The 57,671-nt window shown below is 69.9% G+C and carries 52 protein-coding genes (2 of these 52 only partly in view); 27 read left to right on the forward strand and 25 right to left on the reverse strand.

Translation table 11 applies throughout. From position 1 onward, the window contains the following. Positions 1 to 41: the beginning of a type VI secretion system baseplate subunit TssF gene (gene tssF / locus KF837_28825; GenBank protein MBX3231363.1), read on the reverse strand. Its footprint begins 1,720 nt before the window's first position; the window shows 41 of its 1,761 coding nt (coding positions 1–41); its start codon is at positions 39 to 41; the stop codon falls past the left edge of the window. 1 nt (position 42) lies between these two features. Beyond that, entirely contained in the window at positions 43 to 1,536 is a 1,494-nt protein-coding gene (locus KF837_28830) for a tetratricopeptide repeat protein (protein MBX3231364.1), read from the reverse strand. 24 nt (positions 1,537 to 1,560) lie between these two features. Here KF837_28830 and KF837_28835 point away from each other — a divergent pair, with 24 nt between their 5' ends. The 4 genes from KF837_28835 (at position 1,561) to tssC (ending at position 5,823) form a co-directional block, all read left to right on the forward strand. After that, positions 1,561 to 1,974, forward strand: coding sequence for a hypothetical protein (locus tag KF837_28835; protein MBX3231365.1), 414 nt, complete (start codon positions 1,561 to 1,563; stop codon positions 1,972 to 1,974). A gap of 15 nt (positions 1,975 to 1,989) precedes the next feature. Further along, a complete protein-coding gene (gene tssA / locus KF837_28840; GenBank protein ID MBX3231366.1) occupies positions 1,990 to 3,750 on the forward strand; it encodes a type VI secretion system protein TssA in 1,761 nt (586 codons plus the stop codon). A gap of 82 nt (positions 3,751 to 3,832) precedes the next feature. Continuing rightward, on the forward strand, positions 3,833 to 4,336 hold the full coding sequence (gene tssB / locus KF837_28845) for a type VI secretion system contractile sheath small subunit (protein MBX3231367.1): 504 nt from the start codon (positions 3,833 to 3,835) through the stop codon (positions 4,334 to 4,336). A 2-nt stretch (positions 4,337 to 4,338) separates the two neighbouring features. After that, on the forward strand, positions 4,339 to 5,823 hold the full coding sequence (gene tssC / locus KF837_28850) for a type VI secretion system contractile sheath large subunit (protein MBX3231368.1): 1,485 nt from the start codon (positions 4,339 to 4,341) through the stop codon (positions 5,821 to 5,823). A gap of 48 nt (positions 5,824 to 5,871) precedes the next feature. On the opposite strand, the gene KF837_28855 is transcribed toward tssC, so the two are convergent. Beyond that, entirely contained in the window at positions 5,872 to 6,759 is an 888-nt protein-coding gene (locus KF837_28855; protein MBX3231369.1) for a hypothetical protein, read from the reverse strand. Positions 6,760 to 7,002: 243 nt separating this feature from the next. Here KF837_28855 and KF837_28860 point away from each other — a divergent pair, with 243 nt between their 5' ends. From KF837_28860 to KF837_28880, 5 genes are all read left to right on the forward strand, one after another. Beyond that, positions 7,003 to 7,497, forward strand: a complete 495-nt coding sequence (locus KF837_28860) for a type VI secretion system tube protein Hcp (GenBank protein ID MBX3231370.1) — start codon at positions 7,003 to 7,005, stop codon at positions 7,495 to 7,497. 76 nt (positions 7,498 to 7,573) lie between these two features. Continuing rightward, on the forward strand, positions 7,574 to 8,035 hold the full coding sequence (locus tag KF837_28865) for a type VI secretion system tube protein Hcp (protein ID MBX3231371.1): 462 nt from the start codon (positions 7,574 to 7,576) through the stop codon (positions 8,033 to 8,035). A 39-nt stretch (positions 8,036 to 8,074) separates the two neighbouring features. Next, entirely contained in the window at positions 8,075 to 8,485 is a 411-nt protein-coding gene (tssE, locus tag KF837_28870; protein ID MBX3231372.1) for a type VI secretion system baseplate subunit TssE, read from the forward strand. A gap of 141 nt (positions 8,486 to 8,626) precedes the next feature. Continuing rightward, complete coding sequence (locus KF837_28875; GenBank protein MBX3231373.1) at positions 8,627 to 9,274, forward strand: hypothetical protein; 648 nt, start codon at positions 8,627 to 8,629, stop codon at positions 9,272 to 9,274. A 10-nt stretch (positions 9,275 to 9,284) separates the two neighbouring features. Then, entirely contained in the window at positions 9,285 to 10,082 is a 798-nt protein-coding gene (locus KF837_28880) for a hypothetical protein (protein MBX3231374.1), read from the forward strand. On the opposite strand, the gene KF837_28885 is transcribed toward KF837_28880, so the two are convergent. Then, positions 10,075 to 11,379, reverse strand: a complete 1,305-nt coding sequence (locus KF837_28885; protein MBX3231375.1) for a type VI secretion system contractile sheath large subunit — start codon at positions 11,377 to 11,379, stop codon at positions 10,075 to 10,077. The two genes, KF837_28880 and KF837_28885, sit on opposite strands and share 8 nt — an antisense overlap. After that, on the reverse strand, positions 11,376 to 12,641 hold the full coding sequence (locus KF837_28890) for an FHA domain-containing protein (protein ID MBX3231376.1): 1,266 nt from the start codon (positions 12,639 to 12,641) through the stop codon (positions 11,376 to 11,378). Before KF837_28890 ends, KF837_28885 begins: the two co-directional genes overlap by 4 nt. 66 nt (positions 12,642 to 12,707) lie before the next feature. Between KF837_28890 and tssH the strand changes: the two genes are divergently transcribed. From tssH to tagF, 6 genes are read left to right on the forward strand one after another with little or no spacing between them, the layout of a single operon-like run. Continuing rightward, positions 12,708 to 15,326, forward strand: coding sequence for a type VI secretion system ATPase TssH (gene tssH / locus KF837_28895; protein ID MBX3231377.1), 2,619 nt, complete (start codon positions 12,708 to 12,710; stop codon positions 15,324 to 15,326). 1 nt (position 15,327) lies between these two features. Next, positions 15,328 to 15,966 carry a type VI secretion system lipoprotein TssJ gene (gene tssJ / locus KF837_28900; protein ID MBX3231378.1) on the forward strand — a complete coding sequence of 213 codons (639 nt, stop codon included), beginning with the start codon at positions 15,328 to 15,330 and terminating at the stop codon, positions 15,964 to 15,966. A 1-nt stretch (position 15,967) separates the two neighbouring features. Then, positions 15,968 to 17,308 (forward strand): type VI secretion system baseplate subunit TssK, encoded by a 1,341-nt coding sequence (tssK, locus tag KF837_28905; GenBank protein ID MBX3231379.1) that lies wholly within the window; start codon positions 15,968 to 15,970, stop codon positions 17,306 to 17,308. After that, positions 17,305 to 17,991, forward strand: coding sequence for a type IVB secretion system protein IcmH/DotU (gene icmH, locus KF837_28910; GenBank protein ID MBX3231380.1), 687 nt, complete (start codon positions 17,305 to 17,307; stop codon positions 17,989 to 17,991). The genes tssK and icmH overlap by 4 nt, the downstream gene beginning before the upstream one ends. 3 nt (positions 17,992 to 17,994) lie before the next feature. Beyond that, positions 17,995 to 21,573 carry a type VI secretion system membrane subunit TssM gene (gene tssM / locus KF837_28915; protein MBX3231381.1) on the forward strand — a complete coding sequence of 1,193 codons (3,579 nt, stop codon included), beginning with the start codon at positions 17,995 to 17,997 and terminating at the stop codon, positions 21,571 to 21,573. 3 nt (positions 21,574 to 21,576) lie between these two features. After that, positions 21,577 to 22,536 carry a type VI secretion system-associated protein TagF gene (gene tagF, locus KF837_28920; GenBank protein MBX3231382.1) on the forward strand — a complete coding sequence of 320 codons (960 nt, stop codon included), beginning with the start codon at positions 21,577 to 21,579 and terminating at the stop codon, positions 22,534 to 22,536. Between the two features lie 512 nt (positions 22,537 to 23,048). Here the strand turns inward: tagF and KF837_28925 are convergent. From KF837_28925 to KF837_28950, 6 genes are all read right to left on the reverse strand, one after another. Beyond that, positions 23,049 to 23,189, reverse strand: a complete 141-nt coding sequence (locus KF837_28925; GenBank protein ID MBX3231383.1) for a hypothetical protein — start codon at positions 23,187 to 23,189, stop codon at positions 23,049 to 23,051. A gap of 117 nt (positions 23,190 to 23,306) precedes the next feature. After that, a complete protein-coding gene (locus tag KF837_28930; protein MBX3231384.1) occupies positions 23,307 to 23,516 on the reverse strand; it encodes a hypothetical protein in 210 nt (69 codons plus the stop codon). A gap of 60 nt (positions 23,517 to 23,576) precedes the next feature. Then, a complete protein-coding gene (locus KF837_28935) occupies positions 23,577 to 23,762 on the reverse strand; it encodes an SEC-C domain-containing protein (protein MBX3231385.1) in 186 nt (61 codons plus the stop codon). 5 nt (positions 23,763 to 23,767) lie between these two features. Further along, positions 23,768 to 26,014 (reverse strand): helicase-associated domain-containing protein, encoded by a 2,247-nt coding sequence (locus KF837_28940; GenBank protein MBX3231386.1) that lies wholly within the window; start codon positions 26,012 to 26,014, stop codon positions 23,768 to 23,770. Beyond that, positions 26,011 to 26,244, reverse strand: a complete 234-nt coding sequence (locus tag KF837_28945) for a hypothetical protein (GenBank protein ID MBX3231387.1) — start codon at positions 26,242 to 26,244, stop codon at positions 26,011 to 26,013. Before KF837_28945 ends, KF837_28940 begins: the two co-directional genes overlap by 4 nt. A 35-nt stretch (positions 26,245 to 26,279) precedes the next feature. After that, entirely contained in the window at positions 26,280 to 27,935 is a 1,656-nt protein-coding gene (locus KF837_28950; GenBank protein MBX3231388.1) for a helicase-associated domain-containing protein, read from the reverse strand. 354 nt (positions 27,936 to 28,289) lie between these two features. Between KF837_28950 and KF837_28955 the strand changes: the two genes are divergently transcribed. After that, complete coding sequence (locus tag KF837_28955; GenBank protein ID MBX3231389.1) at positions 28,290 to 28,487, forward strand: hypothetical protein; 198 nt, start codon at positions 28,290 to 28,292, stop codon at positions 28,485 to 28,487. 115 nt (positions 28,488 to 28,602) lie between these two features. Then, entirely contained in the window at positions 28,603 to 29,259 is a 657-nt protein-coding gene (locus KF837_28960) for a hypothetical protein (protein ID MBX3231390.1), read from the forward strand. A 59-nt stretch (positions 29,260 to 29,318) separates the two neighbouring features. On the opposite strand, the gene KF837_28965 is transcribed toward KF837_28960, so the two are convergent. Further along, positions 29,319 to 30,308, reverse strand: coding sequence for a DUF2236 domain-containing protein (locus KF837_28965; GenBank protein MBX3231391.1), 990 nt, complete (start codon positions 30,306 to 30,308; stop codon positions 29,319 to 29,321). Positions 30,309 to 30,485: 177 nt separating this feature from the next. Here KF837_28965 and KF837_28970 point away from each other — a divergent pair, with 177 nt between their 5' ends. From KF837_28970 to KF837_28980, 3 genes are all read left to right on the forward strand, one after another. Further along, positions 30,486 to 31,721, forward strand: a complete 1,236-nt coding sequence (locus tag KF837_28970; GenBank protein ID MBX3231392.1) for a hypothetical protein — start codon at positions 30,486 to 30,488, stop codon at positions 31,719 to 31,721. A gap of 126 nt (positions 31,722 to 31,847) precedes the next feature. Continuing rightward, positions 31,848 to 34,826, forward strand: a complete 2,979-nt coding sequence (locus KF837_28975; protein ID MBX3231393.1) for a HEAT repeat domain-containing protein — start codon at positions 31,848 to 31,850, stop codon at positions 34,824 to 34,826. Further along, positions 34,823 to 35,275, forward strand: coding sequence for a cyclic nucleotide-binding domain-containing protein (locus KF837_28980; protein MBX3231394.1), 453 nt, complete (start codon positions 34,823 to 34,825; stop codon positions 35,273 to 35,275). The genes KF837_28975 and KF837_28980 overlap by 4 nt, the downstream gene beginning before the upstream one ends. Before the next feature lie 144 nt (positions 35,276 to 35,419). Here KF837_28980 and KF837_28985 read toward each other — a convergent pair whose 3' ends face one another. Beyond that, positions 35,420 to 36,217, reverse strand: coding sequence for a hypothetical protein (locus KF837_28985; GenBank protein ID MBX3231395.1), 798 nt, complete (start codon positions 36,215 to 36,217; stop codon positions 35,420 to 35,422). Positions 36,218 to 36,274: 57 nt separating this feature from the next. Further along, positions 36,275 to 36,922, reverse strand: a complete 648-nt coding sequence (locus KF837_28990; protein ID MBX3231396.1) for a hypothetical protein — start codon at positions 36,920 to 36,922, stop codon at positions 36,275 to 36,277. Between the two features lie 82 nt (positions 36,923 to 37,004). On the opposite strand from KF837_28990, the gene KF837_28995 reads away from it, so the two are divergent. The 3 genes from KF837_28995 to KF837_29005 are packed head-to-tail and all read left to right on the forward strand — an operon-like array spanning position 37,005 to position 38,373. Next, entirely contained in the window at positions 37,005 to 37,565 is a 561-nt protein-coding gene (locus KF837_28995; GenBank protein ID MBX3231397.1) for a hypothetical protein, read from the forward strand. Continuing rightward, the gene (locus KF837_29000; GenBank protein ID MBX3231398.1) at positions 37,565 to 37,705 is read left to right on the forward strand and encodes a hypothetical protein; all 141 of its coding nucleotides are present in this window, start codon (positions 37,565 to 37,567) and stop codon (positions 37,703 to 37,705) included. The genes KF837_28995 and KF837_29000 overlap by 1 nt, the downstream gene beginning before the upstream one ends. Further along, positions 37,702 to 38,373: a hypothetical protein gene (locus tag KF837_29005; protein MBX3231399.1), complete on the forward strand. Its 672-nt coding sequence runs from the start codon at positions 37,702 to 37,704 to the stop codon at positions 38,371 to 38,373. Before KF837_29000 ends, KF837_29005 begins: the two co-directional genes overlap by 4 nt. Here the strand turns inward: KF837_29005 and KF837_29010 are convergent, their stop codons facing one another. The 5 genes from KF837_29010 to KF837_29030 form a co-directional block, all read right to left on the reverse strand. Then, positions 38,374 to 40,302, reverse strand: coding sequence for a hypothetical protein (locus tag KF837_29010; GenBank protein ID MBX3231400.1), 1,929 nt, complete (start codon positions 40,300 to 40,302; stop codon positions 38,374 to 38,376). A gap of 100 nt (positions 40,303 to 40,402) precedes the next feature. Then, positions 40,403 to 41,407, reverse strand: coding sequence for a hypothetical protein (locus tag KF837_29015; protein MBX3231401.1), 1,005 nt, complete (start codon positions 41,405 to 41,407; stop codon positions 40,403 to 40,405). Positions 41,408 to 41,459: 52 nt separating this feature from the next. Further along, positions 41,460 to 42,467 (reverse strand): DUF2169 domain-containing protein, encoded by a 1,008-nt coding sequence (locus KF837_29020; GenBank protein MBX3231402.1) that lies wholly within the window; start codon positions 42,465 to 42,467, stop codon positions 41,460 to 41,462. Beyond that, complete coding sequence (locus tag KF837_29025) at positions 42,464 to 43,417, reverse strand: DUF3396 domain-containing protein (protein MBX3231403.1); 954 nt, start codon at positions 43,415 to 43,417, stop codon at positions 42,464 to 42,466. Before KF837_29025 ends, KF837_29020 begins: the two co-directional genes overlap by 4 nt. A 102-nt stretch (positions 43,418 to 43,519) precedes the next feature. Next, a complete protein-coding gene (locus KF837_29030) occupies positions 43,520 to 47,794 on the reverse strand; it encodes a HEAT repeat domain-containing protein (protein MBX3231404.1) in 4,275 nt (1,424 codons plus the stop codon). 77 nt (positions 47,795 to 47,871) lie between these two features. Between KF837_29030 and KF837_29035 the strand changes: the two genes are divergently transcribed. Further along, entirely contained in the window at positions 47,872 to 49,602 is a 1,731-nt protein-coding gene (locus KF837_29035) for a transglycosylase SLT domain-containing protein (protein MBX3231405.1), read from the forward strand. Between the two features lie 2 nt (positions 49,603 to 49,604). Here KF837_29035 and KF837_29040 read toward each other — a convergent pair whose 3' ends face one another. The 6 genes from KF837_29040 to KF837_29065 are packed head-to-tail and all read right to left on the reverse strand — an operon-like array spanning position 49,605 to position 52,883. After that, positions 49,605 to 49,745, reverse strand: coding sequence for a hypothetical protein (locus KF837_29040; GenBank protein MBX3231406.1), 141 nt, complete (start codon positions 49,743 to 49,745; stop codon positions 49,605 to 49,607). Positions 49,746 to 49,761: 16 nt separating this feature from the next. Further along, a complete protein-coding gene (locus KF837_29045) occupies positions 49,762 to 50,622 on the reverse strand; it encodes a Uma2 family endonuclease (protein ID MBX3231407.1) in 861 nt (286 codons plus the stop codon). Between the two features lie 45 nt (positions 50,623 to 50,667). Then, positions 50,668 to 51,480: a hypothetical protein gene (locus tag KF837_29050; GenBank protein MBX3231408.1), complete on the reverse strand. Its 813-nt coding sequence runs from the start codon at positions 51,478 to 51,480 to the stop codon at positions 50,668 to 50,670. Then, entirely contained in the window at positions 51,480 to 52,052 is a 573-nt protein-coding gene (locus KF837_29055; GenBank protein MBX3231409.1) for a hypothetical protein, read from the reverse strand. The genes KF837_29050 and KF837_29055 overlap by 1 nt, the downstream gene beginning before the upstream one ends. A gap of 4 nt (positions 52,053 to 52,056) precedes the next feature. Next, the gene (locus KF837_29060) at positions 52,057 to 52,422 is read right to left on the reverse strand and encodes a DUF4150 domain-containing protein (GenBank protein ID MBX3231410.1); all 366 of its coding nucleotides are present in this window, start codon (positions 52,420 to 52,422) and stop codon (positions 52,057 to 52,059) included. Positions 52,423 to 52,439: 17 nt separating this feature from the next. Then, positions 52,440 to 52,883 carry a hypothetical protein gene (locus KF837_29065; protein ID MBX3231411.1) on the reverse strand — a complete coding sequence of 148 codons (444 nt, stop codon included), beginning with the start codon at positions 52,881 to 52,883 and terminating at the stop codon, positions 52,440 to 52,442. 78 nt (positions 52,884 to 52,961) lie between these two features. On the opposite strand from KF837_29065, the gene tssI (KF837_29070) reads away from it, so the two are divergent. The 3 genes in view from tssI (KF837_29070) to tssI (KF837_29080) are tightly spaced (at most 1 nt apart) and all read left to right on the forward strand, a layout consistent with a single transcriptional unit that may run on beyond the window. Then, positions 52,962 to 55,157 carry a type VI secretion system tip protein VgrG gene (tssI, locus tag KF837_29070; protein MBX3231412.1) on the forward strand — a complete coding sequence of 732 codons (2,196 nt, stop codon included), beginning with the start codon at positions 52,962 to 52,964 and terminating at the stop codon, positions 55,155 to 55,157. 1 nt (position 55,158) lies between these two features. Then, positions 55,159 to 57,333, forward strand: a complete 2,175-nt coding sequence (tssI, locus tag KF837_29075) for a type VI secretion system tip protein VgrG (GenBank protein ID MBX3231413.1) — start codon at positions 55,159 to 55,161, stop codon at positions 57,331 to 57,333. Continuing rightward, positions 57,333 to 57,671: the start of a type VI secretion system tip protein VgrG gene (tssI, locus tag KF837_29080; protein MBX3231414.1), read on the forward strand. Its footprint extends 1,896 nt past the window's final position; 339 of the gene's 2,235 nt are visible here — the first part of the coding sequence; its start codon is at positions 57,333 to 57,335; the stop codon falls past the right edge of the window. Before tssI (KF837_29075) ends, tssI (KF837_29080) begins: the two co-directional genes overlap by 1 nt.

A 57,671-nucleotide genomic window follows, 5' to 3' on the forward strand; every position in this document is an offset into this window, starting at 1 on the left:
TACGCGAGCTCGTCTTGGTAGTAGTGATTGAAGTCGCTCATGTCAGCGCGTCGAGCCGCTCGCTCGCTCTTCGATCGCGCGCACGGCACGCTTCGCGCGACGGCGCACCTCGACCGGGAGCGACTCGTCGGCGTTGATCGCGGAGAACGCGGCGCGGGTCTCCATCGTCTTGCCGAGGCCGCGCTGCGCCTCCGCCTCGTTCCAGCGAAGCTTCCAGTCCTTCTTCGACAGGTCGCCGAGTGAAGCGGCGTCCGTGAGGACGTCCTCGAACTTCCTCGCGTGGGAGAGCTGCGCCCAGTACTCGGCGCGGAGCTCGTCGTCCTCCGGGGCGAGCGCGACGGCCTTCGCGAAGACGCTCGCCGCCTCTTCATCCGCGCCGATCGACGCCTTCGCCCGAGCGAGCGAGCGGAGGGGGCCGGCCGCCTGCGGATGCGCCTCGGCGAACCCCGTGAGCGCCGGGATCGCGTTCGAAACGGCCGTGATGTCCTTCGGATCGCGCGGCCAGAAGCGAAGGACGAGCGCGGTCTGGTCGTTCGGATCGAGCTCGAGCGCACGATCGAGCGCGGCGCGGCCCTCGTCGGCCTTGCCCTCCTCGAGGTGGCAGCAGGCGAGCTCGACGTGCGCCCACGCGGGCGCCGGCGTCTTCTGGAGCTCGGCTTCGATCGCGGTCCGCGCCTCGGCTTGCCGCTTCGTGTTCCGCAGCGCCGCGATGCGTCCCATGCGCGCGCGCTCGGACTCCGCGTCCGTTCCTTTCGCCGCGAGTGCGCGATCCGCCGCCGCGAGAGCGACGTCGAAGCGGCCCTCGGCCTCGTGGTACGCGAGCTGCTCGAGGAAGTAGGCGGCGGTGCGGCCCGGCGCGTCCCACGCCTCCTTCAATGCCTCGATCACGCTGTCGCTGCGCACGTACACCAGCGACTCCGCGTCGCGCGGATCCTCGTAGATCGAGACGAGGACGCCCATCTTCACGAGCGCATCCATCGCCGGCTTGCAGTCGGGCTTCGCCTCGAGCGCGAGCGACATCTCCTCCGCCGCGCTCTGCAGCGCGTTGAGCGAGATGTGGAGCTGGCCGACGGCGAGGTGGTAGTCGGCGTCGCCGCTGAAGGTCTCTCGGATCGACTGGAGCTGCTTCATCGCGCCGGCGTGATCGCCGGTGTTCGCGAGCGCGTTGCCGAGGTTCATCTTCGCGGCGTGATCGTTCGGATCGACGGACGAGATCATGCGGAGCGTCGACATCGCCCGCTTGTAGTCGTTCGCGGCGAACGCCTGCTGCGCCTTGGCCCACAGCTCCTGCTTGCTGATGAACGCCTCGAGGCTCGCGAGCAGCGCCGCGTTCTCGGTCCGCCACGCGGTGTCTTTCGGCGCGCTGCCGATGAACTGGCCGGACCACCGGCGCATCGCGTCGATGCCGAGACCGTCCGTGGCGAGGCCCTCGAACTCCTTGCGCGGGACGGGCACGCGCGTCGGTACCCCTTGCCGCTTCGCCAGCTTGTCATCGAGGTTGATCAACACCCACTCGCCCGCGTCAGCGTCACTCATGGCGACGATGCTAACCTGAGCCCGATGACCCCGCCGCACGGGATCGACCTCACCGCCTACGCTGCCGTCTCCGCCGATCTCGCCGAGGGCGACCGCACGTTCTCCGAGGTCCTCGCCGCGAGAGACCTCACGGATGCGCAGTGGATGGACGCGACGCTCTACTGGGGCCAGCGCATGGGCGAGCACGCGATCGCGTTCTCGGACGCCTTCGCGCAGGCCCAGGACGCGAAGCGCCCGCTCGTCTCGCTATCCGTTGCGGAATGGTTCGCGCTCGAGCGCGCGATCGATACGCGGGGACTGCCGAAGGCGCTCCGGGAGCGTTCGCTCGGCCTCGCCGACTACAGCCGTTTGATCCGGCACTGGGCGAAGAAGATCGCGACGGACTCGAACGTGCAGCGAGAGCTGGCTGACCTAGGCAGCCGGGACGGGGGCGTGTAGCGTCGTCTGCCCTGGATGGCTGAAGATCTCGAGAAGCTGCTGGAGGAGACGTCCGCTCTCCGCGCCCCTCTCACCGCCGACGAGCCCGCTGGAGCCGACATCTCGCTCGAGCCCGAGTTCGAGGCGATCAAGCTCGAGATCGACAAGCTGACGGGCATCGACGGATTGACGCCGGATTGGGATCTCGTCCGCACGTCGGCCGAGGACCTCCTCGCGAGCCGCACCAAGGACCTGCGCCTCGCCGTGTGGCTCACCGTCGCGGGCGTGCATTCCTCGGGCTGGCACGGCCTCGCGCGCGGTCTCGTCGTCTGTCGTGCGCTCATGGTCGACCTGTGGGAGGTCGCCCTTCCCAAGCGAGACAAGGCACGCAGCAACATCATCGGCTGGCTCGCGGAGAGGGCCGTTCCGCGCGTGCAAGAGCTGTCGGTCGAGATGAGAGACGGCGCGGACGTGCGCGCGGCGTTCGAGCTCGTGACGGACATCGATCGCGTGGCGAGCGAGAAGCTCGGGGACGCGTTCCAGGGGATCCGCGCCTTCATCTCTGCGATGAAGTCGCGCGTCGCCGACATCCCGAAGCCGCCGCCGACGCCTCCTCCTCCGCCGCCGGCCGACTCCGCGCCGGGCTCCGACCCCCCTCCCTCTTTCGACGCTCCGGCTGCGGAGCCGGCGCCGAGCGGCGGTGTCGCTCTCTCGACACGAGCGGCGGACGCCGACGCGACGACGGCGACGATCGCCGGCACCCTCGTCGCGCTCGCTCGTTCGATCGCGATGGTGGAGCCCGCGCGAGCGTGGGCCTATTCGCTTCACCGGCGGGGGATCTGGCTTCGCATCGAGCGCGGCGCCTTCGACGCAGCACCGCTCGACGGTGCGCCGGACGCCGCGACGCGCGAACGGCTCGGAAGCCTCGCGAACGAATCGCGCTGGCTGGAGCTCGTCTTCGCGGGCGAAGAGGCCTCCGCTCTCTACCCGAGCTGGCTCGACCCGCATCGTTTCGTGGCGCTCGCCCTCGAGCGACTGGGCAGCGCGTTCAACGATGCCCGCGCGACGGTCGGCCGCGACACGACGGACTTCGTTCGCCGGCACCGGCGCCTCCTCGACGCAAAGTTCACGGACGAGACGGCGGCGGCGGCGATCGAGACCGTGGCCTGGCTCGAAGCGGAGACGCAGCGCTGGCACGGCACCGCGCTCGCCGACGTCGGACGTCACGAAGATCGGCAGCTCGCCGCCCGCTTCGCGGATGCACGAAACCTCGTCGCGAGCGGGCGTCATGCGGAGGGCCTCGCGTTCGCGATGCAGCTCGCGCGGCGCGGCTCCGATCCGCGCGACCGCTTCCGCGCAAACCTCGACGTCGCGCGGCTCGCGAGCCAGGTCGGTGCGAACGACGTCGCGCGGCCGATCCTGGAGTCGCTCGTCGCCGACGCGACGCGGCACGATCTCGAGCGATGGGAGCCCGCGCTCGCAGCGCGCCTCTCCGCCGGTCTCTATCGTGTGCTCCCGGCGGACGCCCCCGAGCGCACGACCGCCTTCGAGACGCTCTGCCGGATCGATCCCGGCCTCGCGCTCCGCGTCCAGGGTCGCGCTCACACGACCAGCGACGGCGCAGCCCCACCCGCGCCGATCGCGATCCCGCTTCCCACCTACGTCGCGGCGCTCGCGCCGAGCGCTCCCGAGAACGCGCCGTCTGCCGAGCCGGAGTATCAGCCCGACTACCCGTCGTACGAGTCGTACGACGACGGGGGTGGGCTATCCGCATGGATGAACGATGACGACGACTAGCCGCCGAGCCGCCTTGTCAGATGCGGCAATTAGACGGAACATGCGTGACTCGTCCGAGTCCTGAGAAGAAGAGGGTACCTCCATGGCAAACGAAGGATCCGTCGCACCGCCGGAACGCATCAACATCAAGTACAAGCCGTCGACGGGCGACGCGAAAGAGGAGATCGAGCTCCCGCTCAAGATGCTCTTCCTCGGCGACTACACGGGCCGTCCGGACCCGCGCGCGCTCGAGGATCGCAAGCCGATCAACATCGACAAGGACAACTTCGACCAGGTGCTCGGCGAGCAGAAGCTCGAGCTCAACATGGCGGTCAACGAGACCATGTCCGGGAACGAGGGCGCGTCGCTCAACGTGAACCTGAAGTTCAAGAAGCTGAGCGACTTCGGCCCCGAGGCCGTCGCGCAGCAGGTCCCCGAGCTGAAGAAGATGATCGAGCTCCGCGAGACGCTCACCGCGCTCAAGGGCCCGCTCGGAAACACGCCGGCGTTCCGGCGCAAGATCCAGGATCTCCTGGCAGACAACGCGAAACGCGACCAGCTCATGAAGGAGCTGGGCCTCGGTGACGAGCCGAAGGCGGGAGGCTGAACATGGCTGAAGAGCAAGCAGCGGGCGCAGCAGCGGCGACCGAGACCGCCGAGGGCTCACTCCTCGACGAGATCCTCGGCGCGACCCAGATGCAGCCGACCGATGACGGCTACGACATCGCGAAGAAGGGCGTCCACGCCTTCATCGCCAACCTCCTCACGGAGAGCAGCAGCCAGAGCGCGAAAATCGATAAGTCGGTCGTCGACGCGATGATCGTCGAGATCGACAAGAAGATCTCGAAGCAGCTCGACGCGATCATGCACAACCCGGCCTTCCAGAAGCTGGAGTCGGCGTGGCGCGGGCTCAAGTTCGTCGTCGATCGCACCAATTTCCGCGAGAACATCAAGATCGAGCTCCTCAACGTCTCGAAGGACGACCTGATCGCCGACTTCGAGGACGCGCCCGAGATCACGAAGAGCGGCCTGTACAAGACCGCGTACACGGCCGAGTACGGGACCTTCGGCGGCAAGCCGATCGGCGCGATCTTCTCGAACTACGAGTTCGGCCCCGGCGCGCAGGACATGGAGCTCCTCAAGAACTGCGCGGCCGTCGCGGCCATGGCGCACGCGCCGTTCTTCGCCGCGGCGGGGGCGGCGTTCTTCGGTCAGAAGGACATGCTCGCCCTTCCGAACCTGAAGGACCTCGCGTCCCACTTCGAGAGCCCGCTCTATACGAAGTGGAACTCGTTCCGCGACACGGAAGACGCGCGTTACGTCGGCCTCCTGATGCCCCGCTTCCTCCTCCGCCTCCCGTACGGCGAGAAGACGATGCCGATCAAGAGCTTCAACTACTCGGAGGACACCGTCGACAAGCACGACGAGTACCTCTGGGGGAACGCCTCCTACGCGATGGCCTCGCGCCTCGCCGACAGCTTCGCGAAGTACCGCTGGTGCCCGAACATCATCGGACCCCAGGCCGGCGGAACGGTCGAGAACCTCCCGCTTCACCAGTACGAAGCGATGGGCGAGATCCAGACCAAGACGCCGACGGAGATCATGCTCTCCGAGCGTCGCGAGTTCGAGCTCTCGGAGCAGGGTTTCATCGGCCTCACGTTCCGCAAGGACTCCGACAACGCCGCGTTCTTCTCCGCGAACAGCTGCCAGCGGCCGAAGAACTTCGGTCAGTCGCCGGAGGGCAAGGAGGCGGAGCTCAACTACCGCCTCGGCACGCAGCTCCCGTACATCTTCGTGGCGTGCCGCATCGCGCACTACCTGAAGGTCATCCAGCGCGAGCAGATCGGAACGACGAAGGAAGCGGGCGAGCTCCAGAGCGAGCTCAATCAGTGGATCTCGCAGTACGTCGTCGACCAGGACGGCGTCTCCGCCTACATCCGTGGCGTGCGTCCGCTGCGCTCCGCCGCGATCACGGTGTCCGAGGTCCCCGGCAACGCGGGCTTCTACAAGGTCGACATGAAGGTGCGCCCGCACTTCAAGTACATGGGCGCCTCCTTCACGCTGAGCCTCGTCGGCAAGCTCGACAAGAGCTAGGTCGCGAGACGCGAGCAGGTAGAGCGGGCGCCTCGTCGGGCGCTCGCTCTACTTTTTTGTCGTGGTCCTGCTGGTGACGCGGGACCAGAGCGAGTCCTCGTCGACGACCATCGTGCCGCCCGGGGCGAAGGTGAACGAGCGCTCTTGTTCGGAGCGGCGTAGCTCGCGCGCGAGCTCGTCGCGGACGAGCACCTGCTCGAGGACGCGGATGCCGCCGTCGAGGTACTGGATCGAGCTCGAGAGACGGTACTCGACCTTCCCGGGGACGCCTGGCTCGCTGTTGACCGCGTAGTCGACGCGCTCCTGGCTGATGTGCGCGACGCGATCGAGGACGCCGAGGCGGGGCTGGAAGACGCTCACGGCCGTCTCGCAGCCCGCTTCGGCCTTCCGTGCCTTGCAGCCGTCGTCCTGCGCGACGACGACGACGGCCGGCCCGAGCCGCTCGATCGTGAACGTCGACTTCGGGCGGCCGCGGAAGGTGCCGACGGCGTAGACCTCGGCGGTGCCGTCGATCGTGCGGAGGAGAGCGAGCGCGCCGCCGGCGGTGCCGTCTTCGAACGTGTGGGAGCGCATCCAGGCGGCCTTCAGCCGGTCGCCGCCGCCGCCCATGACGATGGCGCCCTCCTCGATCTTCGTCGGCGTGCCGCCCTTCAGGACGTCATCCTGGAGCGGTGCGCGGCCGGTACAGGCGCGGGCATTCTCCTCTAGCTGCGCCCGCGTCGGATCGAAGGACGGAAAGACGAGCGGCCAGATCTGCTCCTCGCGGAGCGAGACCGCTGCGCGCTCTTCTTTCTTCGGCGGTCCAAGGTGCGTGAAGCATGCCGGGAGCGGGGCCAGTTGCCGTGCGTCGTCCTCGGTGCGCGGGCGCTCCTCCGTCGCGGCGCATCCCGCGAGGAAGACCGACGAGAGCAGCCCGAGCCAGAAGACCGTGCGCACGGCCCACAGGATACGAGGCGCCCGCCGCCGACCCCAGTTCTCGGCGATACAGCACACGATACGTCCCCCCTGTATCAGGCGATACACCCCCCCCGCGCACTATCCGAGCTCGGATGTCATGCCGCGCAACCCGCGAGAAAATCAGCGATCGTTCGCTGAACCGGGCCTGCGCCCATTGACCGCAACGAGCCGGCATGGAGAATGCTCAAGTCATCTGCAGGCAAGGAGCTCACGAGGAACAACATGGCTCAATTCGGAATTTTCGTAGCGTTCGGTGACAACAAGTCGGCCAAGATCAAGGGCAACTCCGCGGTTGCGGGTTACGAGGACTGGGTCCTCGGTCATTCGGTGCAACTCAACAGCCGGGCGGACCGTACGGACGGCCCTGCGGGCAAGACGGCGAAGAAGGTGACCGCGCATGTCGACGGCCTGTCGCTCATGCTCCACGGCGGCAGCGCGACGGCGGAGATGTACAAGACGCTCTTCGCGACGACGGCGCTCGCTCAGGTTCACATCCACCAGTGCCTGCAGCCCGTCGACAAGGCGGCCAAACAGGCGCCCGATCTCGTCCAGAAGATCGAGCTCAAGGACGTGTTCATCACGTCCGTCTCCGAGAACTGGATGCCCGATGGAGAGCGCTCGGTGCAGGTCACGCTCGAGTTCGCCCACATCATGTTCACGGAGGGCAAGAAGACCGCCGACTTCACCGTGCGCAACCTCACCAAGGCAGGCGGCTGACCCTCCGTCGCGGAGCGGTCCCCACCAAGAATTCGGGGCGTAGCCCCATCAACGTAGAAGAAGAGAGAGCAGGATCATGGGAAGAGTCATTGGGCTGAAGGCAGGAACGATCGAGGGTGATGTCAGCGTTACGGGGGTCGAGAAGAACATCCGCGTCGACTCCGTCTCCGTAGGCGCGTCTGCGCAGATCACGTACGACTCGAGCGGCGGCGGCCATGTCCAGATCGGGGACGTCTCGCTCCTCATCAAGTACGGGGAGTGGGTCGCCGAGCTCCAGAAGGCGTGCTTCGACGGGCTCATCTTCGAAACGGTCACGATCATCGAGGTCGACCAGAAGAACGAGGCTCAGGGGAGCGCAGAGGCGAAGCTCGTGCGCACGATCAAGCTGACGAACGCGTACATCTCGAACATCGGCCTCGGCTGGGACGGCCCATACGCGACCTGCAGCCTCAGCTTCGCGTTCGAAAAGTGGGATCTCACCTACGAAGCGAAGTCCGGCGCGAAGATGGCGAGCCGCGACCTGATGGCGACCACCTGAGTCGCGTGAGTCACACGACATGAGCACCCGAAGGTCACTCTGAGCGGGCACTCGCTGCTCCGCCGCATTCGCGAGCCCGCGCTCGCGGCTCCTCGACGGGTCGTTTCCGTCGAGGAGACACGGGCGGCCGTGCTCGACCATCTGCGCGCCATCTTCACGACGCGCGCGGGGTCGGCCCTCGTCGGAGCCGACTACGGCATCCTCAGCGTCACCGACATCCTGCACTCGTGTCCTGACGCGATCGGAGACGTCCTCAAGAGTCTTCAGTCCGCGATTCGCAAGTACGAGCCGCGCCTCATCAACCCGGTCGTGAAGCACGTCGCGGGAGCGGACGGGACCGACGTGCAGATTCGCTTCGAGATCACCGCCGACATCCTCGACGGTGGGAAGCGTGTGCCTGTCAAGTTCAAGACTGCGATCGACGTGACGCGGAACGTCAGCGTCGACTGACCGCCTTCGTCGAAGACGGCACTAATGAAGTGAAGTGATAACGGAGATCAGGAGACGTAAATGGGCAGTTGGAGTTTGGTGAACGTCAGGCACTGGGACAGCCATCGGAACGGGGAGGTGTTCGGAAACTACATGCCGGTCGTGTTCCGGCTCAAGTACACCCCTTCCATGATGAGCTCCTTCAAGGAGATGCCGGCGCTGGAGTGGAAGGAGGTCATCACCCTCCTCGACCATGCCAAAGGCGAGTACTGGGTCTACATCGGGGATCAGTACCGCCGCTGCATCTCGAGTCCGACCTTCGCCACGTGGACGTACCGCTACATCATGGCGTACGAGTCGACGAAGAAGGGCATCGCCTACGACGAGCTGCAGGCGCCGACGATCTTGTATGATCGGAACGGCAGGCAGGTCTCCAAGGACGCGCTCCCGACGCTCAACTCCTCGCCCGAGAAGGCGAAGGCGGTCCGGGACTACCTCAAGCGCAACGGCGGAATGATGGACTGCACGGTGCGCGACTCGCCTGGAATCCAGACGCCCAAGGTCGGTGACGACACCGACAAGGAGCGCCTGCTGACCTTCGACTGCGGCCTGGCGGGCACCGGCCGGCGAATCTACTGCTGGCAATACCTGAAGGTGAGCTCCGCGACGCCGCAGGGCGCGTGGGTCAGGCAGTTCCAGTGGAACAACGGCTCACCGGGGCTCAAGATGACCGGCCTCAAGCGGGTGCAGCCGCCCGCCAACGTGTCCGTCGTCAAGCCCGGCGGCCTCGGGGCGGGGCAATACGAGTAGTGACCCTCCGATGAAATTCACGCAACCATCTCCAAACTTCTATTTCGTCTACGAACACGACCACGCCAACCGCGCACGAGCGTTTGCCGGCGACAAATGCCAGGACATCAACCAGCCGGCCAAGACCGTACAGAAGTTGGACACGCTCGTGTTCTGGGGCCACGGAACGCCCGCCGGCCTATGTGGAAAGGATGCCAAGGGGATCGTCGACGTCATCAAGAAGTGGCGCGCCCTCAATTCGAAGATCGAGACGGTCGAGATCCTCACGTGCAATTCGAGGCACGCCCCTGGCGGGAGTGATCCCTTCATCACGAAGCTGAAAAACCAGATGGGCTTCAGGTTGCGTAACGTCAAGGTCAAAGCCATGCCCATCCGGATGGGGCCGGGCGGTCTGCACGGAGATTCGATCCTGTTTGCGGACTACAATAGCAGGACGTGGTGCTACATGACGGCGCCGAGCGACCGGGAGCTGTTTTCGATGCGGTCGCTGTTCAAAGCGATCTGCGAGACGCTGCACGGCGACAACGCGGTGACCACCGCCACGTATCTGACGAGCTCCCCGCCGAGGAAGCCGAACGAGGGGGCCCCCTTGAATCCCTTTTCCAAGTGGGCAAAGGAAATCAAAGACATTCACGATTGCCAGCAGATTCAGGGATGGCTGGGAGGGAACGTTTCCCAGTTCATGAAGGACTTCCTGAAGGCCCTGGACGACGACGCGTTCCGGCGGGAGTTCATCGCGACCCGAAAGTACTCGATGAACTACGGCATGTTCGAGACCCTGAGGTCCGCGCTCGTCACGATCAAGTGAGACGCGCGCCGAGCGTGGCTTCGTCGAGGCGGACCTCCTCGAAGCCACGTGCGCGCACCGTCACTTCGAGCATTCGGCCCGCGATCGCCACGTCGATCGTGGGCTTCTTGCCGTTCCCCTGCGCGAAGAGCTCCGTCAGCACGACGAGCGCGGCCTCGCGCGCAGCGGCGGGATCGCTCCCCGCCGGGATCGACGCGGCGAGCTGGGTGACGGTCTGCCCGAGGCGCACGAGGAAGAGCTGATCGACGAGGGAGAGCGACGCCGCCGGGCTCGTGCCGCCTCTCGAAGCTTCGCGGTGGAGCACGTTCGCTTCGGCGATCATCGCGCCGCCGTCCGTGCTCGCGAGGAGGATGACGCCGGCGGCGGCCGCCTCCGTCGCGACGTCCTCCGTGACGGTCGCCTCGAGCGGGCCGGTGCCCGCGATCGGGCCCGTGATCGCGCACGGCCAGCCCGTCCGCACGAAGCTGGCCACGCACGCTGCTGCGACGAGCTCGGGTGCGGACGCGGCGCGAGAGCCGTTCAGCGCGATGGCGATCCAGCGCATCGCGTCCTGCGCCGCCGTTGCGCGGAGCGCCGACGCGCGCGGCGCGTCCGAGGCGCGGAGGCGGCGCTGCGAGCGCCCGAGGGACTCGAGGTCGTCGTGGCCGAGGAGCGCGGGGACGCCGCCGCAGATGACCGGCGTCGAGATCGCCTCGGCGCGGCGCGCCCAGCCCTCGAGCCGCTCGAGGTCACGCGGGCTCCCGTCGATGATGTGATCGACGACGACGAGGTCGAGCTGCGCGGCGTTCGCGAGCTCCGCGAGCACCGCGTCGACGTCGTCCGCCGCCGCGGGAAATGCGGTGATGACGACGTCTTCGTTCGCGGACGCGGTGAGGAAGTGGAGCCCGCGCCAAGCCCGTTCGATCGCGCGGACCTCCGGGTGAGACGCGAGCGCGCTCGCGGCCGCGTCGGCGCGGTTCTCCTCTTTCGCTTCGCGCGATCCCATCCCGTCGAGGATGTCGTCGAGGAGCGAGCTTCCGGCGGACGGGGCCTGTGGCGCCTCGAGCGCGAGCGAGCGGACATAGCCGTTCTCGGCACGGATCGACTCGGGGTGGAACGAGGCGAGCGACGAGAAGCGGTGCTCGACGCGCACGGGTTTGCCGCCGGCCGGGTTCGGCAGATCGACGACCACGCCGGGTGCGTGATGGGACATCGTCTGATCGAACGTCGCGTGCTCGAACCGGAGCGGACCCTTCCAGGCGCCGTCGATGGCGTGGTCGGCGCTCGCACGAAGAGGAGCGAGGACGAGGACGTTCATTCCGAGTCTTCGGGCGTGTCGACCATGCTGCGGTACTGCTTGTACGACTCCGCGAAGTCGGCGCCGAAGAGCGCTGCGAACATGCGCTTGTCGCCGTCGTCCATGTCGCCGTGCTTGCCGCCGTAGACGCGCCACAGCTCCTTGAAGCGCCACGGGCCCCACATGAAGTTCGTCTTGCCCTGCTTCTTCAGCTCCTCGAGCGCGGCGTCGGTCGCCTTCGGCGAGAGCTCGTCGAGGAGGGATTTGACCCCGCGCATGATCGCGTGGAGCAGCGCGAGCTGGTGAATCATGAGGTCGGCGAAGGTGCCTTCGATCGCCTTGTGCGCCTCGCGACCCTTCTGCGTCCAGTCGAGCAGGTGCTCCGCGAGCTCGCGCTCGTCCTTCGCGGTCTCGACGCGCCGCTCGGACTGCGCCGGGCCGCGCTGGATCTGCATCTGCGACGCGAACTGCCGGTAGCCGTCCCGGAGCGGGACGAACGCGCGGAGGAAGACCTCGACGGTGTCGCGCAGCTTCGTGAGGAAACGCGCGAGGTCTTCGGGATCGTCGAGCGGCTTCGCGTGCGGCAGGAGCGTGCTCGCGATCTCGCGGACACCCTGGAGCGCGATCTGCTCGAGCCGCCGCTGCTTCGGGTTGTCCGAGACGGGCGGCACGCTCGCGGTCGCCGCCTGCGCGGCCTGCTGGAGCTGGAACTGGCGCGCCTTCTCGAGCGCGGCCGCCTTCTTTCGCTCGAACTCGGACTGATCGAGGAGCAGCGTCGACTGGAGGTTCCCGCCGGGTGTCCCTTCGGCCGCCTCGAACTGCGCGCGAGCCGCTGCCAGCTTCGGATCGTTGAAGGCGAGCGTCTCGTTGATGTTCGTGATGAACGAGTTGTCGAGGATGCCCTCGTCGTCGCCGGTCGACGCCTCGCCGAGGCTCTGCGGGACGTTCTCCTCGTACGCCTCGACCGCGACCTCGGCGACGAGCGCGTCGATCGTGAGCGGCCCTATCCCGAACGAGTTCTTGTGCGGCTCGAGCGACGTCAGCGTGTGCGCCGGCGCGCGGTTTCCGCTCAGCTTCGTGCCGTTGCTGCTGCCGAGATCGCGCAGCATCAGCTCGTCGCCGTGGAGCTCCACGACGGCGTGGAACTGCGAGACGAAGCGGTCGACGATGCAGAGATCGTTCAGCGTATTTCGCCCGATGCGCACGGGGAACTGCGTGAACGTGCGGTCGACGACGACGTCGTTGGCCGTGTTCTTGATTCGTAGCTTGAGGCCCGTCGCCAAGGATGGTCAGCCTACTCGAAGTCCTGTACGAAAGGCACACGGGATCGTGTCCCAAAGGAGTGCCCCATGCTCGTCGCCGAACCGCGCGCGCTTTTCAAGAAGCTGACCCCGACCTGCACCCGCGCCCTCGAAGCCGCAGCAGGCGCCTGCGTCACCGGACAGCATTACGAGGTTACGGTCGAGCATCTGCTCGGCGCGCTCCTCGAAGATCGCGAGAGCGACATCTCGGTCGTGCTCGATCACTACCGCGTCGACCGCGCGAACGTGCAGCAGGCGGTGCAACGCTCGCTCCGCGATCTCCGGAGCGGCAACGCCGGTAAGCCCGTGTTCAGCACGCGGCTCCTCGAGCTCATGCAGGACGGCTGGGTCTACGGGTCGACCGAGCTCGGCGAGAGCGCGATCCGATCGGGCGCGCTCCTCGTGCGCGTCCTGCAGACGCCGAACAAGTACCTCCCGAGCGAGATCGCCGCGCTCGACGCGGTGCCGAAGGACGACCTCCGCAAGAACCTCGCGACCGTCGCCGGCGCGAGCGGCGAGGCGGCGCGCCTCGCGCAGACCGAGGGCGCCGCGCCGGCCGCGCGGAAGACCGGCACCGTCGGCCGCGATCCCGAGGGGCCGCTCGCGCGCTACACGACCGACCTCACGCAGAAGGCGAAGGACGGGACGATGGACCCGGTGTTCGGCCGCGAGCCGGAGGTCCGGCAGGTCGTCGACATCCTCGTCCGCCGCCGCAAGAACAACCCGCTCATCGTCGGCGAGGCCGGCGTCGGCAAGACCGCGCTCGTCGAGGGCCTCGCGATGCGCATCGCCGAGGGCTCGGTCCCCGAGCAACTGAAGGAGGTCTCCCTCCTCTCGCTCGACATGAGCGCGCTCCAGGCCGGCGCGAGCATGAAGGGCGAGTTCGAGAAGCGCCTCAAGGGCGTCATCGACGAGGTGAAGGCGTCGGCGAAGCCGATCATCCTCTTCATCGACGAGGTCCACACCCTCGTCGGCGCCGGCGGCGCGCAGGGCACCGGCGACGCGGCGAACCTGCTCAAGCCCGCCCTCGCGCGCGGCGAGCTCCGCACGATCGGCGCGACGACGTGGGCGGAATACAAGAAGTACATCGAAAAGGACCCCGCCCTCGAGCGCCGCTTCCAGCCGGTGAAGGTCGAGGAGCCGTCGATCGAGAACGCGACGCTCATGATGCGCGGGGTCGCCCGGAAATTCGAGGAAGCTCACGGAGTCGTCATCCTCGACGAAGCCGTCAAAGCCGCCGCGGAGCTCTCCGCGCGCTACATCTCGGGCCGCCAGCTCCCGGACAAGGCGGTCGACCTCCTCGACACGAGCGCCGCTCGCGTGAAGATCACGCGCGCCGCTCCGCCCGCGCTCCTCGAGGACACGCGCGCGCAGCTCGCCGGCCTCAAGCGCCAGCTCGAGGCGTTCGGGCGCGACTTCACCGCCGGCCTCGCGATCGACGAAGAGGCGAAGACGAAGGCGGAGGCGCTCGAGCAGGAGCTCTCCGCGAAGGCGACCGAGCTCGAGGCGCGCCTCGCGGAGCAGAAGGCGATCGTCGAGGAGATCGACGCGCACCGCGTCGCCAACACGAACGGCGAGGACGGAGCGCGCGACAAGCTCCGCGCCGCGATCGAGAAGCTCCGCGCGATCCCGGCGGAGCAGCGCCTCGTGCACGCCGACGTCAACGAGACCGTCGTCGCGTCGATCATCGGCGACTGGACCGGCATCCCGGTCGGCAAGATGGTCAAGGACGACGTCTCGATCATGCAGAGCCTCGACAAGCTCCTCCAGGAGAAGGTCCGCGGTCAGGACCAGGGCCTCGAGCTCGTCGCGAAGGAGCTCCGCGCCGCGAAGTCCGGCCTCAAGTCGCCGCTGACGCCGCTCGGCGTCTTCCTCTTCGTCGGTCCCTCCGGCGTCGGCAAGACGGAGGCGGCGATCTCGATCGCGGACCTCCTCTTCGGTGGCGAGCGCTTCATGGTCACGATCAACATGAGCGAGTTCCAGGAGCGGCACACCGTCTCCAAGCTCATCGGCGCGCCCGCCGGCTACGTCGGCTACGGCGAGGGCGGCATCCTCTCCGAAGCGGTGCGCCAGCGTCCCTACTCCGTCGTCCTCCTCGACGAGGTCGAGAAGGCGGACAAGGACGTGATGAACATGTTCTACCAGGTGTTCGACAAGGGCACGCTCGCCGACGGCGAGGGACGCATCATCGACTTCCGGAACACGGTCGTCATCCTCACGTCGAACCTCGCGACCGACCTCATCACGAACGCCGCGCCGCCGGGCGAGGAGCCGCCGATGCTCGAGGACCTCGCCGCGCTCGCGAAGCCGACGCTCACCGCGCACTTCAAGCCGGCGCTCCTCGCGCGCATGACGGTCGTTCCGTTCATCCCGATCAACCCCGAGGCGCTCCTCGGCATCACGAAGATGAAGCTCTCGGGCGTCATCAAGCGCGCGAAGACGACGCACAACATCGATCTTCGCATCGACGAGGCCGTCTACAAGGCGATCGCCGACCGCTGCAAAGAGGTGCAGAGCGGCGCGCGCAACATCGATCACATCGTCCGCGGCTCGGTCCTCCCGATCGTCTCGAACGAGATCCTCAAGGCGATCGCGGACGGCGACCCGGTGAAGGTCCTCGACCTCAAGGTCGATCCGACCGGCGATTTCGTCTGCAAAAAAGCGTGACGTGAAGCGGCTCGTAGTCTTCGCGCTCCTCGTCTCTTGCGGCGGCAAGGAGACGATCCTCCCGCTGAAGGAGGACAAGAAGTGCGAGGTGCAGGTCGTCTCGCTCAGCATCGTCGCGTCGCCGTCGATCAACCCCACGATCGATGGCGAGACGCGGCCGGTGCAGATGCGGATCTACCAGCTCAAGGACGACGTGAAGCTCCAGGCCACGACCTTCGAGCAGGTCTGGAAGGAGGACGCCGAGGTCCTCGGCCAGGACGTGATCAAGAAGGACGAGGTCTTCGTCTATCCGAACACGCGCACCGACGTGAAGTTCGATCGCGACCCGGCCGCGTCGTTCATCGTGGGGGCGGCGCTCTTTCGCAATCCGAAAGGACGAAGCTGGTACCTTTCGTTCGAGCTGCCGCCGGCGCCCGGGAAAGGGAACTGCCTCGTCGCCGCCCCCGATTGTCCCGATGGCACGTGTGGACCGAACCTCAATCCGAAGTTCTCGCTCTGGGTCGACGCCACGCGCGTCGACGACGGCGCGGATCACCTCGCCGACGTCACCGACGGCCGCCGGATCCGCGTCGTGCAGCTGAGCAAACCCGTGGCCGCGCCGCCCGCCTCCGGCGCGGCGCCTCCCGAGGCGAAGAAGTGAGATGAGTCAGAAGCTCGTTTGGACCGAAGGCCTCTTCATCACGCAGCACCACTTCCAGCGGCTCGATCGCTACCACGAGCGGCTGCTCGCCGATCGGATGCGCCTCGCGCACGGCTACGACTGGGGCGTGACCGAGCTCGCGGTCGACGAGCGCGCCCTCGCCGCGGGGCAGCTCTCGATCTCGCGGCTCACCTGCGTCCTGCCGGGCGGCGCGGTGCTCACGGGAGAAGACGCGATCCCGCCGCGGCCGTTCGACAGCGAGTTCACCCCGCAGATGCCGTCGCTCGACGTCCACGTCGCGATCGCGCAGGAGGTCGACGGCGCGCCCGCCGTCGCGCTCGATCCCGCGTTCACGACCGTGAGCCGCTACGCGCGCGCGCAGGAGACGTTCCCCGACGTGAACACGGGGACCTCGCCGCAGGCGGTCGACGTCGCGCGCCCGCTCGCGCGCCTCCTCTTCGGCGAGGAGCGGCGCGACGGCTTCGACACGATCAAGATCGCGCAGCTCGTCCGCTCTCCCGCCGGCGCCGTCATCTTGAAGGAGAACTACGTCGCGCCGGTGCTCCGCATCGCGGCGTCGCCGTACCTCGCGCGAGGCTTCCGCGCGCTCCTCACCGCGATGACCGCGCGCCAGCGCGCGCTCGCGGAGTCGCGGCGGCAGCGCTCCGCCGGCGCGGTGGAGTTCGATCAGGGCGATCTCCCGAAGCTCTGGCTCCTCTCCACCCTCAACACGTATATCCCGACGATCGCGCACCTCGTCGACGCGCCGGCGGTGCACCCCGAGCAGGCGTACCTCGTGCTCGGGCAGCTCATCGGCCAGCTCTGCACGATGGCGGCGGACGCGGATCCGACCACGATCCCGAAGTTCGTCTACACCGATCTCGGGAGCGTCTTCGAGCCGATGTTCGCGCGCGCGAACGCGCTCATCGGCTCCGCGATCCAGGCGCGCTCGACCGCGATTCCGCTCACGCGGCGCGAGGACGGCGTGTTCCTCGGACGCGCGAGCGGCCCCGACATCATGCGCTCCGACTTCTTCGTGTCGGTGTCGACCACGCTCCCCGACGCGCAGGTCCGCGAGCGCCTCCCGCGCCTCATGAAGATCGCGTCGGAGCACCAGATCGGCGCGATCATGCACTCCGCCGTAGCGGGCGCGCCGCTGGAGCTCGAGTACCGCCCGCCCGCCGCGCTGCCGCTCCAGCCCGGCCTCCACTGGTTCCGCCTCGGACGCGCCCCCGAGTTCTGGGCCGACATCGTCGCGACCGGTACCTTTGCGCTCTACCATCCGTTCGACCCGAACACGCTCTCCCTCGCGCTCTACGCGGTCGAGTCCCAAGGCAAATGATCGACAAGATGTACTGGGCCTGCGGGGAGGTGCTCTCGGCCTCGGCACAGTTCGCCGAGGCGCCGAACCTGCCGTCGCCCGACATCATGAAGCGCCGCATCGCGACGCTGCTCGAGGACATGGAGCGGAAGGCGACCGAGCTCGGGATCCAGAAGCGCGACCTCGACGACGCGAAGTACGCGATCGTCGCGTTCATCGACGAGCAGCTCTTCCGCGCGCGCTGGGCGGGGCGGCAGGAGTGGATGCTCGAGCCGCTCCAGCTCCTCTACTTCAACGAGAACACCGCCGGCGAGGGGTTCTTCGAGCGCCTCGACGCGCTCGAGCGCGATCCGGCGCGCGTGCACGTCCTCGAGGTCTACTACCTCTGCCTCGCGCTCGGCTTCCAGGGCAAGTACGCCGTGCGCGGCGGCGACGGGCTCGGCGCGGTCACCGATCGGATCGTCGGCATCCTCGCGCGCGCGACGCCGCGCGGCGACACGCTCTCCCCGCACGACGCGCCGGCCGACACGCGCGGGATGCGCGCGCGGCGCGAGACGCCGGTCCTCGTCGTCGGCGGCATCGTCGTCGCGGTCGCGATCCTCGTCGCGGTGACGCTCAAGATCGCGCTCTCCTCCGCGACCTCCGACGCGACCGCGCGCATCACGACGTCGACGCAGGCGGCCAACGCAGGGACGAAGAAATAAGCGATGTGGGCCTGGATCGTCGCGGTCGTTCTCGTCATCGGAGCCTGGGCGGCGGGCTTCTTCTTCGAGGTCGCGCTCTGGATACGGATCGCGATCACGGTCGTCGCGGTCCTGTTGATCGTCGGCTACTACGTCGTGCGCCGCATCCGCGCGAAGTCGGCGGCGAAGGCGCTCGAGCGCGAGCTGTTGAAGCAGGCCGAGCAGCAGGCCGCGAACGCGCGCCCCGATCGCCGCGCGGAGATCAACGAGCTCCACGCCCAGTTCAAGCGCGGGCTCGGCGCGCTCAAGGGATCGCGCCTCGGGGCCGGGACCGGCGCGAACGCGCTCTACGCGCTGCCCTGGTACATGATCGTCGGCCCGCCCGGCGCGGGGAAGACGACCGCGATCCGCCACTCCGGCCTCGACTTCCCGATCCCGGACGCGACCGGGGCGCTGCGCGGCGTCGGCGGTACGAAGAACTGCGACTGGTGGTTCACGAACGAGGCGATCCTCCTCGACACCGCGGGGCGGTTCGCGACGCAGGCCGACGACCACGAGGAGTGGATGGCCTTCCTCGACATGCTCCGCAAGCACCGCGACAAGACGCCGATCAACGGCGTGCTCGTCGGCATCAGCATCGCGGACGTCGTCGGCGCGACGGAGGAGCAGGCGGAGCAGACCGCGAAGGCGCTCCGCGCGCGCATCGACGAGGTGATGACGCGCCTCCAGATGATCGTCCCGGTCTACGTGGTCTTCACCAAAGTCGACCTCATCGCCGGTTTCGTCGAAACATTCGAAGACCTGAAAAAGAGCGAGCGCGCGCAAATCTGGGGTGTCACGTTCCCGCTCGCGCAGGCCTCGATGGACGAGCCGAACAAGGCGTTCGAGGCCGAGTTCGATCTGCTCATCGAGGCGCTCCACGGCCACGCGCTGCGGCGCCTCGCGAACGTGCGCGGGCACGACAAGCGCGCGCGCATCCACCAGTTCCCGATCGAGATGCGCGCGCTGAAGGGCGCGCTCGCCGAGTTCATCGGCGCGCTCCTCCGCAAGAACACGTACCAGGAGACGCCGCTCTTCCGCGGCGTGTACTTCACGAGCGGCACGCAAGAAGGCCGCCCGATGGACCGCGTGATGGCGGGGATGCAGCGCGCCTTCGGGCTCCGCGTCGGCGGCTCGGTGGAGCCGCCGATGCCGGCCGCGGCCGACGCGAAGAGCTACTTCCTCACCGACCTCTTCCGCCGCGTCATCTTCCCCGATCAGTTCGTCGCCGCGCGCACGCGGGGCGAGGCGCGCCGCCAGCTCTTCGCGCGCATCGGCATGGGCGTCGGCGCGGCCGCCCTCGCCGCCCTCATCGCGATCCCGGCGATCACGAGCTACTTGAAGAACCGCGAGCTCGTCCGCTCCACCGGCGCGATCGCGGACGAGGCCGAGCGCGTCGACTGGACCGACAAGGCGAAGGCGACGGAGGGCCTCGCGCGGATCGAGCCGCTCCGCGCGCGGCTCCACGAGCTCGAGACCTGGAACAAGGACGCGCCGCCGCTCTCGTACCGCTGGGGCATGTACTCCGGCAACACGCTCTACGAGCCGGTGCGCGACGAGTACGTCTCGATCGTCCAGCGCGCGATGATCAAGCCGGTGAAGGCGTCGCTCGAGGAGCACCTCCGCTCGATCGAGGCGAACCCGAAGCGCACGCCGGAGGAGTTCAACCAGCGCTACGACGAGCTGAAGAAGTACCTGATGCTCACCGAGCGCGAGCACCTCGACGTCGACTGGGCCGCGCCGCGCATCACGCGGCTGTGGGCGGAGCAGGCGCACCTCAAGTCCGCCGACGACGAGGCGGTGGTGCAGCTCAACGTCGAGGAGTACCTGCGCCTCGTGAAGAGCGGGCAGCTCTCGCCCGCGACGCGCGACGAGCGTCTCGTCACCTACGTGCGCTCGGAGCTCCTTCGCACGCCGCAGATCGGCCGCCTCTACGAGAACCTCGTCCGCGACACGAACACCGAGATCGCGCCGCTCCGCCGCGAGAGCATCTTCTACGGCTCGATCGCGACGTTCGTGAGCAGCAAGCGGAACCTGAAGATCGACGGCGCGTACACGAAGCTCGGCTGGGCGAAGGTGCGCCGCCTCCTCGACGCGGAGAAGACGAAGCTCACCTCCGAGGGCTGGGTCCTCGGCACCGAGGACGAGCGTATGCCCGCCGATCAGATCGACAAGGAGGTCGCCGCGCTCCGGCAGATCTACTTCGATCGCTACCGCGAGGCGTGGCGCGACTTCCTCGCCGACCTCGTCGTCGCGCAGCCCACGAGCGCAGAGGCGTCGCTCGAGGAGCTCCTCGCGCTGACGGAGCCGGAGTGGCCGTACCTCCGCCTCGTGCGCATCCTCGCCGACAACGTCGAGCTCGAGATGACGAGCGCGGAGGCGGGGAAGCCGGGCATCCTCGAGCAGGTCGAGGAGCGCGCGAAGGAGGCGGCGAAGCAGAAGCTCTTGGGGCAGCAGGTGAGCCTCGACGCGGGCGCGCTCCTGAACCGCGATCGTCCCGCGTCGCCGGTCGAGCTCGCGTTCCGTCCGATCACGACGTTCGGGATGCCGCCGAAGGACGCGCCGCCGGGCGCGCCGCCGACGGGGCTCTCGCAGTACATGGGCGTGCTGCGGAAGCTCGTCGGCGTGCTCGGCGATCTCAAGGACGCGAAGGCGGCGCCGGATCCGAAGGCGCTCACGGGCGAGTTCGAGCAGGCTTACCGCGCGACGACCGCGCTCCTCGCCGATCAGGACGCGTTCACGCGGCCGCTGATGTCTCCACTCCTCCTCGATCCGATCGCGTCTTCGTGGGGGAGCGTGCTCAAGGACGCGGGCGGCGCGGCGGGCGGGCTCTGGGAGATGACGGCGTGGAAGACGTGGAGCACGAAGCTCGAGCCGAGCTATCCCTTCACCGATCGCGCCGCGAACGACGCGAAGATCGAGGACTTCACCGCGTTCTTCCAGCCGGAGAAGGGGCAGATCTGGTCGTTCTACGAGCAGAGCCTGAAGGGCTCGCTCGAGAAGCAGGGCGACGACTTCGTGCCGTCGCGTCGCTTCAAGGGGCAGGTCCCTTACACGAACGAGTTCCTCGGCTGCCTCAAGAAGGCGTCGAAGATCACAGACGCCACCTTCGGCGCCGATCCGAAGGCGCCCTCGGTCGCGTTCGAGGTGAACCTCCACTCGGTGAGCCCCGACATCTCGGAGGTCACGATCGAGGTCGACGGCGTGAGCCGCACGTACACGAACACGCCGGAGGAGTGGCTCGCGGTGACGTGGCCGGCGAAGGACGCGAAGGCGCGCGGCGCGAAGGTCCGCGTGCGCGGTCTCGCGGGGCTCCAGGAGGAGATCAACCGTGCGGGCGACTTCGGTCTCTTCCGTCTGCTCGACGCGGCCGATCTCAAGCCGGGCACGGCGCCGGGGAAGGCGGGCGACGTCGCGGTCGTCGTCGCGACGTGGAAGCTCGCGAGCAAGCCGGACGCGACCGTGAAGATCGACATCAAGCCGGCGAAGACGGACGCGCCGTTCGCGAAGGGCTTCTTCGCGGGCCTCAAGTGTCCGCGTCTCATCACGCAGGGGGAGCGCTGAGGGGTGTTCGGGTTCCTCGGCAAGAAGGCGCGCTCGGAGGTCGGCAAGGTCGAGGGGGTCGCCAAGGTCCCCGCGCTCGGCGACTTCGTGCGCACCCCATCGCCGAGCGACGAGCTCCTCGCCTTCGAGGCCTGGGTGACACGCGCGCTCGAGACGGCGGAGGCCCGCGGCGCCTCGTTCAAGGACGCCTTCGCGGCCGGCGCGGCGCACGCCTTCGTGTGGTCGGGCGCGCTCGACAAGAAGCTCCGCGGCGTGTTCGCCGGCGTCCTCGCGCCGAGCCACGACGCGGTGGGCCGCCGCTTCCCGATCGTCCTCGGCGTCGCGGTGCCGGTCGCGTCGCTCGCTACGCAACCGCACACCGCGCCGCTCCTGCTTCACGAGCTCTTCCAGCACGCCGCCGCCGCCGCCGCGCGCGTGAGGCAGGCTCGCAGCGCGTCCGAGCTCCACGCGCACGTCGCCTCGATCGCGCCGCCGTCGCTCGACGACGTTGGCGGATGCCTCACGCGCTACGCGGAGTGGGCGAAGAACGCGCGCGCGAGCGACGCGTCGACCGCGCTCTACGGCGGCGACGCTGGCTGGCGCCACGCGCTGGGGACGATCGTCGACGCGACCGCCGCGTACCGCGGCCAAGACGCGCCGCCGCTCTCGCTCGGCGTGCGGGTTCCGCTCGGCGCGCAGCACGGCAACCAGCTCGCGATGTGGCTCGACTTCGTGCGCAGCGCCGCAGGCTGGAAGTCGACGGTCCCCACGCTCTTCTTCCCACTCGCAGGGACGAGCGCGCTGATCCAGCTCGGCGCAGAGGCGCCGGCGAGCGTCCTCGTCGATCTGTTCGCCCCATCGCGCGACAGCAACGCGGTGTGCGACGTCACGAACGCCGACGCCGCCCCGCCCCCCGCCTCGGCCCGCGCAGAGGTCTACGCCGCCACCTCCCTCGCCGACGTCGCCACCGAGCTCGCGCGCTGAGCGCGGCGATCTCGATCATGCTTGGACACGCGTTCCCGCCACGTTGCCAAGGTGGGCGTCCCGATTGTCGATCGCGCGGAAGTCGTCCGACTGCACGATGCGCGATAGACTTGGGCATGGCGGCCGCCTTTACCGTCCCATTCGACACATCCTCGACGAGATCCGCCACGAGGTGGTTGATCTGCTCGCGAGGAGCCCGAGCGACCGGGGCGCGATGGAGTCGCTCGTGCGCCGAGTCCTGTTGGGTCACGACGAGAGCGGCGAGCCAATCGCCGAGCCGCACATGGCCATCCTACCTCTGCCGAGTGTTCTCGGACCGTATCCCGACGGGCGCGTTCGTCGCGTTGCGCTGGCTGGCTTCGGCTGCTCCGAAGATCCGAACCGACGCGCGATCGTCGAATTGGCCGCGGTGCTCCTCCATGGGCGCGAGTTGCGCGATAACGGTCGTGGCACGAGCATCGTGCTCGGCACAGAGCTGGATGCTCAGTGGCTGCGGAGCATCACTCGACGCTCTACTCGTCCTCGGGGACCGGTGGCTCGTTCTTGAGCGTGACCATGTCGACGTGCTCATCGTCGAACCGGTACCAGATCCAGAGGTTCTGGCCGGGGACGCGGCGCACAAGCGCGAAGCCGGGCGCGAACTTCGCCCGCACGTCCATCGGACCTGGAAGGAGTTCGCTTTCGCTCAGCGCCCGGATCGCTGCGAACACGGCCGCCGAGCGGGGCGGATCCGATCCCGAGCGCGCGCATCGCGCGACGGAAGCCGAAGTTCAGCCTCGGGACTCGTCCTCGGCCCAGGGCCATTCTCCAGTACTTGCGGCGTGGTCGAGCTGTTCGCGGGTGAGCTCGATGTACTCGCCGCGATCGAACTCCGCGATGCCCGCGACAATCTCAGCCTCGAGCGCTGGCGAGACCTTGACGTCTCCGCTACCCGAGATCGCCTTCGCGACCGCGTCCCTCGCCCTCGGTGCGTTCGACATGTCCTTACTATGACGACGATCGCTCGCCACGTCACGAATCTCGAAGCCGGACCGCGCGTCCTACCGCGACACGTCGACGAAGGCGCGATCGATGAACTCCTCGAGCTTCTGGATCGCCGCGGCGCGCTCGGCCTGCGTGTGCGGCAAGCCGCTGCTGCGCACGGGAGCGTTCGGGCCCCCGCAGCACTTCTTGTACTTCTTCCCGCTGCCGCACGGGCACGACTGGTTCGGACCGGTCTTGGCCATCGGCGTCACACGCGCCGCGCGCGGCGAGGACGGCGGCGGCCCTCGGAGCGATCGATCATCGCGAGGAGCTTCTCGGTTTCCTTGATCAGCTCGTCCGTCTCACGAAGAGAGGGGCTCTTCACCGCGGGAGGGACGACGCTCATGGTCAACGAGGCCACGCCGAGGCCGACCTCTTCGAGCAGTGCCTTCAGGCGTTTCTGCTCCGACGCGCGAACGACGAACCATCCTGGCGCGAGGGCGCCCGCGAGGAGCGGAGCAGCGCGCTTGCTCTCGACGAGCGCGTTCGCGACCTCCTGATCTCCGATCCGAAGGACGAGCAGCTCGCCGAGCTGCACCTCGGCGCTGCGACGTGCGGGGGCGCACCAGCGGACGAGCGCGACTCGGAGGAGCGCGGGCACGGCTCCCTCACCGCCGAGCCACGCGAGCGCCTGCGCCGCCGTGACGCCGAGGTCGCGGGCGCGTCCGACCGTGCGTCGATCGAGCGTGAACGTGGGAGCACCATCGTTACCGCTCAAACGGGCGAGTCGCGCTCGCGTGACGAGGTCGAGGCGCGCGCCCGGGCGCGCCGTCACGCTTCCGTCCTCTCCGACGACCAGCGCCGGCGGCACGTACGGCGCGCCGCGTCTGAGGACGAGCGCGTCGCGCTTCCGAGCCCAGTCGGTCATCGAGCGAGCGACGTTCTCGGGCAAGGATGTGCGACCCTCGCGCGTGAGCGCTCCGAGCGCGTCGTCGACGGTGATGCCGGCGTCGAGCGCGCGACAGACCGAGGCGCGCGTGATGCGGTAGGTCCGCACGACTCCGCCGCCGGGCGCGGCCTCGGCGAGGCGGCCGAGCATCGCGATGACGGAGCCGTTCGACGTCGCGTCGGTGTAGAGGAGGACATCGAAGTTCGGCTGCACCGTGAGGCATCCCGCCCGCGATGCCGCGGGTGCATCGGCAAGGGCGACGTCCGGCGCCCCGAAGGCGGCGCGCCCCTCCTCGGTGAGACGAAAGATCCAGCGCGCGGCGTCCGGAGTCGCGTCGCCGCGCTCGACGAGGCCGAAGTGATGCAGCGTCACGAGGATCGCGTTCGCGCACCAGCCGCCGAACAGGTCGAGCCAGTACGCGCGTTCGCGTTCGGGCCCGCGCGGGAGGTCTTCCTTGTCTCGCGCGGCCTCGAACGCGGGACGCCATTGCGCGTCGAGCATGTAGAAGTTTCCGAGACGGCCGACATGCGCATGCAGATCGAGGAGCAAGCGCTCGAGGTCGAGCCACCCAACGTGGTGGGCCGCGACACGCGCGAGCAGCCACGCGACGATGGAACGCGCGGTCGTGAGCTGCCCGCTCCTCCAGCTTTGCTCCGCGTCCATGCCTCCGCGGATCGCCCCGGCTCCATCTCGCCAGCGGCCGAGCGCGAGCCACGCGCGGATCCACGCGTGCATCTGGACGACGGAAGGCTCGGCGAGATGACGATGCAGCCGATCGATCGCTACGACGGCGGTGTCATCGTCCGCGCGCACGACGACACCGAGCTCGAGGAGGATGGCGAAAGCGAGCTCGTTGGCGTCCGGAACGACGAGCGCTCCCTCGCGTTCGGGCAGCGCCTTCGCGAGGCGCGCTCGTGTTTGCGCAGGGAGGCTGCCGTCGCGATTGAGCCGCAGGCGACCGAAGGACGCGAGCGCGGAGGCGACCTGTTCGAGCTCCAGCATCCACTCGGACGTCGTGCGTCGCTCGCTCGACGGCGGCGTAGACGAGGCGGAAGCGCCGGCGTGCTTCCACGGCACGGGACCCGCGGGAGGAACGACGCCGCGCGCCGCGGAGACGACGGCGAGCGTCGGATGCTGATGCGGATTCCATGAGCTATAGGAGAAGGACGCGCCGCCGTCCGGAGCGACGAGGACCATGCGCTCGCGGAGCGGCCTCACGGGATCGTACGAACGCGCGGTCGGCCTCCCCGCGGGCTCGACCTCGAAAATGATGCCGCGTGCCGAGAGCTCGAGGCGGAGCAGCTCGCCGTCGATCATGCCTCCGTAGCGCTCGATCACGGCCATGACGGCGCGTTCCTCCGCGCGCATGCCCGCGAGCAGTTCGGCGACGCGCGGTGTCTTCCGCATCGCGAGCGTGAGCCCGGCGGCGAGCTCCGCCTTGCGTCGCGGCTCGTTACCGCGCATCCAGAAGCGCGCGGCGGCCGTCATGTCGCCGACACGCATGTCCTCGAACGCAGGGGTTGCCGGCGCCGCTGGCGGTGAGGCCGCGAGGACGAAGCGCGTCACGACCGCGCTCCAGCGACGACCTTCGGCGTGTGGCCCGCCGCACGGAGGGCGGCGACGAGGTCGTCCTCGCGCCCCGGATCGACGAGCGCGACGGTGTCGGAGAAACGCCCGAGCAAGAAGCGAGTCAGCCGCGGATCGCTCGCGACCGCGACGAGACTCGCCGGGTCGTCGACCTCGAGGAAGGAGAGACGGTCCGCCGCGCCGGCTTCGTCGTCCGGCTCGGGCGTCAACAGCGGGAGATAGCGGTCGAGTGGATGGGGACGTTTCACGCCTGGAATACCTCGGGGGTCGCGACGTCGTAGGCATAGCCCTGCTCGGCGAGGAACGTCTGGCGCCGATGGCCTGCCTCCTCCTCGTCCGTGTCGCGCGAGACGAGGGTAAAGAACTGCGCGCCCCGACCGTCGGCCTTCGGGCGTAGCACTCGCCCGAGGCGCTGCGCCTCCTCTTGGCGCGATCCGAACGCGCCCGAGACCTGAATGAGGAGATCGGCCTCGGGGAGATCGATCGCGAAGTTGCCGACACGGGAGAGGACGAGGTGCCGCGTCGTCCCGCGGCGGAAATCGTCGTAGAGGCGCTCGCGCTCGTTCGCCTTCGTCTTGCCCGTGATGACGGGGACGCGGAGCAGCCGCGCGAGTCGTTCGAGCTGCTCGACGTACTCGCCGAGGATGAGGACGCGACTCGCCGGATGGCGCCGGACGATGTCGCGCACCACCTCGGTCTTCGCCGGGTTCTCGGCGGCGATCCGAAAGCGGGTCCGCCGATCGGCGAGCGCGTACTCCATCCGCCGAGCCGGCGGCATCGCGACGCGCACCTCGGTGCAGCGCGCCGCGGCGATCCACGACCGGGCCTCCAGCTCGCGCCACGGCACGTCGTAACGTTTCGGTCCGATGAGCGCAAAGACGTCGCCCTCGCGACCGTCCTCGCGGACGAGCGTCGCCGTCAGTCCGAGGCGCCGCCGGGTCTGGAGGTCCGCCGTCGCGCGGAAGACGGGCGCGGGGAGGAGGTGTACCTCGTCGTAGACGATGAGGCCCCACGGCCGCGCAGCGAAGAGCGCGAGGTGCGGGAAGTCGTCGTCGCCCGACGCACGCCACGTCAGCATCTGATAGGTCGCGAGCGTGACGGGGCCGGTCTCCTTCCGCTCCGCCGTGTAGGTCGCGACGTCTTCGTCGGCGAGCGTCGTCTTGTCGAGGATCTCGCGCCGCCATTGATGCACCGACGACGTGCTGGTCGTGAGGATGAGGGTGGTCTGGCCGACCGCCGCCATCGCGGCGAGGCCGACGACGGTCTTCCCCGCGCCGCACGGCAACGTCACGACGCCGCTCCCGCCGCTGGCGTTGCCGGACTGGTGGAACGCGTCGGCGGCGGCGCGCTGGTAGTCGCGGAGCACGCATGTCTCGCGGAGGCGAACGTCGAGCGAGGACCCGTCGGAGTACCCTGCCCGATCGTCGACCGGGAACCCGACACGTACGAGCGCTTGCTTGAGCTCGCCACGCGCCGCTCGATCGACGTCGAATGCGCGGTCGTCCGAACGCCGGAGGAGGCGCCCCACCGTTTTGTCTCGCGCGATCCGCTCGGCGGTCTCGGGATCGACGCAAGAGAGCCGAAGGCCGTCCGGCGTGCGGTCGAGCGTCAAGAGTCCATATCGCGCGGCAAGCTCGCGAACGTTCGCGATGACGGTCGCCGGGACCGTGTAGCGCGCGAAGGCATGCAGCGTCTCGACCATCGTCTCCGCCGTCATGCCGACCGCGCGCGCGTTCCAGATCGAGAGCGCCGTCACACGGTAGGTGTGAACGTGCTCTGGACTCTTCACGAGCTCCGCGAACGGCGCGAGCAGACCGCGCGCTTCGTCGGCGCCAGGCGCATGGGTCTCGAGCAGGATCGACCCGTCGCTCTGCACGATGATCGGGCGTTCGTCGCGCATGCGCGGCTGCTCTCGTGAACCATCACGCGCGGCTCGTCAAGCGACGCGGACTCGCGTGCGTTCGACGAGCTGGGGACATGATGGTGGGAAGGTCGGTGGAAGCTGTGGAGAGCGGCGAGGAACAGCGGGGAAAGGTGAAGTGGGTCCCACCTTTCGGACCGCGGGGGAGTTGGCCCGTGCGGACACGCAAAGAGCAAGCGCTCGGATCTGCGGGTTGTCGGGCTCGGTGTGCTCGTGAGCGAGACGGTTCCGCTCAGCAACCTGGTCGCGCTCTCTCTCCGACCTCGATCCGCCAGCCACTTCTCCATAGCGCGACGTCGCGGACGCTCGGTTAGGCTTCGTTCAACTCGACGCTTGGCTGTGCGGTCGGCGGCCTCTCTTCTCGAGGAGCTGAGCTCGCTCGACGAGTCGACGACGATCGAAGCGAAGGAGGCCAAGCGCATCGACCGCTCCGTGCTCGAGACGGTATGTGCGTTCTCCACTGAGCCGGGGCTGGAGGTGGCTACCCTCCGGATCTATCCAGTGCCCCTCTCACGGATCCCCACCAGGTGAGGGCGGATTCCCCACCAGGTGACGGCGGATCCCCACCAGGTGAGGGCGGATCCCCACCAGGTCGGCTCCAAACCGGTCGCGCTCGAGCTTCCCCCGGAGCTCGCCGAGCACATACGTGCGGCGGGTTCGCGCCCGCGCAAAGCGAAGGCTCATCAACACGCTGCAGGAGGGCAAGAGCCTCGTCGAGATGATCACGGGCCACCGCCACGACGATCTCGAGACGCGCGCCACGGTGCAGAACTGCATGCGCCTCTACCAGCGCCTCGTCACGCTCGGGACGCGCTGGAAGCCGGACTACAAGATCCAGCTCCAGGTCGACAAGCCGGAGATCGACTGCGAGGCGTCGCTGGACGAGATCCGCGACGTAGGACGTGGCACCGTGCTCCAGCTCGAGCAAGTCCTGACGAGGCTGCGCCTCCCGACGATCCTCGCGAACCTCACCCCCGGCGAGAAGACGATCATCTACACGCACTACGTCGATGGCATCGCAGGGCCGCTCCGCGAGGCCATCGAGCGGGCGGGCTACCGCGCCGGGCTCTTCACCGGCGAGACGGACGACGCGCACCTCAAGGAGCTCTTGAAGCCGGACGGGAGCATCGACGTGCTCGTGGCCTCGAGTCGCATCGGCACCGGCGTCAACGGGCTCCAGTACGTCTGCAACAAGCTGATCATCAACTCGCTTCCGTGGACGACGCGGCGTATGAGTAGCTCATCGGGGCGCCTCTATCGGCAAGGAGCCGCTTCGACAAGGTGCGCGTCATCATCCCAGTGACCTTCGCGACGGTGAAGGGCGAGCGCTGGTCCTACTGCGAGTCGAAGCTGCTCTCCCTATCAACCGGGGAGCGGAGCGCGACGCGGGCCCTTGACGATCGTTCGGAGCGGGGCCTGCGCGAGGAGGCTCCCGACGAGGTGCTCGACCCACGCCGAGGCCTCGAGCGACGCGACCGGCACTCCGAGGCGTCGCTTCGCCGCGACGTACGCGGGATGCTCGCGCGCGACGTCCGGGAGCCGGAGATACACGGCATGGAACGCGCGGACCGACGCGGCGTGGATGGCGCGCTCTCGTGCGCCCCACCGGAGCTGGAAGTCGGCGCGCAGGCGCGGCGGGAGGAGGGCGGCGGTCATGACCTCCGTCCATCGCGCGAGCGGTGCGTAGCCCGGCCGCCGCGGCGTCAGGAGGAAGCGCGCGGTCTCCCTCGCGCGCTCGCCGACCGCGATCGCCGGCGAAGCGAGCATCGCCGCGAAGTAGGCGCGGAAGGCGGGCCCGTCCGGCGGCAGGACGGCGTCCGAGATCCCGAAGAGGCGCGCGAAGCGCTTGGTCTCGTCGTAGTACCGATCGCGCTCGGTGTCGGTGAGCGGTCGAACGAGCGCGTCGTAGACGAGGAGCGCGGAGTCGACGAGCGTGGCATGGACCCACATGAGCGCGTCCTCGTCGTTCGCGTCGTAGCGGTCTCCGCGACGGAGCGCGCCGACGTCCTCGTCGATGACGCCGTGCACGTGGCGATGCACGGCATGCACGCGGCGCGCGCTCGCGACCGCGCTCTCGAGGTCGCCGAAGACCATCGCGTACACGTTGTCGAACGTGCGCTGGAAGCGCCCGAGCGGATCGACGCGCGTCGACGACTGCTTCGCGATCGCGTGAGCGACGAAGGGGTGCGCGAGCTGAAGGAGCGCCGCGCGCCCCGCGCCGGCGAAGAGCGCCGCCTCTCGATCGATGCTCCACATGAGCGACGAGGGCCCGAAGACGCCGCCCCGCGGGTCGCGCACGCCCGCGCGCACCACGGCGATCCCCGCTTCGAGCTGCTCCTTCGAAACGATCATCCTCTTGTTGGCTAGCACATGGGCGCGTCGCGACTCGCAACTGCGGCGATGAAGCACGCCGTTGCACGCGAGGTGCGATCGCCTCGCTGTTGTACGCCAAACGGAGGAATTGCGACGTCGCGGGCGTTTGGATAACTCACCGTTATGAATTACGCCGGACGTTGCTTGCTCATCGCCTTGTCGGTTGCCACGCCTTTGTTCTTCGCGTGCACCGAGAGCGAGACGGGCGGGGTCGATCCGGATGCGGGAGTCGACGGGGGCGTCGAGGCCGAAGCGGGGTTGGGTGGGTGCCTCGAGATCACGGAAGACGTCCGCGCCGACACGGTTTGGGAGAAACGCATGACCGATCCCGACGCGGCCGACGCGCCCGATGTCTGTGTGCGCGGGACGATCACGGTGCAGGGGGTTCACCTCACCATCGCCGCCGGCGTTCGTGTCGAGTTCGGTCCGGCGGCGTCCCTCCGAGTCTCCTCCGCCGAGGGCTCCGCGTTGACCGCGGAGGGCACGGCCGAGAAGCGGATCACCCTCTACGGTTCTTCGGCGGAGCCGGGCTGGTGGGACGGTCTCGAGATCGAGTCGGCGGATCCTCGCAACAAGCTCGCGCACATCCTGATCCGTGACGCGGGCGGTGGGCGCTCCGTGACCGCGGACGACACGCTCGGCAGGCAGCAGGCGGCCATCGTCCTCGACGCCGAGCCGGGGCGCCCGGCGGAGGCCTCGCTTCGCGACATCACCTTCGAAGACAACGCCGGCTGGGGCCTCATCGTCGAGGGGATCTCGGACGCCTCCGCCCTCGCGAACCTCGGCTTCGTGCGCAACGCGGACGGCGCAGCCATCCTCTCTCAGCGCAACGTGCACAAGATCGACAACTTCACCTTCGAGGGGAACGGCTTCGACGGCGTCGCGATCACGTCGATCGTCAACCTCGAGCTGCCCTCGGCCGTGACGTGGAAGGCCCTCGGCGGTGGCGCGAAGTACTGGGTGCGCGAGTCGCTCACGTTCCTCACGAGCCTGACGATCGAGCCGGGCGCCAAGTTCCAGCTCGCAGCCGGTACGGCCCTCTCGTTCCCCCAGAACGCGAGCAACACGCGCGCAGAGGTGGTGATCGTGGGAACCGCGGAGAACAAGATCTCCTTCGAGGGCGAGCAGGCCGTGGCGGGCCACTGGGAGGGCATCGAGGTGACGACCGGCCACGCGGCGAACAAGATCCACCACGCCGAGATCGGCCACGCGGTGAAAGGGATCCGTCTCCGCAAGGCCGGCGCGTTCCCGGGCGCGGTGCTCGACGTGGCCAACACGCGCATCCACGACAGCTCGGCGTGCGGAATAGAGAACACCAGCACGACCGACAACACCCTGACGACGACGAACGTGACGTTCGAGAACAACGCCGCCGACAACTGCACGCCTTGATCGACGGCCGCGCGGCACGTTCGCGGGGGGCGACGACGGTGTTGAGCCGGTGCGCACGCGTCGAGTACGTTGTTCGTTGGAGCGGTGACGACGACGGGGAGTTCACCGAGAGCAACGACGTCAGGGATGGGGGGCGCGCTCGCGCGGCTCTTCAAGCTGCGTCTGGGCGAGGCGCTTCCGACGCTCACGATGTTCGGGATGTTCTTCTGCGTCGTCGGGGCGTTCGTCATCGGGCGCGCGGTGCGCGACACGCTCTTCCTCGCGGCCATGCCGGCGTCGAGGCTCGCGCCGGTGTACGTCGGGCAGTCGGTCGCGCTCGCGGTCGTCAGCTCCGCGTACGCGATCGTCGCGCAGCGTGTTCGCCGCGGGGCGAACGGGCGCGCGCGGCTCATCGTCGTCACGCCGGTCGTCCTCGGGCTCTCCCTCCTCGGCGCGCGCGCGCTCCTCGGGTCCGGTCATTGGATCCTCTACGTGCTCTACCTATGGGTCGAGGTGATCGGCACGGTCTCGCTCCTCGAGTTCTGGTCGTTCGCGAACGAGCGCTATCACGCGCGTGACGCGAAGCGGCTCTTCGGCCTCATCGCCGCGGGGAGCACGGTGGCGACGATCCTCGTGGGGCTCGTCGTGTCCGGCCTCGCGCCGCGGATAGGCGCGAGCAACCTGCTCTTCCTCTCTGCCGGGCTCCTCCTCGCCGCCGCGGCGCTCGGCAGCGTCGCCGCGAAGCGTCTCTCGGGTCATCACCCGTCGTCGCTGTCGCCGCCGCCGCCAGGCGCGCGTCTGGTCAAGCGCGAGGAGGCGATGGAGCGACGCGTGCTCCGAGCGCCGCACGCGATCGCGATCGCGCTCGTCGTGCTCATGACGACGCTCGTGGTGACGCTCGTCGACTTTCAGTTCAAGGCGATCGCGGGGCAGACGTTCGGGGCGGACAGGGACGCGCTCGCGTCGTACTTCGGCACGTTCTACAGCGTGAGCGGCGGCGTCGCGCTCTTCGTTCAGCTCGGGATCACGGGACGCCTGCTCGAGCGCTTCGGCGTCGTCGGAACGCTCGGCGTCCTGCCGCTCCTCCTCCTCGGCGGATCGGCGGCGCTGTTCGTTCATCCGTTGCTCTGGGCCGCGACGTTCGCGAAGGGGTCCGACAGCGTCCTCCGCTACACGTTGAACGACGCAGGCATGCAGCTCCTCTACATGCCTCTCGCCGCGGACGCTCGCGGGCGCACGAAGGCGTTCGTCGAGGGCCTCGTCAAACCAGGGGCGCAGGCCATCGCGGGCGCCGGTGTTCTCTTCTGGGGAGCGACGTCGGCGGCGATCGCGCCGCTGTCGGTGGGCGCGATCCTGCTCACGGTGGTCTGGATCCTCGTGCTCGTGCGTGCTCGCGGGACGTACGTCGACGCGCTGCGCGAGACCCTCCGCACGAGGCGCGCGCGACTCGTCGGGCGCGATGACGAGCTCGCGCTCTCCTCGTATGCGTCGGTCGTCGAGCAAACGCTCCGGCAGGAGGAAGACGACGAGGACCTCGAGCACTCGATCGAGCTCGCGATGAGCCTCCCCAAGGATCTGCTCCCCGCCGTCATCCCGCTCTTCGAGCATCCACGCGCCGTCGTCCGGAAGATGGCGTGCGAGTACGCCGTCGCGCACCACGCCAAGCCGACGCGGGCGAGCGACTCGAACGAGGCGCGCGCGGCTCGAATCGAGCGGCTCGTCGAGGCGCGCATCGATGACGTCGACGCCGACGTTCGCGCGGCCGCGATCGCGGGCTACTGCTCCCTCCTCGGCGCGGAGGGCCTACCGCGCGTGATGCAACAGCTCGAGCGCATGCGCCACGACGGCGATCGCGTGCGCCGCGAGCAAGCCGCGACGGCGCTGGGCGTGCCCGATCCTCGGTTCGCGGAGCTCCTCCTGCCGATGCTCGCGGATCGCGACGGCGGTGTGCGAAGAGCGGCGATCGCGTCCGCGGCGAAGATCGGCTCGGCGGAGCTCGTCGCGCCGCTCGTCCGGGCGCTCGGGGATCCCGCCATCGCCCGTGACGCGGCGTCTGCGCTCTCTCGATTCGATCGCGCGTCGCACGTCACGTCGCACGTCACGTCGCACATCGAGGAGGCGCTCGGTGAGCTGCTCGCGGATCCGAGGAAGCCTCTCGGTCGCGAGCACGTGCCGTCGATCCTCGGGCGGCTCGCGACCCCAAAGGCGATCGAGCTCCTCACGGCGGCGCTCGAGTCGAAGGAGGAGGCGCTCCGTCGCGCCGCCGCGCAGTCGCTCGCGCGCGCCTCGACCTCGACCTCGACCTCGACCGAGAGACCGCGAGGGAGCGACGGCGACGCGGAGTCGCTGCCGATCGATCGCGAGCGTCTCACGCGCGCGTGCTCCAAGGAGATCGCCCTCGCGTACCGCGCGATCGCCGCCGCGGAGGCCATCGAGCCGAACGTGCGCTTCACGCATCACGGCGCCTCGCAGCTGCCGAACGTCGGCGACGGAGGCGCGGCGGCGGCGCTGCTCGTGTCGGCGCTCCTCGAGCAGCGCGAGGGCGCGCAGGATCGAGCCTTCGCGATCGTCCAGGTGCTCTTTCCTGCGTCGGACGCGGTGGCGCTCCGCGAAGGAATGAAGGAGCGCGACGCGATCCGTCACGCGAACGCGATCGAGATCCTCGACAGCACGCTCGACGGCCCGATCCGCCAGCAGCTCTTGCCGCTCCTCGACGACTCGCATCGCTTGGAGAAGCTCGCCGCGGGCGCTCGCTTCTTCGATCTGCCGGCGTTCGATTCGCCCGAGGAGTGGATCGCCAGGCTGCTCGACGATGACTGCCCGTGGGTCGCCGCGTGCGCGGCGCACTACATCGGCGCGAGCGCGACTCACTCGCCCGCGTCGTTCGTGCCGCGTCTCCGGGAGATCGTCGAGCAGCGAAGCGCGGCGCCGATCGTGCGGGAGAGCGCGCTCGCGGCGCTCGAGGAGCTGTGCGGCGCGAAGGAGATCGGCGAGCTCGCGCGTCGCCTGCTCGCCGATGACTCCGCTGCATCTTTCGCGCCGCTCGTTCGTCGCGCCGAGCACATCCACGCGCGTGCAGACCGAGGTGACGACGCGAACGGGAACGCGAAGGAGATCGCTTCATGATCACGACGGCCGAGAAGGTGCTCTTCCTCAAGGGCATCGAGCTCTTCTCCGCGATCCCGAGCGCCGACCTCGTCGGCGTCGCGCTCGTCACCGAAGAGGTCGAGCATCGCGCCGGAGAGGTCCTGATGCGTGAAGGAGAGATCGCGAACACGCTCTATCTGATCCTCGAAGGCACGGTCATCGTGACGAAGGGGGAGCGTGTCCTCGCCGAGCTCGGCGAGCGCGAGGTCGTCGGCGAGATGGCGCTCCTCGACGCCGCGCCGCGGAGCGCCACCGTCAGCGCCGCGACGGACGTGTCGACGCTCGAGCTGCATCGCGATCCCTTCGAGCAGATCATGTCCGACCGCCCGGAGATCGGCCGCGGCATCATCAAGGTGCTGACCCAGCGTCTTCGCACCTCCTCCGCGCTGACGCCGGAAGCCGTCGAACGCCGCAGCACCGTGGGCTGACCCGCCGGTCTCCCCGCTCATCGCGGCTGTTCCTGAGATGAGCACGATCGCATCGACGGTTCGATGAACGCGTCGAGGTCCCGGGAGCTTCACGATCACGAGCCGTCGTCCGTAGCGCGGCAGCGGGTCGCGGATGCTCCTAACTCACTGCAGGAGCTCCTCCCAGCGCTCCGCCGAAGTGCTGACCATGTCCGAGGAGTGTGTGGCGACGCGCCCCTTGCAGAACTGGTCGAGGCCGCCGATCGCTTTGCGCGAGACGTAGCTCTCCTTCTCGGTGAGCTCGAGGCGATCTCCGTGACGAGGGTAGCGATACGTGAGCGTTCGCCGGATCTTGCCCAGCGGGAGCGTGACGCGGACGACCCGAACGCTCGCGGGCGGCGCCTTCTCGAGGAGACAAAAGGCGCGGTTCACCTCGGCCGACGCGAGCTCATTTCTCTCGACGTGGAGCGAGGCGCGGAGCTCCCAGCCGATGCGCGCGTTCTCGAACGTCGCGGCGGCGAGGCCCATGTCGGCGACCACCTCGCCGCCGTTCGTCGTCACCTTCGGCTGCGCGAAGCGCTCGCGGATGAGCGTTTCGACGCGCGCGCGCCGCTCCGGCGTCGCGAGGAGCGCCGTGGTGTACATCCCCTTCGAGAGCTGGATGAACGCGTCGAGCTCCTTCTTCGCCGACGGGAGTGTGCCCTTCCACTGCCGCCGGCGCGTGCGCATCGCCTCGTCGATGATCTCGTCGAGCAACGCCGTGTCGTCCAGGTTGTAGTCGGCCGTCCCCGCCCAGGGGGCCGGGTGCTGGAGGTAGGCGGCGCGCACGTACGCTCGCGGATCGGCCACCTCGTCTGCGCGCGCCGTCGCGTCGGCGTCGGCCGATCCGTTCTTGCCCGATCGACACCCCGCCGCGCACGTCAGGACGACGAGCGCCGCGAACGATAGACTCGCGTACACCACGCGCCGAGCGTAGCGGAGGGGGCGCGCATTGTCTCGCGAGCGTGCCCTCGGCGCATCTCAGTCGAGCATCAGCGTGTCGATCACCCGTCGCAGCTCGCCCGTGAGATCGACGAGGCTGTCGGTCTGATGCACGACCTGCACGAGCACGACGCGGTGGTCGTTGCGGGCGAGGAGCTCGAGGCTCGTGTTGACCCACGGCGCCTTCGCGGAGAGGACGCGGCGGCGCACGACGTAGGCGCGGGCCTGCGCGTTCCACGTCGCCATCGGGACGCGCTGCTCGAGCAGCTCCGCGCGTGAGGCCTTCGCCGACTCTTCGTAGCGGTCGATCACCTCGCGCCAGGGCGCGTCGGGGTGATCGGGCCACTCGTACACCGCGAACACGTACTCCTTCGGCGAGACGTACTGCACGAAGCGGCGGCCCGGCTCGTTGCTCGCCTTGCGGAGGACCCACTCCGTCGGGCGTGACACGTGGACGTGGCCCGCGAGCACGGAGACGCCGCGATACTCCACGTCTTCGGCCTGCTCCGCCTTCGCGTCGAGCGGCGGATAGGCCTGCTCGAACAGGTCGACGAGGTCCTTGCTCGCCGTGTCGTAGGCGTAGAACGTGCGGTTCTTCTCGGCGACCGCGTCGATGCCGCCGCCTCCGCCGCAGCCGGCGACGGTCGCTAGCGCGATTGCGATCGCGAAAAACGAGGCACGCCACACGGGTCCGACGCTACCAGGCGCGCGCGCGTGCGCCCAAAATTCGGCCCGTTCCGCGCGTGCGGCGTAGAACGGACGAGTGCCGGTGCGTCCGCTCCTCTCGCTCGTGCTCGCGTCCGTCGCCGGTTGCGGTGGAGCCGAGATGCGCGTGAAGGACGGTCCCCCCGCGTACGAGTACCTCGTCGACTTCGAGGGCAAGCCGTCGAACGCGGACCTCGGGCACGTGCGCTTGAAGCCGGAGGTGTGCCAGGGCCTCTCGACCGCGCCGGTGGGGAAGCCGCTCGAGCCCGACGACTTCATCGCGTTCCTCAAGGCGCAGAACGTGGAGCCGCGCGTGACGCGCGCGCGCGTGGACCTCGTGTTCGTCGACGTCGCGAGCGCGGGGACGGAGGAGCCGGTGCGCTTCCGCATCGCGAGCACGACGAGCGCGGGCGCGGCGGGGCGCGAGCTCCACACCGCGCTCCTGCAGCGTGGGCCCGGCACGTGGGGTCTGCATCGCTCGAACCTCGCCGTGCTCGCCCCGCCGGCGCACCCCGACGACGCCGTCGTCGTCGCGAGCAAGCTGCGCCTCCCCTGCTGGGGCGTCCTCATGATCGCCGGTCAGGACGACACGTACGTCGTCCCCGGTGGGTACACGGAGCTGTGATGAGAAGGACTGTGCTCGTGTTGGTGATGCTCGTCGTCGCGGCGTGTGCGGGCGCGAACGGAGACCCGGCGCCCGCCGCGGTGGAGGCGGGGACGGTGGACCTCGTGGACTGCGTCGACGCGGGAGCGATCGACCAATGAAGGTCCGCGCGCTCGTGCTCGGAGCGGCGGCGCTCTCGTGCGCGCTGCTGGCGCCGAAGAGCGCGCGCGCACAGGCGCTGCCGCCGCCCGATCGGAGCGCGGGGTGGGAGGCGACGTCGACCGTCGCGATGGCGATCGGGATGGGCTCGCAGGTGCTGATGCCGCGGCTCTACTGGTCGGACACCGAGGTCACGATCGGCTGGAAGGCGCGGTGGCACGCCTCGGTCCTCGCGCCGACGATGTTCCTCCTGACGACGGCGATGTTCAACGAGCTCGTCGTGAAGCCGGAGATCACGAGCTACCGGCCGGGCTGCGGCACGTCGAACCCCGGCGCGCCGGGCTGCACGACGTTCGGCATGCCGTCGACGCACACGTTCGTCGCGTTCAGCGCGCTCGGACACGGGACCGGGCTCTTCCTCGTCGACACGTTCAAGTGGAACGACGGACGCATCCACGGCGGCTCGATCGCGGGGCACCTCGGCCTCCCGCTCCTCGCCGCGGGCCTCACGATCGCGGGGCGCGTCGCGGGGACGCCGTCGCAGGAGCACGGCGATCAGGCGCTCGTCGGCGGCGCGTTCGGCCTCGTGTTCGGCGTGCTCGCGGGCGGCGCGTATGCGTTGTTCCAGCGGCCCGAGTGTCCGTACGGCGCCGGCGTCATCTGCTGGTGATCATCGGTTCGTGATCGCGGCGCCGCCGAACCACCACGCGCCCGGCGTGTTGCCGAGGCTCGGCAGCGTCGAGTCGATCTCGCCGAGCTGACGCTCCTGCTTCGCGACCCAGTCGCTCGGCGAGAGGCGCATCCCGAGGCCCGTCGCGACGACGAGCTCGAGGCACGCGAGCTCGCGGTGCTCTGCCGCGCCGTTCGCGCCGAGCTCGTGGACGATCATGCTCGGCGCGAACGGGACGCCATGCCGGAGCTTGAGTCGCGGATCGAAGTTGCTCTTCACGCGCGCGTACCACGTCTCCCACGGTTCGCGCTCCGCGATCGGGATCGTGACCTTGCGCATCGGCGGCGGCGCGCCGTCGGGGGGCTCGACGCCGGGGGTCCACGGGACCTCCGTCGTCTCGACGAGTCCGGCGTTGGTGATGAAGTCGAGCGCGGCCGCGGCGGCGGGCGCGAGCTCCTCGTTCGCGAGGAGCGCGATGAGCGCGGGGAGCGACGCGGCGGAGCCGAAGCGCGCGAGCGCCTGGATCATCGTGCCCGTCGGTGGCTGCGTCGCGAACGCGTCGAGGAGGAGCGGAGCGTCGTCGCCGCGCGCGGAGAGCGCGAGGAGGGAGAACGCGCGCGGATCGCGGATCGCGCTCCGGAGCCGCTGGCGGACGTTGCCGTCGCCGCGGCGGAGGAGCGACGTGCACGCGGTGATGAAGAGGTCTTCGTCGTCGGGGGCTTCGTCGAGGAGATCGTTCAGCGTCGCGAGCGCGCGCGTCTTCGCGCCGGCGTGACCGAGCGCGCGCGCGAGCTTCTGCGTGAGCGCGCGATCGCGGCGTGGTCGGATGCGGTCGGCCGCGTCGAGAGGGAGCGTGCCGCGGCGGCCGAGGACGTCGAGCGCGACGCCGGCGAGCGCGGGGTTGGGGGCGTCGAGGAGCGCGGGGAGCTCGGCGTCGATCGCGGGGCTCGGCGCGAGGACGAGGCCCTCCGCGAAGCCGGGCAGCTCGGCGGGCGCGCTCTGCTTCATCGTCGCGATCGCGACGTCGACGGTGTCGGTCCCCTCGATGCATCCGAGCGTGAGCGCGACCGCGAAGGCGCGCGAGGGATCCGGTGCCGGCGCCTCGGCGTGGAACAGCGTGACGCTCGGCAGCGCGCGCTCGCCGAGCGACACGAACGCGTCGATGTTGTCGAGGAGCCGCTGCTCGAAGGGGGCTTGATCGCGCCATGTCTCGGTCGGGATCGGCTTCCGCAACACGTGCAGCGCGGCGATGTCCTCGAGACACTCGCGCGCGACGCGGCGGATGACCTCGCCGTCGTCGATCGGTATCGGTTTGGTGGCGGGCGCGGGTTCGGGCTCGGGTTCGGGTTCGGGCGGCGTGGTCGCGGCGGCGGCGGCGGCGCGGAGCTCCTCGATCGTCTGCGGCTTCGGCGGCGGTGGCCGCTTGGGCTGGACGATGCTCTCCGGCTCGGGCGCGTCGATCTCGAGCGGCGGCGCGACGGGCGTGCGCGCGAGGGCGTGGAGTTGCGGCGACGCGGTGCTCGCGCGGAAGGGATGGTGGAGCGCCGGGAGCCGCTGGCTGCGATGATCGCGGCGCGTGAGCGTCGCGTCGACCACGCTCTCGCGCGTCGCGGCGATCTGGGCGTGGATCGCGTCGAGCCGCTTCGCCGCTTCGGCCACGATCGGATCGGACGCGGCGGCGCCAAGGAGCGTCTTCGCTTCGCCGAGCGCGCGCACGCACTCGTCGAGCCCGTCCTGATGCGCCGGCGCCTCGAGCGTGGTGTCGAGGACGGCATAGAGCGATCGAATCGCCCGCGCGAGCCGCTCCGCGACGCCGCGGCGATCGAGCACCGGCGACGTGCTCGCGCGCAGCGACTCCGCGATCGCGTCGATCTGCGCGCGCGCTTCCCGCGCGGGACCATGCGCCGGACTGGTCGCGAAGACGTTCACGACGTCCTCCGCCGCACGAGTGTCGTGCGCGGCTCGTGGTCACCTCGCGGGCTCGTGGCGAAGACGTTCACGACGTCGGCTCGCGGGGTCGCGGTGGGGTTCATGACCTCGCCTCCGTCTCGAGGAGGAGCGCGCCGCGCTCGGCGCCGTCGGAGTGAGCGGCGACGAGGGCGCGGTTCGTCGTGTTCGCGGCGATGCGCCAGCTCACGCAGGCGTGGGCGGCGAGGAAGGTGGCGGACGCCGCGCCGAGGTCGCCGGTGAGGAGGAGCGGCGTCTCGTGCTGCGCGTCCTCCGTGAACGACGACTGCACGCGGCCGCTCGCGTAGAGCCACTCCTCCGTGCGATGACGCTCGCCGACCACGTCGGTCAGCGCCCACCCGATGCGCGCGCCGGCGAGCGGGGCGAGCGCGCGCGTCGCGGCGAGCGAGATGCCGAGCGCGTGGCACGGCTCGCTCGATCCGAAGGGGCGCGGCTCATGCTCCGTCGCGATGCCGGTGACGGCGGCCCACCGTTCGTCGCCGCGGCGCGAGAGGCGCACGAACGCGGCGCCTTCGCCGGGGATGAACCCGTTCTCGGTCGCGGGACCGTGCAGGCGGCGCGCGTCGTCGAGGGCCTCGAGGCGCTCGGGATCGAACCAGCTGTCGACGCCGCCGACGAGGATGGTCTCGTGCTCCGCGAGGCGCGTGATCGCTTGCTCGATCGCGGCGACGCCGCCGGCGCGTCCCTGCGCGACGAGCTTCGAGCGCGCGAGATCGAGCGCGACGCCGGAGCGCTCCGCGAGGGACGCGAGGAGGCGCACGCCACGCGGATCGATCGGATCGGCCTCCGCGGGCACGGCGAGGAGGAGCGGGAGCGGCGCGCCGCGGTTCGGACCTGCCGCCTCCGCGAGCGCGGGCGCCGCGAGCGGGACGAAGCGCTCGCGGCCGATCAATTCATCGGGGATCGACGCGACGAGCGCGAGCGCGATCGGCTCCCCCGCGCGATCGACGAAGCGCGTCTCGCGGACGAAGGACTTCCGCGCGCGCACCGTCGTCGTCGCGGTGAGCGCGTCGACGCCGGTCGCGGTGCGGACGCCGACGCCGTCGATGAACGCGAGCGCCTTCACGTGTTCCTCCCGGTGGCGGTGCGGCCGCCGGCGCCGTCGTGCGCGAGCGCCCTCAACGCGCCCTCGCCTCGATGCGGATCTCGTCGAGCAGCTCGAGCTTCGGCGGGGCCGGGACCGCGGCGCGCCACGTGAGCTCGATCTTCCGCTCGCGCGCGTCGATCAAGATCGTGTCGAGGTGCGTGCGATGCTCGCGGCGCACTCCGCCGACGAGGCTCGAGAACGTGAGGGTCTCGCGCGGGAGCTGCACCTGCCAGTGGTGGTCCTCGGTCGCGCCGGTGAGGGCGATCGGCTCGTCGCCGAAGAGCGGCACCTCGGACCACTGATCGTGCGGGACGCAGACGTTGAAGCGCGGATCGAAGTCGGCGGGGAGGAGCGGCATGCGCGACTCCTGCCACGCCTTGTCGTAGGTGCCGGCGAACGAGGCGCGCGGCGCCCAGTGACGATGGATCGGCCCGAACGACGCCGGGACGTTCGCGCCGGCGCGCTCGCCGAGCGGCTTGCCGGCGAGCTCGAGCTGCGCCGCGGGTTGATCGACGAGGCGCGCGGGCTCACGCGTGATCCCGCGCCCGGCGTAGTTGCGAGGCTCACCAAGCGGTTTGTCCGGGATCGACACGTCCTGTCCGCCCCACGCGTTCTCGTAGACGATCGGCAGCGGCGCGCGCAGCGGCAGCGCGGGGCCGGGCACGAGCCCGCCGAGCATGCCGCGCTGCCACACGCGCAGCCCGTGCGCGCGGATCGTCTTCGCGATCGGACCGACCTGGAGCGCCACGTCCGTGTACGTCGCGCCCGCGCGCGGATGCGCGTCGGCGACGACGACGACGTCGGTGCCGGGTTTGTACTCGAACATGTCGGACGGGACCTTGATGCTGCTCGTCGCGGGGTCCTCGCCGTTCGGCACGTCGATTGGATGCGGCGGCGCGCCGTCCTCGTCGCGCTCCACACCGCCGCGTGGGGTCGAGCGATACGTGTATTTTACCACCACCGCGACGAGCGCCCGTCCGTCCTTGTCCTTCGTCGGGAAGGCGAGGTGCTTGCCGGCGGTCCGGTTCGCGACGTTCATCGCTCGAACCTTCGCAGCCACGCCTCGGTCGAGCTCGAGGTCCACGGTGCGTAGAAGTGGATCCCCTCCGCCGCGCGGATGGATCGGAGGCGCCGATCGACCTCGCAGTACGCGTGGGGGAAGTCGTCGCGGTTCACGTCTCCCGCCTTGGGCGTCTCCCCGGCGCGGAAGACGACGCCGTCGTTCAGCTTGGTCACCGCGACGTCGGGATCGCTCTCGAGCGCGGCGGGCGGGAGCTTCGCCGCGAGGGCGGGGCCGACGAAGGTGAGCCAGCTCACGGTGCGCAGCCGATCGTGGAACGCGCGCATCCACGTGGCGTGCTGGCCGAGGTCGTAGCCGGGGTGTCGCCGCGCGTGCGCGTGGAGCGCGTCGCGCGCGGGGCCGTAGCGATCGAGCTCCCACGCGCTGTACGCGAACCCCGCCGCGCCCCACCGGAACCGCAGGTCGCCCGCGACGGCGAGCGCGAGCTCCTCGATCTCCGCCGGTGGCGTCGACGACGGAAACGTCGCCGACAGCATCGCGTCGGCGCGGAGCAGCGGCCCGTCCGCCGCCGACACGCGCGCGAAGAACCGAAGCGACGAGGGCGACGCGTCGTTCCGCGCGCGCCCGCCGTGGCAGGCGACGCCGAAGCGATCGTAGTGCGCCGCCGTCATCGCGCTCGCCCCGGCGTCGGCGCGCGCGTCGCCGGTCGGCGGTGCGTTCGCGAGCTGCGCGGGAAACGTCGACACGAGGTCGAGCACCGACGCATCGAACCGCGCCACCTCCCCGTGCACGGAGCTCCACGCCCACGTGAGCGTTCCCGCGTGCGTCGCCGCGATGCGCTCACACGCCGCCGCGAGCCCATCCCCGTCCTCCGGCGCGAGCGCCTCGAGATGGAACGCGAGCCCGAGCGTCGCGTACGCGAGCGGAGCGCCGTCCTTCGCCCGCGCGAGCGGGGAGTCGCCGCTCATCGAGCGAGCGCGATCGTCGTTCGAGATCATTCGAGGCACTATGGTTTGTAGATCTTCCGCCCCGCGGCGTCGATCACGAAGAGTGGAGCTTCGGATGCGCCTTCAGTCGAGATCGGCGATCAGCGCGTCGAAGGCGTGGCGTCGATCGGGGCGTGCGCGGCGCGACGCGTGGCGGAGGGCGGGGATGACGTCTCTGCCCCACGCGCGGAGGGCCGCGTGGGCTCCCTTCTGGATGCGCGGGTCGCGATCGGTGAGGCGCTCGAGGAGGCCGGGCAGCGAGGGCTCGTGCCGCCCGTGACCGAGGCTCGCCATCAGCGAGAGCACGACGTCGCGCCTCGTCTCCATCTCGAGCACCTGCGCCGTCACCTCGAGCGTCCGATCGCGTGAGGCCACCGTGCGTAGCGCCCGGAGCGCGGCGCTCCGGACCTGCGCGCGGCGATCGAGCGCGAGGCGCGCGAGCGGATCGACGGCGCGCTCACCGAAGCGCGTGAGCGCGTGCACCGCGCGAACGGCGAGCCCCTTCTCGACGCCCTTCTCGTCGAGCAGCGCGCGGAGCTGGTCGAGCGAGCGGCCCTCGATCGGATCGACGGGATCGACCGTGTCGTCGGGCTCGGCCTCCTCGGCAGGACGGACGGGACGGATCAGATGCTCGACCTCTCGAGGCGCGGCCTCGGCCGCGAGCGCGACGAGCGCGTTCAGCGCGACCGAGGGAGAGGTGCCGGTCGAGTGGTCCGGCCGGAGGAGACGAGCGAAGGACAGCCGCCCCGCTCGCGCCTCCGCGATGACGAACGGGAGCAAGCGCTCCTGCTCGATCGAGGAGAGCAGCACGCCGGCGAGCTCGCTCCCCTGCGTCCATGCGCCCATCCACTCCGGGACGAACGACCGGAGCTGCGCGTCGTTCAAGTGCGGCGCGATCGAGAGGACGCGCGAGCGCACCGCCGCGGAGGGAGCCGCCGTCATCCACCGCGCGATCGACGGGAGGCGGTCGGCGGGAAGATCGAGCCGCCCGAGCAGGTACGCGTCGAGCACCGCGCTCTCCGCGCCGGCGTCGGGCCAGTCGAGGAGGCGGAGCGCGGCGCGCTCGCGCTCCTGCAGCGGCGCGCCTTCGTCGCGCACCTTCGCGAGGAGCGCGTCCCGATCCGCCTGCGACGCAGGAACGAAGGGCGCCCTCTTCGGCGGCTTCGGTGGACGCGGCGCCGGCGGCAGATCGAGCGGCCGGAGCTCGGCGACGCGCCGGATCCAGGCGTCGCGCTTCGGCGCGTCCGCGCGGTAGAGCGTGAGGGCCTCCTCGAAGACCGGATCGAGCTCGGGATCCGCGTCCTCTGCGTTCGGGCTCGGTCGAGGGAGAGAGAACGCCTCGATCAGGAGGGCGGAGGACTCGGCCGCCACGTTCGGGGCTTCGAGGCACGCGGCGAAGCACCGCTCGAGCTCGGCGACGCTGCGCACGGCGCCGAGCCGCCCGCGCAGCCGCCACGGGCGAAGACCGCCGACGCTCGGCGCGTTGGGCAGCGCGCGCACGATCTCGAGCGCGCGCTGGCGAAGCGGCGGCGTGGCATGAGCGAGCGTGCGCTCGAAGAAGCTCACGACCGCGCCGGGGACGCTGGCGGAGCATCGCTCGACGAGGGTGAGGAGCGAAGGCCAGTGCTCGGCGTGCGAGTGATCGGTCGCGTCCAGGATCAGCGCCACCGCCGCCGCGTCGACCTCGCTCGCTTCGCTCTCTGCCCACGCGATCCAGTCGGCCAAGCCGCGGCGTACGAGCGGGAGGACCGCGGCGTCGACACGCTCCTTCTGCTCCGCGCGCAGGCGCACGATCTCGCGGGCGGCGTCGGGCGAGAACCCGGAGGTGCGGAGGCGCTTCGCCGGATCGTCGTCTTCTCCGATCGGCCGCAGCTTCGCGCGATGGAGCCGCGCGGCGAGCTCCGCGGCGGTCTTGCCGGCGACGCCGACGCGCCCGTCCAGGCACGCGTCGACGAGCGCGCGATGGGCCGGGTGCGACGACCGGGCGAGGCGCATCACCACGTCCTCGGAGACGCGCCCGCTCAGCGCGTCGAAGAGCAGGTCTCGCGTGCGCGCCTCCTCCTCTACCTCGAGCGCGTCCACGAGGACGAGCACCGTCGCGGGTCCGGCGCACTTCTCGAGCGCGCGGAGCAGCGACGCGCGGAAGCTCGCGTTGTCGTGGCGGCCGATCCATCCGACGAGGAAGGGCACCGAGCTGCCGGTGCCGATCTCCGCGAGCGCTTCGGCCGCCTCCTTCTTCACCGCCATCTCACGCCGCTCGAGGACGTCACGGACGAGCGGCTCTGCCCACGACGCGCGCAGCGTTCGGACCGCGGCGAGCGCTTGCGTCAGGACACGAGCGTCGAGCGACGCGTCGGCGACGAGCCGCCCGAGCGAGAGCTCGAGGCCGCGCGCGCGCTGTCCCGCCGCGACGAGCGCCTCGATCGCGGCGCGTCGCACGTTCGTGCCGCCGCGCCGCCAGTACGGCTCGATCGCGCGCAGGTACGCGCCGTCCGGGGCGTGCCGCGACGCGGTCTCGAGGAGCGCCACCGTGATCGGATCGGACGGGGGCTCGACCGGATCGGCCAACCAATCGACGACCAACGAGAGGACGAGATCGCGTCCGGTCTCGGGCGCAGGATCGACCCAGCGACGAACGGCGCGACCGTCCTTGACGAGGTGCCGCCCGTAGCGAAAGACGAGCTGCTCGAGCTCGGGCATGAGCAAGCGCTTGATGGTGAAGTCACCCTCGAGCGCCTCTCGTACGTACGTCCGAAAGACCTCCCGGAAGAGGCGCCGCACGTCCGCCTCGAAGCGGACGTCGCCGGACTCGCAGAAGACCTTGAGTCGATCGATCGCCGCGACGTCCTCGGCGCCCGTCGTCGCCGCGTCGTGGAGGAGCTCCGCCGCGGTGCTGTCGCGCGTCGAGAGGTACTTGCTCTCGAGCAGCCCCGACTCGGACGGCGGCAGCGCGCGCGCGAGCTCGGTCGAGAGCGCGCGGCGATCGGACGCGAGGGTCCAGAGGACGTCCATCACCGCGCCGCGCCGCCGGCGTGTCGTGAACGGGTCGAGCACGATCTGCCGGAGTCGCTCCGCGGCGAGCGCGCCGCCCTTCACGCGAAGCGCGGGGAGCACGCGCTCCGGGATCGCGTCGAGCCAACGGAGGAGCCGCTCTTCGCCTCGCATCTCCGGCGAAGCGGCGGCGGCGGCGATCGCGGCGGCGGCGATCGGGTGCTCCGCGACGTTCGCGGGCTCGAGGCGATCGAGCAGGTCCTCGAGCACCCGATGCGCGCCTGGCGCCGAGCTGTGCGCGAGGACCGCGGCGCGCCGCACCCACCGCGTGTCCGTCGGTGGAAGCTCGGCGAGCGCGTCCACGAGCGCGGCGCGCGCGATGTACGTGACGCGCACGACCTCCTCGGCGGTCCAGCCCACGTGCGCGTCGAAGAGCCCGAGAACGGCGCCGAGGTGCTCTTCGCGCAGGAACACGCCGTGGCGATGCGCTTCGAGCAAGAAGCGCCGCGCGGGTGCGCCGAAGCGGAGCGCGTCGCGCTCGGCGAGGGCGATCGCGCTCGAGAGATCGCTCGGCTCCGCGAGCGGCCCGAGCGCCTCGAGGGCGAGCGCCTTCGTCGCCTCCGGCGCCTCGTCGTTCAGGAGGTCTGCGAGCAGGGGGCGCGCGGAGAGGTCGCGCGCGACTGCGACCGCCGCCGCCGCGATGCGTGGCTCCGGATCGCGGAGCGCGCGCTGGAGGAGCTCGTCGCGCCGGCGACGCCTCCCTGGCGAGAGGCCGACGAGCCAGAACCTCGCGAGCTGCCGGAGCGCACGCTCTCGGATCGTGACGTCGTCTTCGTTCGCCCCTGCGAGCAGCTCGAGACCGTCGAACGCGTCTTGTCCGGAGAGCGCGAGGTGGCGCACGGCGTCTTCGACGTGCTCGACGACCAGCGCGCGAAGGCGTGGATCCCGCGCCCGCGCGAGCCGGCGGACGAGCCTGCTCGGATCGCCGGTGTCGGTCGACCACGACCAGCCCGTGAGGACGGCGAGCAGGACCCCTTCGTCGAGGTGGTCGGCAAGCCCGTTCGCGTCCTCGTCCTCGCGCCGCAGCGCGACGCGGATCCACGCCACGCGAAGCCGCGCCGGCTCGAGCCGATCGAGGTCGGCCGGGAGCGTCGGGCGGTAGGGGGCGAGCGCGGCGGCGATCTCGGCGAGGAGGAGCGAGACCTCCGGCGCCAGCCGCGCGACGCGCAGCGGTATCGCCTTCGCGATCTCCGTGAGCGCGTCCGGATCCCCGACGCTCGCGAGCGCGTCGCGAAGCTGCACGAGCCGCGCGATCGCGACAGCAGGCGCGAGCCCTTCGAGACCTTTCACCAACGCGCTCGTCGTCATCTCGAAGACGATAGTGCGTGGGCGAGAACCCCTGCTTTCTTGGTGATGGAGACAATGTATGACAGTATCCGACCTCGATGGAGCCCCGTCCGGTCTTTGCGGCGATCGGTCTGTTTTTCGGCGGTCTCATCGTCGGCTCGGCCGGCGGTGGGAGCCGGGAAGGCAGCGCGCACGCGGCGACGACGGGGCCGGACGGGAAGCCCGAGCTCACCGCGCGCGCCCAGGCGGCGCGCGGTCTGGTCTCGCCCGCGCTGCGACGGACCACGAGTCGGGGCGGCGATCTCGATCCGACTCCGGCCGCCGGCGGCGGGCGCTGCGCGATCCGCAGCTCCGCGCACCGGCCCGACGCGATGACCCGGGCCGACGACGCGCTCCACGGGCTGAAGCTCCCCGCGCTGCCGATCGTGCACCCGACGCTCGTGATGCGGTACGTGCAGTACTTCACCGAGAGCTACGAAGGCCGGAAGAACTTCGCGGAGTCGGTGCGCCGGAGCGGGCGCTTCCAGGAGCTCATCGCGAAGACGCTCCGTGAGCGCGGGCTCCCCGCCGATCTCGCCGCCGTCGTCCTCATCGAGAGCGGCTTCTCCACCGACGCCGTGTCGAGCGCGGGGGCGGCGGGCCTCTGGCAGTTCATGCCCTCGACCGCGCGCGCCTACGGGCTCGCGATCGAGTCGACGATCGACGAGCGCGCCTCGATCTGGCGCTCCACCGAGGCCGCGGCCCACCACCTCTCCGATCTCTACGAGCGCTTCCGCTCCTGGGACCTCGCCCTCGCGGCTTACAACATCGGGTACGAAGGCCTCGAGCGCCGGCTCGACGAGGCCGACACCGACGACTTCTGGACGCTCGCCGACACGCCCGACGTGCTCCCGAAAGAGACCGCGGACTACGTCCCGAAGGTGCTCGCCGCGGCGCTCATCCTGCAGAACCTCGAGGAGCTCGGCTTCGGCGACATCGACCGGCTCGCGCCGATCGACGCCGGCGAGCTCGACGTCGCGGGCGGCACCGATCTCGCGACCGTCGCGCGCGCCGCGGGCACCAGCGTGCGCGTGCTGCGCGAGCTCAACCCCGAGCTCCTCTCGGACATCGTGCCCGATCGCGGCGAGCGCACGACGCTCCACGTCCCGCGCGCCGGCGTGTCCCGCGCGCGCGTGATGCTGCCGAAGCTCTCCGCCGATCCCGACGGCGCGCCGCGCGTCTCCGACGATTTCGATTGGGGTCGCGACGACGTGCGCTCGGGCCGCTCGCGCCTCGAGCGCACCTCCGCCATCACGCGCACGCGCACGAAGCGCCGCGTGAAGCGCCACTCCGTCGCGATCGAATCGGCGAGCACGGCGCGGGCGGAGCACACCGCGAAATCGAAGCCGCGCGACCGTGCGGCGGACGCGCCGGCGGAGGAGCGCACCGACACCCGCGACGCTCGCGACGCTCGTGACACCCGCGATGCTCGCGACACCCGCGATGCTCGCGACGCGGAGCACGAGACCCGCTCCGAGGCGGCTTCGCGCGAAGCACGGCCGACCGACGAACCGTCCGCCGAGGCGCGCACGCTCGACGAGCCGAGCGACCGCGCCCCGACGCAGCCGGAGCCGCCTCCCGCCGCCGTCGTGACGACCGAGCGCGTGTTTTACCGCGTCGTCCCGGGCGACTCGGTCGCGCAGATCGCGGCGACGGTGGGCCTCACCGTCGATCAGCTCCTCGCCCAGGCCCATGTCTCGACCGCCGATCAAATCAAGGTCGGCGCCCTCCTCGACCTCCGCGTCCCGAAGGACGGCGTGAGCGAGTCCCGCCGCCCGCTCGCACGCTGACGCTACGCGCGAAGCGTGATCCGAAGCGGCGCCGCCTTCGCTCGTAGGCGCGGCGGCTCGATGAACACGCAGACTCCGTCGTGTACCTCGTAGCGCTGCATGACCGTGAACGGGGCGCGCGCGCCGTCGAGGAAGCCTTCCATGATGACGGCGTCCGGGTTACGTGGGCCACGCGCGCGTTCGCGCGATCGCCCCGATGAGCGCGCGGAGGGCGTGCTCGTCCATTCCGGTGAGGCTGGCCTCGCGTTCGGGACTGAGCTCGATCCCGAGCTCCTGACACTGTACGCGCACGCTCTCGCGGATGCCTTCTTCGATGCCCTTGCGCGTGCCCTCTTCGATGCCCTTGCGCGTGCCCTCTTCGATGCCCTTGCGCTTGCCTTCTTGCCGTCCTTGGCGGATTCCATCGCGATGGCCGGCGCGGCGCTCGCTCGCGAGGCGCTGCATGAGGATCGGGTTCTCCTTCGTCAGCAAGGCGCGCGCGACCTCGTTGTCGCGCTCGATCGCGTCGAGGAGGGCAGCGATGGCGAGCGGGCGCACGAGGCACTCGTCCTCGATCGCGCCGTCGAGGCTGAGCAGGCGCCAGCCGTTCGACTCTCGCGACCATTCGAGGACCTCGAATTCGTTCACGTCGATGCAGAAGACGCGTGGCACGCCGCGCGCTGCCAGCTTCGCCGCCTTCGCCGTGATTCGGGCGCGCGATTGCGTATCGCAGATCTCGAACGCGAGGCGTTCGAGGAGCCGGCCGCCTGTCACCGGATCCCGCTCCGCGGGGAAGACGCTGGCGTCGGGCGCGAAGTCGTTCTTCTTGTCCGTCCGCGTGAGGAGGTCGACCGCGGCGCGGTAGCTCGCCGTCGCGTGCGCAGCGAGCAGCATCGCGAGGTCGCCGTTCGTGACGGCATGCGGATCGTCCGCCGGCTCGGTGAGGACGATCTGCCCGTCGATCATCTCTTCGCGCGTCTCCGGCTGGACGGCGCGCTCGTCGACCGGAGGAAGCGGATCGTCCTTCCCCGGTGCATACATGCCGTGAGCGTAGCAGAACGCCTGCGCCGTTCCGGTCGCGCCGAGCTAAGGCATCGAGATCGCGACCTCGGCGATGCGCGCGACGGTCGTATGGAAGCGCGTGAGCGCGTTGACGAGCGCGGCCTGCGCCGGACCGCGCGCGTGATCGAAGAGCCCCAGCTTCGCGTGGAGCGACGTGCGCGTGCGCGCGAACGAGGCGTGCGGCTCGCTCGCCCCGCGGCCCTGCCGCTTCGCGTTCGGGTAGCCCAAGAGGGCGGTCTGCCACGTCGAGATCGTCTCCTCGAGCTCCGTCGCGAACGGCGCGAGCTCGCCCTTCTCGAGCGAGACCTCGATCGTCGCGCCGCGCGGGATCGACCTCGTCTCGACGCGGAAGCCCGGCTCGGGCCACGCGCGCGGGTACGCGCTCGGCTCCGTGAGCCAGCCCTCGAGCTCGCGATCGCGGACCGAGAGGCGCGTGCCGTCCGGCGGGAGCGAGCCGACGATCGAGATCGTCTTCAGCTCGCTCGGATGGGCGCATCCCGCGAGGTGCTCGACGAAGACGCGGAGGAACACCGGCGCGACGCCCGCGACGAGGAGGCGGAACGCGTAGCGCGGGCCGAGCTCGTCCGGCGCGGGATCGCCCTCGCCGGTCGGGCCCGCCTCGAGCGCGGCGCGACCCATGGAAGGCGCGAAATCCGATGAACCCGCGAGCCCGCGGTTCACGCACGCGACGAAGCCGCCGACCGCCCACGGCGCGAGCGGCAACTCGGCGGGGCCGGTGAGCTCGAGGACGACGTCGAGCGTCTGCGGCTCGGTGCTCCCGCGGTAGGCGACATCGAAGCCGACGCCGGCGAGGCGCGGATGGACCGCGATCGCCATCAGCACGCCTCGCCGCAGGACTCGCAGCCGACCTCGATCACCTTCGTGTCGCGGCTGATGTGCTGGAACTCCTCGAGCTTGCCGGGCTCGTACGTGTCCGTCGGGGCCTTGACCTCGATGGGCTTGTTGTCGAGCGTGCCGGCGGGAAATACCGGCTTCGCGTTCGGCGGCTCGGCCTTGAGCCATGCGGCGCCGAGCTTTGCCCAGGCGGTGAGGCTCGGGCTCTTGGGCGCGCCGCTGCTCGCGGCGTTCGTTGCACAGACGCGGCGCGCCGCTTGCGCGTTCTTGCCGGTGCCGCGCGCGACGACGGCGGCGATGGACTCGCTCGCCTTCGGCGCCGTGTACGTGTCGTCGCCCTTGATCGTCTCCGCGAGCGCGGTGCCGACCGGCTTCGTCTTCTCGAGCGCCTCGAAGAAGAAGTCGTTGAACGTGCCGTTCCGGTCCTCGGGCTTCGTGCCTTGATACGCCTCGACCGAGGCCTTGAACGCCTTGCACGCGGCGTCCTGCGCCGAGAGGCCCATCGCGGGCGCGCCGGCGGAGATGATGGTGCCGATGCCCTTGTTGCCCGGCATCGCTTCAGCCGTTCCCGTCGCTCATGTCGAGCGTGCGCACGACGCCGCCGCCTTCGGCCGTGACGTCGGGGCTCGCCATGACGATCTCGCACATGCCCATGAACTTGCTGCTCATGATCCCGCCCGCGACGCCGGGGTTGTCGCCGTTGGAGAGGGCGCTCTTGCCCTTCTTCGTCCAGATCGGCGTCCCCATCGCGAACGTCTTCGTCGCGTAACCCGGGCCCATCGTCGAAGACAGCGCGATGTTCGGGTACGGGATCGGGATCGGCGGCGCCGGCGGCGCGGGCGTCTTGCACACGTCGACCGGCGCCATCGCGGTGTGCACGGAGGCGACGCTCGCGACCAGCTTCATTTGGCTTACGACCGGCATCGTTCGTCTCCCTCAGTTCAGTTCAGGTGGAGCATGCGGCCGACGATCTTGTGCACCGCGGAGGCGCGCGACGTGATCTGCTCCGCGAACGACTCGATCGTGCCGTACGCGCGCACCGCGAACGCGGCCGCGCCGCTCGCGACCGTGAACTCGTCCTTCGCGCGGATCTTCACCCGCGCCGCGCGGATGACGTACTCGTCCGCCTCCTCGATCCCGGGCGTCGGGCTCGTGCGCAGCGCGCCGAGGATCGTCCATGCGCCGTCCGCGCGCTCGACCACGAGCCGCTCTGCGCGCGCGATGGCCGTCGCGACGACCGACGGATGGACGGAAGGATCGAGCGACGCGACGTGCTCGGCCCGGCCGACGCGGATGCGCGCGCGATCACCTTCGAGGAGCAGCGCGATCGCCGTCGTGACGGTGGGGACGGCCTCTTCCGGTTCTTCCATCCGCGCGTGCTGCATGCCGGCTCCTTGTCGTCCGAGTGAAGACATGTTCACCGTACCACGGAGGCGCTAGCCTCGAGAGGACCGATGGCTGTCATGGCGACGCTCTCTTGTCCCGACCTCGCGGGGGGCGTGCTCCGGGTCGAATCTGCGACTCTCATCGAAGAGATCAGTACGCCGACGAGGGCGGTCGTGGTCGTCGCCCCGACGGACGACAGCACGCTCGACCCCGCCGATCCGGAGGCGCTGATCGGCTCCGCGGCGACGCTGTCGATCGTGATCGACCAGAGCACGAGCCGCAGCTTCCCGCTCGTCGTCACCGCCGTGGACTATCTCGGTCTCGACCACTCGACGCACGATCTCGTCTCGCTCCAGCTGGAGCATCCGCTCGCCCTCCTGCGCCTCCAGCGAGATCGGCGCCCGTTCCTCGAGAAATCCGTCGAAGACATCGCGAAGGTCGTCACCCAAACGGTGGACGTCACGGCCGACTGGAAGGCGACGCGCGGCAAGACCCCTCGCATCGCGACCGTCCAGTACGACGAGACCGACTACGACTTCTTCTCGCGGCTCCTCGAGGAGGAGGGCATCTTCTGGTTTTCGCCCGACGACACGTCGGCGCCGAAGCTGGTCGTCGCCGACGCGGCGGACGCCTTCTCCCCGGTCGCGGGGGAGACGGTTCCCTTCGCGGACGAGGACGTCGGCCGCGGCATCGACGAGCTCCTCGTGGAGCACCACGTCACGAGCGGCGCGGTGGCGCTCCGCGACTACGACTTCGAGAAGCCCGGGGTCGATCTCCTCTCCCGCACCCGCGTGGACGAGGACGCGGCGGGCGAGCTCTTCGAGTATCCCGGCCGCTTCACGACGCAGAGCGAGGGCGGCGCGATCGCGAAGATCCGCGCGGAGGAAGTCGCGAGCTCGAAGATGATCCTGCGCGGGTCGTCCGACCGGCCGCATCTCCGCGCCGCGGCGTGGTTCACGCTCACCACCGCCCGCGACCGCTCGCTCCCGACCGAGAGCGGGAAGTACCTCCTCCGCCGGGTCGAGCACACGTACGACAAGGGCCATTACCGGAACGCGTTCGTCGCGTCACCGTTCGAGCTGCCCTTTCGACCCGCGCGCACGGCGCCGCGCCCCGTCGCCGCCGGCACGTCCTCCGCGGTCGCGACGGGTCCGAGCGGACAGGAGATCCACACCGACAAGCTCGGACGGACGAAGCTGAAGTACGGCTTCGACCGCCTCGGGCCCGACGACGACGCGTCGTCCCAGTGGGTCCGCGTGCTCCAGCCCGCGCTCGCCGGATCGATGATGCTCGCCCGCGTCGGCTGGGAGCTGGCCGTGCGCCATCTGGACGGCGACCCCGATCGCCCCGTCGTCGTCGCGCGCATGTACGACGGCCAGCATCTCGCGCCGGAGAAGCTGCCGGACCTCCAGACGAAGACGTCGTTCGACACGTTCACGAGCCCTCGCGCCGAGAAGATCAACGCCATCACGATCGACGACAAGGGCGGCGCGATGAAGATGGAGGTCATCGCGGCGAAGGACCTCGACGCGACGATCCTCCACGACGAGAGCGAGACGATCGGAGCGAACGACACCGTGACGATCGGCAAGGACTCCACGACCCTCATCGGTGGAAACCAGACCTCCACCGTCGAGAAGGACGACACCGCGAAAGCCTTGAAGGACGCGGGCGTCGCCGTCGCGGGCAACCGGAAGAAGACGGTCACGAAGGACGAGACGACGACGATCGAGGGCGGGGTCTCCGCGCGCATCGACGGCAACGACGAGGAGAGCGTCGGGCAGGACCTCACCGTCGCCGCCGATGCGGAGCTCCTCGAGACCGCGAAGGGCAAATACGATCTGACCGTGCTCGCGTCGGTGACGGCGTCGGCGAAGAAGGACTACACGATCTACGTCGCGGGCAAGTCGAGCGAGACGGTCGGCGCCGCGAAGACCGTCGCGTCGTCCGACGGGCCGCTGAGCGAAGCGATCGGCGGTGACGCCACCTTCACCGTCGGCGGCGCCTGGGTGGAGACGGTGGACGGTAACCGCGTCTCGAGCGCCAAGGGGGAGATGGCGCGCACCGTCGGCGCCGCCGCCACGCTCACCGCGGCGGGCAAGCTGCAGCTCGCCGGAAAAACGGTGAAGGTCACGGTGGCGGGGGCGGGCACGTTCATCGGCGCCGGCGGCATCGTCAGCCTCACGGCGGCCTCCGTCGGGCTCGTCGGGGTCATCACCTTGAAGGGCTCGGGCGGCGTCGAAATCGTCGGCAACCCGCAGATCGCGATGTGACATGTCCTTGCTCGAGCTCACGATCGACGGCGAAGCATTCACGATCACCGCCGCCTCCGGGCGCGAGGAGATCGGCGCCCACTTCCGCATCCGCGCCGACGCGATCGGGAACGGAAGCCCGGCCAAGGACTTGCTCGGCAAGCCCTTCGTGCTGACCCTCTCTCCGACGACGAGCGGCGGTGACCTCGTCGTGAACGGGATCGTCGTCGGTGCGCGCGCGAAGTGGTCCGAGTCCGGGCAGGCGCTCGAGCTCGATCTCGGTCCCGCCCACGAGCTCCTCGCGCACGGTCAGGACTCGCACGTGTTCCTCGCCAAGACGTCCGACGCCATCGTGAAGGACGTCATCCAGCGGTCCGGCGCCGCGGCGGCGAAGTGGTCGATCGGAACGCACGGCGCGCGCGAGCACACGGTGCAACATCGTGAGTCCGACTGGGCGTTCATCGACCGCATCGCGCGCGAGGACGGCATCTACTGGTTCTACGATCACGACCCGAACGCCGGCACGACGCTCGTGTTCGCCGACGACGCGGCGAAGGCGGAGGCGATGAGCACGTCGTTCCTCCATCGCCTCGCGCACGGCGTCCTCTCGAACGAGGCGTGGGTCGCCTCGCTCGCGTCGCGCACGACGGCGCTCACCGAGGTCTTCCGCACGCGCGACTACGATCCGAAGAAGCCGAAGCTCGCGATCGAGGGTGAGGTCGCCGACGCCGGGGCGAAGCGCGCGGTGTACGAGTGGCCGGCTGTCGCGAAGACGGCGAACGAAGCGAAGCAGCGCGCCACGCAGGCGCTGCAGGCGCTCCGGGCGCGCGCGGTGGTCGTGACCGGACGCTCCGACCGTCTCTCCATCCGCTGCGGAAAGACGATGACGATCGAGTCCTCCGGCTCGCTTCCGGAGGCGTTCACGAAGCTCCTCTGCATCGCGGTGGAGTGGTCGATCTCCACGCGCACGCCGTGCGAGGTGCGGTTCACCGCGGTCCCCGCCACGACGCCGTTCCGCCTCCCGCTCGTTCCGCGCGCGCACGAACACCTCGGCGTCGAGACGGCGTGGGTCCGGGGGGCGCCGCAGGAGATCGACGCCGACGCGAGTGGTGACGTCTTCGTGCAGCCGCCGTGGGATCGGAGCACCAAGAAGGACGATACGGTGACGATCCGCGCGCGGAGCGGGCAGATGCAGCTCGGTCGTTCGATGACGATCCCGCGCATCGGCTGGGGGATGCTCGTGGGGCATCTCGACGGCGACGCCGATCGCCCCTGGGCGATGGCGCGCCTCGTCGACGGCACCCATCCGACTCCATACAAGCTGCCGGACAACATGACGCAGACGGCGTGGCAGACGCTCACGAGCCCGAGCGACGGCACGCTCTCGGAGATGGTGTTCGAGGACAAGAACGCGTCCGAGAAGGTGTCGTTCCACGCCGCGCGCGACATGAACGTCGAGATCGGCAACGACGAGGCGCGGACGGTCGGCAACAATCACACCCTCGAGGTGACGAAGGACCGGACCGAGACGACCGGTGCAGACGAGAAGCTCACCGTGAAGGTCGATCAATCGACGACGGTGAAGGGCGCCGAGACGACGACGATCGAGGGGAGCCGATCCATCACCGTGAAGGGCAACGAGGAGGCCTCCGTCAGCGGGAAGCGCGCGGAGACCGTCACCGCGGACCGCACCGTCGACGTCGGCAAGAACCGCAAGCTCACCGTGAGCGGCACGATGGCGGCGACGGCGAAGAAGGGCTTCACGCGCGAGGTGCTCAAGAAGCTGACCGCCAACGCAACCGCGGGGTGGACGACGAAGGCCGACGGCGGTCTCGTCACGACGACCAAGGGCGATTCGACCGAGACCGTCGCCGGTGCGCGTACGTCGAACGGGAAGACCGGCGTCGGCCTGACGGTGAAGGGCGCGCTCAAGGACACGATCGCGGCCGCCCATGCGGTGACGACCAAGGGGAGCGCGTCGGAGTCGTCGACCGGGAAGGCGACGCTCACCGTGGGCGCCGCGCTCACCGCGACGGCGCCGGAGATCGAGATCGTCGGCAAGTCCGAGATCACGATTCAGTGCGGCGCGAGCACGATCACGATCAAGTCGAGCGAGGTCACGGTGAAGGCCGCCATGCTCACCGTCGCCGGCCCCATGCTCGTCCTCGACGGCGCCCAAGTGAAACACAACCCCTGATGACCACCGAGACAATCACCGACATCGTCGCCACGATCCAGATCGACGGCATCGAGCCGGCGGGAATGCTTCCGTCGCTCGTGCGCGTGAAGGACGCGATCAGCACGCCGCGCCGCATCGAGGTCTCGATCTCGCGCCGGCGGTACGGGCTCCAGGCGCAGGACCTCCTGCGGAAGGGCGTGCAGATCGACGTGACGGCCAACGGAGCCGCCGCCCGTCGTTTCGAAGGCGTCGTCCTCGGTGTGACGGAGGCCTGGGGCAAGCAGGGCAACGTCCTCCTGCTCACGGTCGGATCGCCGCTCGAGCTCCTCGCATACTCGAGCGACTGCCGGATCTTC

Source organism: Labilithrix sp., assembly GCA_019637155.1.
Lineage (GTDB): Bacteria > Myxococcota_A > Polyangia > Polyangiales > Polyangiaceae > Labilithrix.

What these genes read in the sequence shown, in the direction of transcription:
- KF837_28830 (MBX3231364.1), bottom strand. Translation starts at nt 1,536, where the DNA reads ATGAGTGACGCTGACGCGGGCGAGTGGGTGTTGATCAACCTCGATGAC.
- KF837_28835 (MBX3231365.1), top strand. Translation starts at nt 1,561, where the DNA reads ATGACCCCGCCGCACGGGATCGACCTCACCGCCTACGCTGCCGTCTCC.
- tssA (MBX3231366.1), top strand. Translation starts at nt 1,990, where the DNA reads ATGGCTGAAGATCTCGAGAAGCTGCTGGAGGAGACGTCCGCTCTCCGC.
- tssB (MBX3231367.1), top strand. Translation starts at nt 3,833, where the DNA reads ATGGCAAACGAAGGATCCGTCGCACCGCCGGAACGCATCAACATCAAG.
- tssC (MBX3231368.1), top strand. Translation starts at nt 4,339, where the DNA reads ATGGCTGAAGAGCAAGCAGCGGGCGCAGCAGCGGCGACCGAGACCGCC.
- KF837_28860 (MBX3231370.1), top strand. Translation starts at nt 7,003, where the DNA reads ATGGCTCAATTCGGAATTTTCGTAGCGTTCGGTGACAACAAGTCGGCC.
- KF837_28865 (MBX3231371.1), top strand. Translation starts at nt 7,574, where the DNA reads ATGGGAAGAGTCATTGGGCTGAAGGCAGGAACGATCGAGGGTGATGTC.
- KF837_28880 (MBX3231374.1), top strand. Translation starts at nt 9,285, where the DNA reads ATGAAATTCACGCAACCATCTCCAAACTTCTATTTCGTCTACGAACAC.
- KF837_28885 (MBX3231375.1), bottom strand. Translation starts at nt 11,379, where the DNA reads ATGAACGTCCTCGTCCTCGCTCCTCTTCGTGCGAGCGCCGACCACGCC.
- tssH (MBX3231377.1), top strand. Translation starts at nt 12,708, where the DNA reads ATGCTCGTCGCCGAACCGCGCGCGCTTTTCAAGAAGCTGACCCCGACC.
- tssK (MBX3231379.1), top strand. Translation starts at nt 15,968, where the DNA reads ATGAGTCAGAAGCTCGTTTGGACCGAAGGCCTCTTCATCACGCAGCAC.
- icmH (MBX3231380.1), top strand. Translation starts at nt 17,305, where the DNA reads ATGATCGACAAGATGTACTGGGCCTGCGGGGAGGTGCTCTCGGCCTCG.
- tssM (MBX3231381.1), top strand. Translation starts at nt 17,995, where the DNA reads ATGTGGGCCTGGATCGTCGCGGTCGTTCTCGTCATCGGAGCCTGGGCG.
- KF837_28930 (MBX3231384.1), bottom strand. Translation starts at nt 23,516, where the DNA reads ATGTCGAACGCACCGAGGGCGAGGGACGCGGTCGCGAAGGCGATCTCG.
- KF837_28935 (MBX3231385.1), bottom strand. Translation starts at nt 23,762, where the DNA reads ATGGCCAAGACCGGTCCGAACCAGTCGTGCCCGTGCGGCAGCGGGAAG.
- KF837_28950 (MBX3231388.1), bottom strand. Translation starts at nt 27,935, where the DNA reads ATGCGCGACGAACGCCCGATCATCGTGCAGAGCGACGGGTCGATCCTG.
- KF837_28965 (MBX3231391.1), bottom strand. Translation starts at nt 30,308, where the DNA reads ATGATCGTTTCGAAGGAGCAGCTCGAAGCGGGGATCGCCGTGGTGCGC.
- KF837_28975 (MBX3231393.1), top strand. Translation starts at nt 31,848, where the DNA reads ATGGGGGGCGCGCTCGCGCGGCTCTTCAAGCTGCGTCTGGGCGAGGCG.
- KF837_28980 (MBX3231394.1), top strand. Translation starts at nt 34,823, where the DNA reads ATGATCACGACGGCCGAGAAGGTGCTCTTCCTCAAGGGCATCGAGCTC.
- KF837_29000 (MBX3231398.1), top strand. Translation starts at nt 37,565, where the DNA reads ATGAGAAGGACTGTGCTCGTGTTGGTGATGCTCGTCGTCGCGGCGTGT.
- KF837_29005 (MBX3231399.1), top strand. Translation starts at nt 37,702, where the DNA reads ATGAAGGTCCGCGCGCTCGTGCTCGGAGCGGCGGCGCTCTCGTGCGCG.
- KF837_29020 (MBX3231402.1), bottom strand. Translation starts at nt 42,467, where the DNA reads ATGAACGTCGCGAACCGGACCGCCGGCAAGCACCTCGCCTTCCCGACG.
- KF837_29025 (MBX3231403.1), bottom strand. Translation starts at nt 43,417, where the DNA reads ATGAGCGGCGACTCCCCGCTCGCGCGGGCGAAGGACGGCGCTCCGCTC.
- KF837_29030 (MBX3231404.1), bottom strand. Translation starts at nt 47,794, where the DNA reads ATGACGACGAGCGCGTTGGTGAAAGGTCTCGAAGGGCTCGCGCCTGCT.
- KF837_29035 (MBX3231405.1), top strand. Translation starts at nt 47,872, where the DNA reads ATGGAGCCCCGTCCGGTCTTTGCGGCGATCGGTCTGTTTTTCGGCGGT.
- KF837_29040 (MBX3231406.1), bottom strand. Translation starts at nt 49,745, where the DNA reads ATGGAAGGCTTCCTCGACGGCGCGCGCGCCCCGTTCACGGTCATGCAG.
- KF837_29045 (MBX3231407.1), bottom strand. Translation starts at nt 50,622, where the DNA reads ATGTATGCACCGGGGAAGGACGATCCGCTTCCTCCGGTCGACGAGCGC.
- KF837_29050 (MBX3231408.1), bottom strand. Translation starts at nt 51,480, where the DNA reads ATGGCGATCGCGGTCCATCCGCGCCTCGCCGGCGTCGGCTTCGATGTC.
- KF837_29055 (MBX3231409.1), bottom strand. Translation starts at nt 52,052, where the DNA reads ATGCCGGGCAACAAGGGCATCGGCACCATCATCTCCGCCGGCGCGCCC.
- KF837_29060 (MBX3231410.1), bottom strand. Translation starts at nt 52,422, where the DNA reads ATGCCGGTCGTAAGCCAAATGAAGCTGGTCGCGAGCGTCGCCTCCGTG.
- KF837_29065 (MBX3231411.1), bottom strand. Translation starts at nt 52,883, where the DNA reads ATGCAGCACGCGCGGATGGAAGAACCGGAAGAGGCCGTCCCCACCGTC.
- tssI (MBX3231412.1), top strand. Translation starts at nt 52,962, where the DNA reads ATGGCGACGCTCTCTTGTCCCGACCTCGCGGGGGGCGTGCTCCGGGTC.
- tssI (MBX3231413.1), top strand. Translation starts at nt 55,159, where the DNA reads ATGTCCTTGCTCGAGCTCACGATCGACGGCGAAGCATTCACGATCACC.